52 protein-coding genes, 7 tRNA genes and 2 pseudogenes (1 of these 61 running past the window's edge) are annotated in these 56753 nt (G+C 72.1%); 45 read left to right on the forward strand and 16 right to left on the reverse strand.

Going from position 1 to position 56753, the window contains the following annotated elements:
• Positions 1-278: pseudogene (locus F1615_RS30960) on the reverse strand (hypothetical protein); the annotation flags it as partial.
• Between the two features lie 213 nt (positions 279-491).
• Here F1615_RS30960 and F1615_RS30965 point away from each other — a divergent pair.
• The 5 genes from F1615_RS30965 to F1615_RS30985 all read left to right on the forward strand — a co-directional run bounded on the left by F1615_RS30965 (position 492) and on the right by F1615_RS30985 (position 6568).
• A complete protein-coding gene (locus tag F1615_RS30965; protein ID WP_208818454.1) occupies positions 492-1685 on the forward strand; it encodes an argininosuccinate synthase in 1194 nt (397 codons plus the stop codon).
• A 103-nt stretch (positions 1686-1788) separates the two neighbouring features.
• Positions 1789-3219 (forward strand): argininosuccinate lyase, encoded by a 1431-nt coding sequence (gene argH, locus F1615_RS30970; RefSeq protein ID WP_149552367.1) that lies wholly within the window; start codon positions 1789-1791, stop codon positions 3217-3219.
• Between the two features lie 194 nt (positions 3220-3413).
• The gene (locus tag F1615_RS30975; RefSeq protein WP_149552368.1) at positions 3414-4385 is read left to right on the forward strand and encodes an aldo/keto reductase; all 972 of its coding nucleotides are present in this window, start codon (positions 3414-3416) and stop codon (positions 4383-4385) included.
• A gap of 87 nt (positions 4386-4472) precedes the next feature.
• The gene (locus F1615_RS30980; RefSeq protein WP_149552369.1) at positions 4473-5042 is read left to right on the forward strand and encodes a TetR/AcrR family transcriptional regulator; all 570 of its coding nucleotides are present in this window, start codon (positions 4473-4475) and stop codon (positions 5040-5042) included.
• Positions 5039-6568 (forward strand): MFS transporter, encoded by a 1530-nt coding sequence (locus tag F1615_RS30985; RefSeq protein WP_149552370.1) that lies wholly within the window; start codon positions 5039-5041, stop codon positions 6566-6568. Before F1615_RS30980 ends, F1615_RS30985 begins: the two co-directional genes overlap by 4 nt.
• Positions 6569-6670: 102 nt before the next feature.
• Here the strand turns inward: F1615_RS30985 and F1615_RS30990 are convergent, their stop codons facing one another.
• Positions 6671-7342 carry a lysophospholipid acyltransferase family protein gene (locus F1615_RS30990; protein ID WP_149552371.1) on the reverse strand — a complete coding sequence of 224 codons (672 nt, stop codon included), beginning with the start codon at positions 7340-7342 and terminating at the stop codon, positions 6671-6673.
• 417 nt (positions 7343-7759) lie between these two features.
• Between F1615_RS30990 and F1615_RS30995 the strand changes: the two genes are divergently transcribed.
• From F1615_RS30995 to F1615_RS31005, 3 genes are all read left to right on the forward strand, one after another.
• On the forward strand, positions 7760-8929 hold the full coding sequence (locus tag F1615_RS30995) for a glycerophosphodiester phosphodiesterase (protein ID WP_149552372.1): 1170 nt from the start codon (positions 7760-7762) through the stop codon (positions 8927-8929).
• A 77-nt stretch (positions 8930-9006) separates the two neighbouring features.
• Positions 9007-9519 (forward strand): sigma-70 family RNA polymerase sigma factor, encoded by a 513-nt coding sequence (locus tag F1615_RS31000; RefSeq protein WP_149552373.1) that lies wholly within the window; start codon positions 9007-9009, stop codon positions 9517-9519.
• Positions 9520-9576: 57 nt separating this feature from the next.
• Positions 9577-10074 carry a GNAT family N-acetyltransferase gene (locus tag F1615_RS31005; protein WP_149552374.1) on the forward strand — a complete coding sequence of 166 codons (498 nt, stop codon included), beginning with the start codon at positions 9577-9579 and terminating at the stop codon, positions 10072-10074.
• Here F1615_RS31005 and F1615_RS31010 read toward each other — a convergent pair whose 3' ends face one another.
• Complete coding sequence (locus F1615_RS31010; protein ID WP_149552375.1) at positions 10075-10503, reverse strand: hypothetical protein; 429 nt, start codon at positions 10501-10503, stop codon at positions 10075-10077.
• Position 10504: 1 nt separating this feature from the next.
• A complete protein-coding gene (locus F1615_RS31015; RefSeq protein WP_149552376.1) occupies positions 10505-10864 on the reverse strand; it encodes a hypothetical protein in 360 nt (119 codons plus the stop codon).
• Here F1615_RS31015 and F1615_RS36610 point away from each other — a divergent pair.
• The 9 genes and pseudogenes from F1615_RS36610 to F1615_RS31060 all read left to right on the forward strand — a co-directional run bounded on the left by F1615_RS36610 (position 10856) and on the right by F1615_RS31060 (position 22976).
• Positions 10856-11258, forward strand: a pseudogene (locus F1615_RS36610) (hypothetical protein). The gene F1615_RS31015 and the pseudogene F1615_RS36610 sit on opposite strands and share 9 nt — an antisense overlap.
• Before the next feature lie 399 nt (positions 11259-11657).
• A complete protein-coding gene (locus F1615_RS31025) occupies positions 11658-12695 on the forward strand; it encodes a methionine ABC transporter ATP-binding protein (RefSeq protein ID WP_167533916.1) in 1038 nt (345 codons plus the stop codon).
• A complete protein-coding gene (locus tag F1615_RS31030) occupies positions 12692-13429 on the forward strand; it encodes a methionine ABC transporter permease (protein WP_167533917.1) in 738 nt (245 codons plus the stop codon). Before F1615_RS31025 ends, F1615_RS31030 begins: the two co-directional genes overlap by 4 nt.
• 67 nt (positions 13430-13496) lie before the next feature.
• Positions 13497-14324: a MetQ/NlpA family ABC transporter substrate-binding protein gene (locus F1615_RS31035; RefSeq protein ID WP_149552378.1), complete on the forward strand. Its 828-nt coding sequence runs from the start codon at positions 13497-13499 to the stop codon at positions 14322-14324.
• A 131-nt stretch (positions 14325-14455) separates the two neighbouring features.
• Positions 14456-15094 (forward strand): GNAT family N-acetyltransferase, encoded by a 639-nt coding sequence (locus F1615_RS31040; protein ID WP_149552379.1) that lies wholly within the window; start codon positions 14456-14458, stop codon positions 15092-15094.
• Between the two features lie 128 nt (positions 15095-15222).
• Positions 15223-16434 (forward strand): precorrin-6y C5,15-methyltransferase (decarboxylating) subunit CbiE, encoded by a 1212-nt coding sequence (gene cbiE, locus F1615_RS31045; RefSeq protein WP_149552380.1) that lies wholly within the window; start codon positions 15223-15225, stop codon positions 16432-16434.
• A gap of 368 nt (positions 16435-16802) precedes the next feature.
• A complete protein-coding gene (gene cobT, locus F1615_RS31050) occupies positions 16803-20705 on the forward strand; it encodes a nicotinate-nucleotide--dimethylbenzimidazole phosphoribosyltransferase (protein WP_149552381.1) in 3903 nt (1300 codons plus the stop codon).
• 218 nt (positions 20706-20923) lie between these two features.
• Entirely contained in the window at positions 20924-22156 is a 1233-nt protein-coding gene (cobA, locus tag F1615_RS31055) for a uroporphyrinogen-III C-methyltransferase (RefSeq protein WP_149552382.1), read from the forward strand.
• Between the two features lies 1 nt (position 22157).
• Complete coding sequence (locus tag F1615_RS31060; RefSeq protein ID WP_149552383.1) at positions 22158-22976, forward strand: TrmH family RNA methyltransferase; 819 nt, start codon at positions 22158-22160, stop codon at positions 22974-22976.
• Between the two features lie 79 nt (positions 22977-23055).
• Here F1615_RS31060 and F1615_RS31065 read toward each other — a convergent pair whose 3' ends face one another.
• On the reverse strand, positions 23056-24339 hold the full coding sequence (locus tag F1615_RS31065; RefSeq protein WP_149552384.1) for a serine/threonine-protein kinase: 1284 nt from the start codon (positions 24337-24339) through the stop codon (positions 23056-23058).
• A gap of 195 nt (positions 24340-24534) precedes the next feature.
• On the opposite strand from F1615_RS31065, the gene F1615_RS31070 reads away from it, so the two are divergent.
• The 4 genes from F1615_RS31070 to F1615_RS31085 all read left to right on the forward strand — a co-directional run bounded on the left by F1615_RS31070 (position 24535) and on the right by F1615_RS31085 (position 27126).
• Positions 24535-24810 (forward strand): hypothetical protein, encoded by a 276-nt coding sequence (locus tag F1615_RS31070; protein WP_149552385.1) that lies wholly within the window; start codon positions 24535-24537, stop codon positions 24808-24810.
• 196 nt (positions 24811-25006) lie between these two features.
• Complete coding sequence (locus tag F1615_RS31075; RefSeq protein ID WP_149552386.1) at positions 25007-25186, forward strand: hypothetical protein; 180 nt, start codon at positions 25007-25009, stop codon at positions 25184-25186.
• Positions 25187-25825: 639 nt separating this feature from the next.
• Entirely contained in the window at positions 25826-26743 is a 918-nt protein-coding gene (locus F1615_RS31080; RefSeq protein ID WP_149552387.1) for a phosphotransferase family protein, read from the forward strand.
• A gap of 101 nt (positions 26744-26844) precedes the next feature.
• The gene (locus tag F1615_RS31085) at positions 26845-27126 is read left to right on the forward strand and encodes a zf-TFIIB domain-containing protein (protein ID WP_149552388.1); all 282 of its coding nucleotides are present in this window, start codon (positions 26845-26847) and stop codon (positions 27124-27126) included.
• Positions 27127-27176: 50 nt separating this feature from the next.
• Here F1615_RS31085 and F1615_RS31090 read toward each other — a convergent pair.
• The 5 genes from F1615_RS31090 to F1615_RS31110 all read right to left on the reverse strand — a co-directional run bounded on the left by F1615_RS31090 (position 27177) and on the right by F1615_RS31110 (position 27639).
• Positions 27177-27248: transfer RNA gene (locus tag F1615_RS31090), tRNA-Val, on the reverse strand.
• Between the two features lie 43 nt (positions 27249-27291).
• Positions 27292-27363 (reverse strand) — tRNA-Val (locus F1615_RS31095).
• Positions 27364-27382: 19 nt separating this feature from the next.
• A tRNA-Val gene (locus F1615_RS31100) sits at positions 27383-27454 on the reverse strand.
• Between the two features lies 1 nt (position 27455).
• Positions 27456-27529, reverse strand: a tRNA-Cys gene (locus tag F1615_RS31105).
• Positions 27530-27566: 37 nt separating this feature from the next.
• Positions 27567-27639, reverse strand: a tRNA-Gly gene (locus F1615_RS31110).
• 177 nt (positions 27640-27816) lie between these two features.
• Here F1615_RS31110 and F1615_RS31115 point away from each other — a divergent pair.
• Genes F1615_RS31115 through F1615_RS31125 form a run of 3 tightly spaced genes read left to right on the forward strand, consistent with a single transcriptional unit; the run spans position 27817 to position 30566 of the window.
• A complete protein-coding gene (locus F1615_RS31115) occupies positions 27817-28863 on the forward strand; it encodes a chorismate-binding protein (protein ID WP_149552389.1) in 1047 nt (348 codons plus the stop codon).
• 2 nt (positions 28864-28865) lie between these two features.
• Positions 28866-29687 carry an aminotransferase class IV gene (locus F1615_RS31120; protein ID WP_149552390.1) on the forward strand — a complete coding sequence of 274 codons (822 nt, stop codon included), beginning with the start codon at positions 28866-28868 and terminating at the stop codon, positions 29685-29687.
• A 54-nt stretch (positions 29688-29741) separates the two neighbouring features.
• Positions 29742-30566, forward strand: a complete 825-nt coding sequence (locus F1615_RS31125; protein ID WP_149552391.1) for a GNAT family N-acetyltransferase — start codon at positions 29742-29744, stop codon at positions 30564-30566.
• Between the two features lie 8 nt (positions 30567-30574).
• Here the strand turns inward: F1615_RS31125 and F1615_RS31130 are convergent, their stop codons facing one another.
• On the reverse strand, positions 30575-31105 hold the full coding sequence (locus F1615_RS31130; protein ID WP_149552392.1) for a DsbA family protein: 531 nt from the start codon (positions 31103-31105) through the stop codon (positions 30575-30577).
• Positions 31106-31329: 224 nt separating this feature from the next.
• On the opposite strand from F1615_RS31130, the gene F1615_RS31135 reads away from it, so the two are divergent.
• The gene (locus tag F1615_RS31135) at positions 31330-31767 is read left to right on the forward strand and encodes a hypothetical protein (protein WP_149552393.1); all 438 of its coding nucleotides are present in this window, start codon (positions 31330-31332) and stop codon (positions 31765-31767) included.
• 130 nt (positions 31768-31897) lie between these two features.
• The gene (locus F1615_RS35815) at positions 31898-32071 is read left to right on the forward strand and encodes a hypothetical protein (protein ID WP_167533915.1); all 174 of its coding nucleotides are present in this window, start codon (positions 31898-31900) and stop codon (positions 32069-32071) included.
• A gap of 74 nt (positions 32072-32145) precedes the next feature.
• Here F1615_RS35815 and F1615_RS31140 read toward each other — a convergent pair whose 3' ends face one another.
• A complete protein-coding gene (locus F1615_RS31140) occupies positions 32146-32706 on the reverse strand; it encodes a CGNR zinc finger domain-containing protein (protein WP_149552394.1) in 561 nt (186 codons plus the stop codon).
• Between the two features lie 304 nt (positions 32707-33010).
• Entirely contained in the window at positions 33011-33424 is a 414-nt protein-coding gene (locus tag F1615_RS31145) for an SsgA family sporulation/cell division regulator (RefSeq protein WP_004002642.1), read from the reverse strand.
• A 191-nt stretch (positions 33425-33615) separates the two neighbouring features.
• Between F1615_RS31145 and F1615_RS31150 the strand changes: the two genes are divergently transcribed.
• The 9 genes from F1615_RS31150 (at position 33616) to F1615_RS31190 (ending at position 41765) form a co-directional block, all read left to right on the forward strand.
• Entirely contained in the window at positions 33616-34074 is a 459-nt protein-coding gene (locus F1615_RS31150) for a TIGR02611 family protein (protein WP_149552395.1), read from the forward strand.
• 79 nt (positions 34075-34153) lie between these two features.
• Positions 34154-34225, forward strand: a tRNA-Val gene (locus F1615_RS31155).
• Positions 34226-34593: 368 nt separating this feature from the next.
• On the forward strand, positions 34594-35883 hold the full coding sequence (locus F1615_RS31160; RefSeq protein ID WP_149552396.1) for an ABC transporter substrate-binding protein: 1290 nt from the start codon (positions 34594-34596) through the stop codon (positions 35881-35883).
• A gap of 14 nt (positions 35884-35897) precedes the next feature.
• Positions 35898-36854 carry a carbohydrate ABC transporter permease gene (locus tag F1615_RS31165; RefSeq protein WP_149552397.1) on the forward strand — a complete coding sequence of 319 codons (957 nt, stop codon included), beginning with the start codon at positions 35898-35900 and terminating at the stop codon, positions 36852-36854.
• Positions 36851-37726 carry a carbohydrate ABC transporter permease gene (locus F1615_RS31170; protein WP_149552398.1) on the forward strand — a complete coding sequence of 292 codons (876 nt, stop codon included), beginning with the start codon at positions 36851-36853 and terminating at the stop codon, positions 37724-37726. Before F1615_RS31165 ends, F1615_RS31170 begins: the two co-directional genes overlap by 4 nt.
• A 10-nt stretch (positions 37727-37736) precedes the next feature.
• Positions 37737-38336 (forward strand): hypothetical protein, encoded by a 600-nt coding sequence (locus F1615_RS31175; RefSeq protein ID WP_149552399.1) that lies wholly within the window; start codon positions 37737-37739, stop codon positions 38334-38336.
• A gap of 98 nt (positions 38337-38434) precedes the next feature.
• Positions 38435-41170, forward strand: a complete 2736-nt coding sequence (locus F1615_RS31180; protein WP_149552400.1) for a Tat pathway signal sequence domain protein — start codon at positions 38435-38437, stop codon at positions 41168-41170.
• Positions 41171-41204: 34 nt separating this feature from the next.
• Positions 41205-41654, forward strand: a complete 450-nt coding sequence (locus F1615_RS31185; protein WP_149552401.1) for an SRPBCC family protein — start codon at positions 41205-41207, stop codon at positions 41652-41654.
• 39 nt (positions 41655-41693) lie between these two features.
• A tRNA-Val gene (locus tag F1615_RS31190) sits at positions 41694-41765 on the forward strand.
• Between the two features lie 57 nt (positions 41766-41822).
• On the opposite strand, the gene F1615_RS31195 is transcribed toward F1615_RS31190, so the two are convergent.
• Entirely contained in the window at positions 41823-42548 is a 726-nt protein-coding gene (locus F1615_RS31195; RefSeq protein WP_149552450.1) for a 3'-5' exonuclease, read from the reverse strand.
• A gap of 169 nt (positions 42549-42717) precedes the next feature.
• Here F1615_RS31195 and F1615_RS31200 point away from each other — a divergent pair, with 169 nt between their 5' ends.
• The 4 genes from F1615_RS31200 to F1615_RS31215 all read left to right on the forward strand — a co-directional run bounded on the left by F1615_RS31200 (position 42718) and on the right by F1615_RS31215 (position 47250).
• The gene (locus F1615_RS31200) at positions 42718-43284 is read left to right on the forward strand and encodes a DUF4365 domain-containing protein (RefSeq protein ID WP_149552402.1); all 567 of its coding nucleotides are present in this window, start codon (positions 42718-42720) and stop codon (positions 43282-43284) included.
• Positions 43281-44513 (forward strand): hypothetical protein, encoded by a 1233-nt coding sequence (locus tag F1615_RS31205; protein WP_149552403.1) that lies wholly within the window; start codon positions 43281-43283, stop codon positions 44511-44513. Before F1615_RS31200 ends, F1615_RS31205 begins: the two co-directional genes overlap by 4 nt.
• Positions 44514-44606: 93 nt before the next feature.
• Complete coding sequence (thrS, locus tag F1615_RS31210) at positions 44607-46583, forward strand: threonine--tRNA ligase (RefSeq protein ID WP_149552404.1); 1977 nt, start codon at positions 44607-44609, stop codon at positions 46581-46583.
• An 82-nt stretch (positions 46584-46665) separates the two neighbouring features.
• Positions 46666-47250 (forward strand): HIT family protein, encoded by a 585-nt coding sequence (locus F1615_RS31215; protein WP_149552405.1) that lies wholly within the window; start codon positions 46666-46668, stop codon positions 47248-47250.
• 95 nt (positions 47251-47345) lie between these two features.
• Here F1615_RS31215 and F1615_RS31220 read toward each other — a convergent pair whose 3' ends face one another.
• A complete protein-coding gene (locus F1615_RS31220; protein WP_149552406.1) occupies positions 47346-49001 on the reverse strand; it encodes a hypothetical protein in 1656 nt (551 codons plus the stop codon).
• Between the two features lie 219 nt (positions 49002-49220).
• Positions 49221-51419: an elongation factor G-like protein EF-G2 gene (locus tag F1615_RS31225; RefSeq protein ID WP_149552407.1), complete on the reverse strand. Its 2199-nt coding sequence runs from the start codon at positions 51417-51419 to the stop codon at positions 49221-49223.
• Between the two features lie 181 nt (positions 51420-51600).
• Here F1615_RS31225 and pgsA point away from each other — a divergent pair, with 181 nt between their 5' ends.
• The 6 genes from pgsA to pdxT form a co-directional block, all read left to right on the forward strand.
• Entirely contained in the window at positions 51601-52329 is a 729-nt protein-coding gene (gene pgsA, locus F1615_RS31230; RefSeq protein ID WP_037936392.1) for a phosphatidylinositol phosphate synthase, read from the forward strand.
• A complete protein-coding gene (locus tag F1615_RS31235) occupies positions 52326-53264 on the forward strand; it encodes a phosphatidylinositol mannoside acyltransferase (protein WP_149552408.1) in 939 nt (312 codons plus the stop codon). Before pgsA ends, F1615_RS31235 begins: the two co-directional genes overlap by 4 nt.
• Positions 53261-54424: a glycosyltransferase family 4 protein gene (locus tag F1615_RS31240; RefSeq protein WP_149552409.1), complete on the forward strand. Its 1164-nt coding sequence runs from the start codon at positions 53261-53263 to the stop codon at positions 54422-54424. The genes F1615_RS31235 and F1615_RS31240 overlap by 4 nt, the downstream gene beginning before the upstream one ends.
• A 247-nt stretch (positions 54425-54671) precedes the next feature.
• Positions 54672-55214 carry a LemA family protein gene (locus tag F1615_RS31245; protein ID WP_149552410.1) on the forward strand — a complete coding sequence of 181 codons (543 nt, stop codon included), beginning with the start codon at positions 54672-54674 and terminating at the stop codon, positions 55212-55214.
• A 136-nt stretch (positions 55215-55350) separates the two neighbouring features.
• Positions 55351-56262, forward strand: coding sequence for a pyridoxal 5'-phosphate synthase lyase subunit PdxS (gene pdxS, locus F1615_RS31250; RefSeq protein ID WP_149552411.1), 912 nt, complete (start codon positions 55351-55353; stop codon positions 56260-56262).
• A gap of 7 nt (positions 56263-56269) precedes the next feature.
• Positions 56270-56753, forward strand: the 5' portion of a protein-coding gene (gene pdxT / locus F1615_RS31255) for a pyridoxal 5'-phosphate synthase glutaminase subunit PdxT (RefSeq protein ID WP_149552412.1). It continues 125 nt past the right edge of the window; the window shows 484 of its 609 coding nt (coding positions 1-484); the start codon lies at positions 56270-56272; the stop codon falls past the right edge of the window.

A 56753-nucleotide genomic window follows, 5' to 3' on the forward strand; every position in this document is an offset into this window, starting at 1 on the left:
CGCTTGTTCGCCTCGGTGATCTGCCGGTCGAGGTCGCCGAGGTTGCGGTCGACCTCGGCCCGGGCGGAGGCGGGGACCGCGGGGAGTTCGGGGGCCACGGCGGGGCAGGAGACCGTGCCCGGCCCCGCGAGTGTCCGGGCGTCCGCCTCGCCGCCGTCCCCGGACGACTCACCGGCGAGAGCCGTGCCGGCGATCACCGCGCCGGTCAGCGCCAGCGCGGCGGCACCGCCGACGAAGCCGACGCGGCGCTTGTTGTACTTCGGAAGAGCCCTGGACATGCGGATGCCTCACTCGGGTCGGGAGTGTCTGGTGGATCGACGCGGCGCCTGCGTCCGGTGAGGGATACGGGAAAGCGATTTCATCCGTTCAGACGCCGACCGGATCCGGCCGCCGCACGGCCGAAACCGGGGCCGTCGCGGGGGTGAATTGACGAATCATGCGGACTCCTGCATACTCATGCATATCAGCGAATGCACTGTGAGGAGAAACCCGTGACCGAGCGCGTCGTACTCGCCTACTCAGGCGGTCTGGACACCTCCGTCGCCATCGGCTGGATCGCCGAGGAGACGGGCGCCGAGGTCATCGCCGTTGCGGTCGACGTCGGCCAGGGCGGCGAGGACCTGGACGTCATCCGCAAGCGCGCTCTCGCCTGCGGCGCCGTCGAGGCCGAGGTCGCGGACGCCAAGGACGAGTTCGCCGACGAGTACTGCCTCCCGGCGATCAAGGCCAACGCCCTCTACATGGACCGCTACCCGCTGGTCTCCGCGCTGTCCAGGCCGACGATCGTCAAGCACCTGGTCGCCGCCGCGCAGAAGCACGGCGCCACCACCGTCGCCCACGGCTGCACCGGCAAGGGCAACGACCAGGTCCGCTTCGAGGCCGGCATCGTCGCCCTCGCCCCCGACCTCAAGTGCATCGCCCCGGTCCGCGACTACGCCATGACCCGTGACAAGGCCATCGCCTTCTGCGAGGCCAAGGGCCTGCCGATCGCGACGACGAAGAAGTCCCCGTACTCCATCGACCAGAACGTCTTCGGCCGGGCCGTCGAGACCGGCTTCCTCGAGGACATCTGGAACGCGCCGATCGAGGACGTCTACGAGTACACGCAGAACCCGGCCGTGGCGCGCGAGCCCGACGAGGTCGTCATCACCTTCAAGCAGGGTGTGCCGGTGGCCGTCGACGGCAGGCCCGTCACCGTCCTCCAGGCGATCCAGCAGCTCAACGAGCGCGCGGGCGCCCAGGGCGTCGGCCGGATCGACATGGTCGAGGACCGCCTCGTCGGCATCAAGTCCCGCGAGGTGTACGAGGCGCCCGGCGCCATCGCCCTGATCACGGCCCACCAGGAGCTGGAGAACGTCACCGTCGAGCGCGAACTCGCCCGCTACAAGCGGCAGGTCGAGCAGCGCTGGGGCGAGCTGGTCTACGACGGCCAGTGGTTCTCCCCGCTCAAGCGCGCCCTGGACGGCTTCATCACCGAGGCCAACCAGCACGTCGACGGCGACATCCGGATGACCCTGCACGGCGGCCGCGCCGTCGTCACCGGCCGGCGCTCGGAGTCGTCGCTGTACGACTTCAACCTGGCCACCTACGACACGGGCGACACGTTCGACCAGGCCGCGGCCAAGGGCTTCATCGACATCTACAGCCTGTCGTCGAAGATCGCCGCGAAGCGGGACCTGGCGTAGGCCGCACCGCCCGACGACCCCTCACACGCACTGGCCCGACAGCCGCCTCCTCACTCACGGGTGGGGAGGCGGCGGCACATCCGGAACCTCCGAGGAGTACCAAGTGAGCAGCAACAGCGGTGACGTACGGCTCTGGGGCGGCCGTTTCGCCGACGGTCCCGCCGAGGCCCTGGCGAAGCTGTCCGCGTCCGTCCACTTCGACTGGCGGCTGGCGCCCTACGACATCGCCGGCTCGCGAGCCCACGCGCGCGTGCTGCACCGGGCGGGGCTGCTCACCGAGGACGAGCTGACCCGGATGATCGCCGGCCTCGACCGGCTCGAGGCGGACGTCGCCGACGGCTCCTTCACCGGCACCATCGCCGACGAGGACGTGCACACCGCCCTGGAGCGCGGTCTGCTGGAGCGGCTCGGCCCCGACCTCGGCGGCAAACTGCGCGCCGGCCGGTCCCGCAACGACCAGGTGGCCACCCTCTTCCGCATGTACCTGCGGGACCACGCCCGGATCGTCGGCGGGCTGATCGCCGACCTCCAGGACGCCCTGATCGGCCTCGCCGAGGCCCATCCGGACGTGGCCATGCCCGGCCGCACCCACCTCCAGCACGCCCAGCCGGTGCTCTTCGCCCACCACGTCCTCGCCCACGTCCAGGCGCTCTCCCGGGACGCCGAGCGGCTGCGCCAGTGGGACGAGCGGACGGCCGTGTCCCCGTACGGCTCGGGCGCGCTGGCCGGTTCCTCCCTCGGTCTGGACCCCGAGGCCGTCGCCGAGGACCTCGGCTTCGAGCACGGCAGCGCCGCCAACTCCATCGACGGCACCGCCTCCCGTGACTTCGTCGCCGAGTTCGCCTTCATCACCGCGATGATCGGCGTGAACGTCTCGCGGATCGCCGAGGAGATCATCATCTGGAACACGAAGGAGTTCTCCTTCGTGACTCTCCACGACGCCTTCTCCACCGGCTCGTCGATCATGCCGCAGAAGAAGAACCCGGACATCGCCGAGCTGGCGCGCGGCAAGTCGGGCCGCCTCATCGGCAACCTGACCGGCCTGATGGCCACCCTCAAGGCCCTCCCGCTCGCCTACAACCGCGACCTCCAGGAGGACAAGGAGCCGGTCTTCGACTCCATCGACCAGCTGGAGGTCCTGCTCCCGGCCTTCACCGGCATGACGGCCACCCTCACCGTGCACCGCGAGCGCATGGAGGAACTGGCCCCGGCCGGGTTCTCCCTCGCCACCGACATCGCCGAGTGGCTGGTCAAGCAGGGCGTCCCCTTCCGCGTCGCCCACGAGGTGGCCGGCGAGTGCGTCAAGGTCGCCGAGTCCGAGGGCAAGGAACTGGACGACCTGACCGACGAGCAGTTCGCCGAGATCTCCGCCCACCTCACCCCCGAGGTGCGGTCGGTCCTCAACGTCCCCGGAGCCCTCGCCTCCCGCGACGGCCGGGGCGGCACGGCCCCGAGCGCGGTCGCCGTCCAGCTCACGGAAGCCAAGGCGAACCTGACGGCCCAGCACGCCTGGGCGAACGCGAAGAAGCAGTAGGGCAACGTCCCCGGGGGCGCGGGGCCGTATCGATGTGCGGCTCCGCCGCGTGGGCGCGAGCAACCACGGCGCACCCGCACTCGCCATGGCGCGGCAGGACCCGAGCTCGAAGGCGCCCCGGTTCCCCCAGCGGCGCGACACCGCGGGTTACGTTGGTCGGAACGCCGCACCGGAACCGACCGACGGAGCCCGCGATGCCCTTCGCCCGACTGGCGACAGCGACGACCCCCACCTGCCACATCGGCCTCGGCCTCGCCGCGATCGGCCGCCCCGGCTACATCAACCTCGGCCGCGACCACGACCTCGGAGAGGACCGCAGCGTCGAGACGCTGCGCGGCCGCACCCACGAACTCCTCGACGCCGCCTACGCCCAGGGCGTGCGCTACTTCGACGCCGCCCGCTCCTACGGCCGCTCCGAGGAGTTCCTGGCCGACTGGCTGAGCGGCCACCCCGAGGCCGACGACGTGGTCATCGGCAGCAAATGGGGCTACACCTACACCGCCGACTGGTCCACCGACGCCGAGCGGCACGAGGTCAAGGACCACTCGCTCGCCGCGTACGAGCGTCAGCGCGCCGAGTCCCAGACGCTGCTCGGCGACCGGCTCGACCTCTACCAGATCCACTCGGTGACCCCGGAGAGCCCGGCCCTCACCGACAAGGAGCTGCACGCCCGGCTCGCGGAGGCGGCGCACAGGGGACTCACCGTCGGCTTCTCCACCAGCGGCCCGGCCCAGGCGGACGCCATCCGCGCCGCGCTCGACGTCACGGTCGACGGCGAACCCCTCTTCCGTACCGTGCAGTCCACCTACAACGCCCTGGAGACCTCCGCCGGGCCCGCGCTCGCCGAGGCGCACGAGGCGGGGCTCACGGTGATCGTCAAGGAGGGCATGGCCAACGGCCGGCTGGCCGCGCCGAACGCCCCCGAGGAGCTGCGCGCCGTCGCCGAGGCGACCGGTGCGGGCCCCGACGCCGTCGCCCTCGCCGTGGTCCTGCGGCAGCCGTGGGCCGGTGTCGTCCTCTCCGGGGCCGCGACCGCCACCCAGCTCGCCTCCAATCTGCACGCCGCCGTCGTCGACCTCACCGACGACCAGCTGTCCCGCCTCGCCGCCCTGGTCGAGGAGCCGTCGGCCTACTGGGAGCGGCGCGGGGAGCTGCCCTGGCACTGAGCAGCCGCGGCCCCGGGACATCCGGCATTGTGAGACGCGTGCGCCTTGAATGAGACATCAATGTCTCACATGGGCTAATGTTGCCTCATGGCTGTCGACCGTGACCACGTGCTGCGCAGTGCCGCCGCCCTGCTGACCCGCAAATCCACCGCGACCATGGACGAGGTCGCCAAGGCCGCCGGGATCAGCCGCGCCACCCTGCACCGGCAGTTCGCCGGACGGGACGCGCTGGTCCGGGCGCTGGAGGCGCTCGGGATCGCGGAGTGCGAGGCCGCCCTGGAGGCGGCCCGGCCCGGCGAGGGGCCCGCCACCGACGCCGTGCGCCGCCTGGTCGCCGAGGTCGAACCGCACGCCGGCCTGCTCGCCTTCCTCTACAGCGAGAACCAGCTGTTCGAGGGCGAGGAGCAGAACGAGGGCTGGACCAGGATCGACGAGGCCGTCGCCGGCCTCTTCCGGCGCGGCCAGGCGAGCGGCGAGTTCCGTATCGACCTCACCCCGGCCTGGCTCACCGAGGCCCTCTACGGGCTGCTCGCCTCCGCCGCCTGGGCGGTCGCCGAGGGCCGCGTCGCCCCCAAGGACTTCACCCACATGATCGTCGAGCTGCTGCTCGGCGGCGTACGACGCCAGGGCGACCCGGCGCGGAGGAAGGACTCATGACCAGCGCGCTGCGCCCGGAGACCACGACCGAGGAGGTGAGGCGCCCGGGCCGGTGGCTGGCGCTCTCCGTCCTGGTGCTCGCCGTGCTGCTGGTGGCCGTCGACGCGACCGTCCTCGGTCTGGCCACCCCCTACATCAGCGAGGACCTCGCACCCACCGGCAGCCAGCTGCTGTGGATCGGTGACGTCTACTCCTTCGTCATCGCCGGTCTGCTCGTCTCCATGGGCAGCCTCGGCGACCGCGTCGGCCGCAAGCGGATCCTCCTCTGCGGCGCCACCGCGTTCGGCGCGATATCCGTGCTCAACGCCTACGCGCACACACCCGAGGTGATGATCCTCGCGCGCGCCTTGCTCGGTGTCGCCGGCGCCACCCTCATGCCCGCCACCCTCGCCCTGATCCGCAACCTCTTCCACGACCCGCGCGAACGCAGCCTCGCCATCGGCATCTGGGGCGCGACCGCCTCGGCGGGCACCGCCCTCGGGCCGATCCTGGGCGGCTTCCTCCTCGAGCACTTCTGGTGGGGCTCGGTCTTCCTGATCAACCTGCCCGTGATGGCCGTCCTGGTGGTCGTCGGCGTCAAGCTGCTCCCCGAGTCCCGCACCCCGAACCCGGGACCGTGGGACCTGACCAGTGTGGTCCTCTCGCTGGCCGGCATGATCGGCGTCGTCTACGCGGTGAAGGAGGCCGCGAGTCACGGCCTCGGCCGGTCCGTCGTGGCCTCGGGACTGCTGGGCGCGGCCGCCCTGTACGGCTTCGTCCGCCGTCAGTTCAGCCTCCCGGCCCCGCTGCTGGACATGCGGCTGTTCCGCCATCGCGGCTTCAGCGGCGCCGTCCTGGCGGATCTGCTGACCATCCTCGGTCTGTCCGGACTGGTGTTCTTCCTGTCGCAGTACCTGCAACTCGTCCAGGGGCGACGCCCGTTCGAGGCCGGACTGGCCGAACTGCCCGCCGCGGTCGGCGCGGTGGCGGCCGGGCTGCTCGCGGGCCGGGCCGCCCGGCGGTTCTCGGTGCGCTCGGTCGTCGCCGGAGGACTCGCGGCGATCGGCCTGGCGCTGGCCGCGCTGACGGTGATCGGGCAGTCCACCGGCTACCCCCTGCTCGGGGCGGCACTGCTGGTGGTCGGCCTGGGCGCCGGCCTCTCCTTCACGGTGACCGCGGACGTGATCCTCTCCAGCGTGCCCAAGGAACATGCGGGCGCCGCCTCCGCCGTCTCCGAGACGGCGTACGAACTCGGCGCGGCCCTCGGCATCGCCGTGCTCGGCTCCATCGTGACCGGTGTCTACCGCGGCTTCACCGGCCCCGCGGGCACACCGGCCGCCGCGCACGAGTCGCTGGGCGGCGCGGTGGAAGCGGCGTCGTCCCTCCCCGCCCACACCGCCGGACCCATGCTGGACGCGGCCCGGCAGGCCTTCGTCGACGGCCTCACCCTGGCAGCGGGCGCGGGAGCGACTGTCCTCCTGGCAGCGGCAGCGGCGTCATGGTTCATGCTGCGCGACCAACGCCTGGACAGCGCCCAGGCCGACTGACGGGACCACCCGAGGGGCGCGGGGAACTGCGCGACCAGCCACCACGCACCCGCGCCCGGAAGGCGGCCCGGTAGCCGGCCCGCCCCCCTCGCGAAGCCGGCGCTACGCCGCCTTCGCCTTGCTCGCGTACATGTCGACGTACTCCTGGCCGGACAGCCGCATCACCTCGGCCATCACCGAGTCGGTCACCGCGCGCAGGACATAGCGGTCGCGGTCCATGCCCTCGTAGCGGGAGAACTCCATCGCCTCGCCGAAGCGGACCGTGACCCGGCCCGGCCGGGGCAGACCCGCGCCGCCCGGCTGGAGCTTGTCCGTGCCGATCATGGCGAACGGGACCACGGGAGCGCCGGTCATCAGGGTGAGCCGGGCGATGCCGGTGCGCCCCCGGTACAGCCGGCCGTCGGGGGAGCGGGTGCCCTCCGGGTAGATGCCGAACATCCGGCCCTCCTCCAGCACCCGTCGCCCGGTCATCAGGGCCGCCACCCCGCCACGGCCGCCGTCGCGGTCGACCGGGATCATGCCGACGCCGGTGAAGAACCACGCCATCAGCCGGCCCTTGAGACCCTTGCCGGTGACGTACTCGTCCTTGCCGATGAAGACGACCTGACGGTCGCAGACGAGCGGCAGGATCATCGAGTCGATGAACGTCAGGTGGTTGCCGGCGAGGATCACGGGACCGTCGCCCGGGATGTTCTCCGCACCCTCCACCCGTGGGCGGAACATCAGGCGCATGATCGGACCGAGCACTGCCTTGATGAGCGCGAAGCGGGACAACGGGCCCTCCGGTGGGAAACGGACTTCGACGAATGCTGTTTGAGTCTGTGCAGGTGAGGACATTACTCGCGGCCCGGGGGGTTGCGCACATCGGGCGCGTGGGAGTTCACCCGGGTCTTACTCACTCTTGACTCGGGTTCACCTGCGGTGCCCTGCCCGTGGGCGGCGCGCAACACGGCCGTCACACTGTGACGCACGTCGCCCGGGCCGGCGCAGCGCACGGGTGCCCCGGACCGGCCGGCCCAACCGGACGAGCCGTCACATCCCCGCAGGAATACGACGGAGCTACGTCATCCGCATGAGGGACGTACGACACGCAACATCACCCGTGTGTTCGGCCCGGGGTCTCCCGCCGGTCATCCACGCCCACCTACGATCGGCCCGCACCGGACGAGCCGACACCAGGAGGACCCACTCATGGCAACGCGGGAGTCGAACGAACAGGCGGGCGGAACCGGACGGCGCGCCCTCCTCGGCGCGGCCGTACTCGGCGCCTCCGGAACGGTCCTGGGGCTGGGCGGCACGGCGAGAGCCGACGGCACCCGGCACGGCGGCGGCAGAGGGCTGAAGGGCCTGCCCGTCCCGACGATCATCGGCCACCGCGGAGCCAGCGGCTACCGGCCCGAGCACACCCTCGGCTCGTACCAGCTCGCCCTCGACATGGGTGCGGACGTCGTCGAGGCCGGCGACCTGGTGCCCACCAAGGACGGTCACCTCGTCTGCCGTCACGAACCGGAGATCGGCGGCACCACGGACGTCGCCGACCACCCCGAGTTCGCCGGCCGCCGGACCACCAAGACGCTGGACGGCGCCTCCGTCACCGGCTGGTTCACCGAGGACTTCACCCTCGCCGAACTGAAGCGGCTGCGCGCCGTCGAGCGCATCCCCGCCAACCGCCCGCACAACACCCTCTACAACGGCCGCTGGGAGATCCCCACGTTCGAAGAGGTGCTGCGCTGGCAGGACGAGCAGACCCGCAAACGCGGCAAGCAGGTCTGGATCTATCCCGAGACCAAGCACCCCACCTACTTCCGGAACCTCGGCCTCGGTCTGGAGGAGCGGGTCGCGGCGATCCTGCGCAAGCACGGCAAGCACCGCAGGAACTCGCCGGTCATCCTCCAGTCGTTCGAGCCGACCGGCATCCAGCGGCTCCGCGGGCTCGTGGACAACCCGCTCGTGGTCCTCCTGTCCGGCGCGAACAGCCGTCCCTGGGACTTCGTCGAGTCGGGCGACCCGCGCACCGTGGCCGACCTCGTCACGCCCGAGGGGCTGAAGGAGATCGCCTCCTACGCGCAGGGCATCGGCCCCACCCTCGACCTGGTCATCCCGCGTGACGCGGGCGGCAGGCTCACCCGGCCGACCACGCTGGTGCGTGACGCCCACCGGGCCGGCCTGATCCTGCACCCCTACACCCTGCGCAACGAGAACCCCTTCCTGCCCGCCGACTTCCGCGAGGGCACCGGCCCCGACGCCTACGGGGACGTCTTCGGCGCCTACCGGACGTACTTCGCCACCGGCATCGACGGTGTGTTCACCGACCACCCGGACACCGGGCTGCTGGCCCGCGAGGACTTCGTCAACGACTGAGGCGCCGCACCCCCGGTGGGGGTGAACCGCGGGCCGCTCCGGGCAACCCCGCCCGGGGCGGCCGAGTCGTTGCGCGTATGACACACGAGCCGGTCCCGGCGTACGAACTGGTCGTCTCCCTCGGTCCGCTGCTGCGTGCGGAGGCCGCGGCCGAGGCGCCCGGCTGCGGAGCCGAGCCGGGCGATCTCGAACAGGCGGTCTGGCTCCGCCTGCTGGAGCGCCTCGGCACCGACGGCCCGCCGCCCGACCCGCCGGGCTGGCTCCGCCGGGCCGTCCGCACCGAGGCCCGCCGCACCCGCCGTACCGCCCGCCGGGAAACGGCGCTGACCGGCGAGCCCGCCGACACCGGCCGCCACGGTCCCGAGGAGCTGGCCCTGGCCGCCGCCCGCCGGCGCGCCCTGCGGGACGCCGTACGGCGGCTGCCCGGCCGCTGCCCCCGGCTGATGGAGGCGCTGCTGTCCCCGCGAGATCCGACATACCGTGAAATCGCAGGGGAGTTGGGTATCTCACAGGGCAGTCTCGGCCCGGAACGTTCCAGATGCCTGGGATGTCTGCGTCGTTTGCTCACACGGGAGGTTGCGGCGCGCTGAGGACGGGGATAGGAGTGGGGGACGACAGGTGATCAGGTGAGCGGGAGGCATGCGCACATGGGCATGAGTGTGACCATCTCTGCGGCGGCCGAGCAGGACGCGGAGCAGATCTTCAGGTTGCAGTACCTGTGCTTCCAGAGCGAAGCGGCGCTCTACGGCAACTACCGCATCGATCCCCTCGTCCAGAGCCTCGACTCGGTGCGCGAGGAGGTCGCCGGCGACTGCGTCTTCGTCGCCCGTCTCGGCGACGAGATCGTCGGCTCGGTCCACGGCAGGATCACCGAGGACGGCGCCGCCGCGATCGGCAAGCTCTGCGTCCACCCCCGCCTCCAGGGACACGGCATCGGCGCGCGTCTGCTGAGGGCGGCGGAATCCGCCCTCGCCGGCGAGCGCGGCGCCAGGACGTTCCGCCTGCACGCCGGGCACCGCAGCGAGAGCAACCTGCGGCTGTACAGCAGGGTCGGCTACCAGCGGGTGGGCACGTCCCAGGGTGCGGACGGCGTACCGATGATCGTCCTGGAGAAGGACGCGGAGACGTACGCGACGACCGCCTGATCAGTCCCCGGGCCGCCGCGGTCGCGCGGTGCGCAGCCAGTACACGGCGGTCAGGGGCAGCAGCACGGGAATGAAGAGGTACCCCATCCCGTACTCCGACCACACGGTCGCGTCGGGGAAGGCGGACGGGTCGAGCAACGTCCAGGTGCCCACGGTCAGTACGCCCACGAGCTCGGCGGCGCAGCACACCAGCGCCGCCCTGCGGGCCGTCTCCCCGCCCCGTACCAGCGTGTAGGTGATGAAGCCGTAGACCACCCCGGCCAGCGCGGACAGGGTGTAGGCGAGCGGCGCCCGGTCGAACTCGGTGGCGATCTGGTACACCGAGCGCGACACCGCGCCGACGACCATCACCCCGTACAGCCACACCAGCAGCAGTCCGGGCCCGCCGATCAGCCGCGTGCGGTTCGGCTTCTGCTGTGTCGCGGCCATCTCAGCCTCCCCAGATGTCGAAGAGCCGCACCTCGAGCACGGCCAGCACGACACCGCTCGCGGCGACCGTCAGCGATCCCCAGCGGGAGCGCTCGCCCAGCGACAGGAAACCCGCCGCGGGGACGCACGCGAACGAGCCGAGCAGATACGCCACGAAGATCGTCGTGCCCTGTTCCGGCTTCTCGCCCCCGGCCAGCAGCACGATCCCGACGACGAGCTGGACCAGCGCCAGCAGCGTGACCACGGCCATCCCGATGAAGTGCCAGTCCTTCGTCGGCTGGTCACGGTAGGCGGCCCACCCGCACCAGGCGGCGAGCGACAACGCGGCGACACCGGTCACCACCGTCAGGGCATCAAGCATGGCAGCGACCTTATTACGCCGGAAAAGTCCCGCCGCGCCCGCCCCCGGGGCCGGCCGGTTCGGGCGGACCGGGCCGCTCGCGCGGACTGCCGACGAGACAGCGCCGACCCGCTGCCCGCCCGGGTCGTCCCGGAGGCCGTCGCGCGGATCGAGAACCTGAGGGTGGAGGACGTGCCGGGCGGCGGGGTGCACCTGCTGCCGGGCACCCGGGACCGCGTCGTCCTCGAGAACGCTCCGGCCGGGCTCCAGGCCGGGCGGGCCGCCGGCATGAGGCCGTGGCCTTGACCACAACCCACCAGGCGCACGAGCCGACCGCCGACCTGGTGTCGACGACCTCTCGGCCTTGTCCGTACTGGTCACGGACGAGGGAGTGGAGATCTCCGTACGCCGCTGACGTGCGGGCGGGACTGTCCACGGCTGTCCAGTATCCGGACAGCCGGAACGGGTAAGGACCAAACGTCTGCTTTACTGATCGCATGACCACGACGAGCGACCGCATCCCTGCGACCGAGGCGACCATGACGCCCGGTGCTCGTTGCATGTGTCAGTGCCGAATGTGCGCCTTCTAGAGGGCCCCCGCACCATCTGAGCCTCGCGCCCCGAAGCGAGAGCCGGCTCGCGTCCTCCCGCATGCCCCGCATGCGTGACCGGGCCACGCCCCCGCGCGCACGTTTCTCCACGGTCTGCCTCGCCCTGCCCCGCGAGAGTCGTGCCACCCGGCTGCCTCCGACCCTGCATGCCTCGTGCCCGGCGCACACGACGCGCCGCGCACTCGACAGTGACGGATATCCACGTGATCACCACCTCGGGCCTCACCAAGGTCTACCGCTCCCGCGGCCGCGAGGTCACCGCCCTGGACGGCGTCGACCTGCACGTCCGCGAAGGCGAGGTCTACGGCGTCATCGGCCAGTCCGGCGCCGGCAAGTCCTCTCTCATCCGCTGCGTCAACCTGCTGGAACGCCCCACCTCCGGCACCGTGACCGTGGCCGGCCAGGACCTCACCGCGCTCGCCGGCCGCGGCCCGCGCGCCGGCCGGGAACTGCGGCGGGCGCGCAGCCGCATCGGCATGGTCTTCCAGCACTTCAACCTGCTGTCCTCGCGCACCGTGCAGGACAACGTCGAACTGCCCCTCGAGATCCTCGGCAAGTCGGGGAAGGAACGTTCCCGCAGGGCGCTGGAACTGCTCGACCTGGTGGGCCTCGCCGACAAGGCCAAGGCCTACCCCGCCCAGCTCTCCGGCGGTCAGAAGCAGCGCGTCGGCATCGCCCGCGCGCTCGCCGGCGACCCCGAGGTCCTGCTCTCCGACGAGGCCACCAGCGCACTGGACCCCGAGACCACCCGCTCGATCCTGCAGCTCCTGCGCGACCTGAACCGCCGGCTCGGCCTCACCGTCCTGCTCATCACCCACGAGATGGACGTCGTGAAGCAGATCTGCGACTCGGCCGCCCTCATGGACCGGGGCCGCATCGTCGAGTCCGGCACGGTCGGCGACCTCCTGGCCACCCCCGGCTCGGAACTGGCCTCCGCGCTGTTCCCCGTCGGCGGCGAGGCCTCCGGCGACGACCGCACCGTTCTCGACGTCACCTTCCACGGCGACAGCGCGACCCAGCCGGTCATCTCCCAGCTGTCGCGCACCTACAACATCGACATCTCGATCCTCGGCGCCGCCATCGACACCGTCGGCGGCCTCCAGGTCGGCCGGATGCGCATCGAACTGCCCGGCCGCTACGAGGACAACGTCGTACCCGTCGGCTTCCTGCGCGAACAGGGCCTGCAGATCGACGTCGTGAACCGGGAAGAGCCCGCGCTGGTCAAGGAGGGGGCCAAGTGACCTGGTCCGAGATGCAGCCGCTGCTCGAACAGGCGTGTATCGAGACGCTGATCATGGTCGGCTGGTCCACCCTGATCGCCGTCGCCGGCGGTCTTCCGCTCGGCATCCTGCTCGTCCTCACCGACAGGAGCGGCCTGCTGCAGAACACCGTGGTGAACAAGGTCATCGGGCAGATCGTGAACGTCGGCCGCTCGATGCCGTTCATCATCCTCATGGTCGCCCTGACGAGCTTCACCCGCTGGGTCACCGGCACGTCCATCGGCAGCGAGGCCGCGATCGTGCCGCTCGCCATCAGCGGCATCCCGTTCTTCGCGCGCCTCGTGGAGACGTCGGTCCGCGAAGTGGACCACGGGCTCGTCGAGGCCGTGCAGGCCATGGGCGGCAACACCTGGACGATCGTCCGCAAGGTGCTCGTCCCCGAGTCACTGCCCTCGCTGATCGCCGGCACCACCACCACGGTCATCGCCCTCATCGGGTACTCGGCCATGGCCGGTGCCGTGGGCGGCGGCGGTCTCGGCGACTTCGCCGTCCGCTACGGCTACCAGCGCTTCGACAGCGAACTGATGTGGATCACCGTCGCGATCCTCGCCGTGGTCATCTCGGTCATCCAGTTCGCCGGCGACTTCGCGGCCCGCGCCCTGCACCGCCGCGGCGCCCGCTCCGGCCCCGGCCCGAAGCTCCGGCTCCTCAAGGCCTCGGAGCCCGCCGCGGCCGACGTCGGCAAGGTCGCGTAACCCCCCACCCCAAGCTCCCCGCACCACGGGGCCGCACCACCGCACCACCCAAGGAAAGGCACTTTTCGTGCGTAACACCGCCAGGATCACCACCGCTGTCCTCGCCGCCGGGGCCCTCACCCTCGGGCTCTCCGCCTGCGGCTCCGAGAAGGACGCCGCCTCCGACACCTCCGGCCCGCTGATCGTCGCCGCGAGCCCCGTGCCGCACGCCGAGATCCTCACCTTCGTCAAGGACAACCTCGCGGAGAAGGCCGGCCTCGACCTCGAGGTCAAGGAGTTCACCGACTACGTCACCCCGAACACGGCGACCGAGGACGGTTCCGTGGGCGCCAACTTCTTCCAGACCCAGCCGTACCTCGACGACTTCAACAAGAAGAACGGCACCCACATCGTGTCCGTCGTCGACGTGCACCTGGAGCCGCTCGGCCTCTACTCCGACAAGGTGGGCAAGGCCGAGCAGCTGAAGGAGGGGGCCACCGTCGCGATCCCCAACGACACGGTCAACGAGGGCCGCGCCCTGCAGCTGCTCGCCGCCAACGGGCTGATCACCCTCAAGGACGGCGTCGGCACCGCCGCGACCCCCGCCGACATCACCAAGAACCCCAAGGACCTCGCGTTCAAGGAGCTCGAGGCGGCCCAGACGCCCCGCTCCCTCGAGGACGTCGACGCGGCGGTCGTCAACGGCAACTACGCCATCGAGGCCGACCTCAAGCCCGCGGAGGACGCCCTCTTCCTGGAGGCCGCCAAGGGCAACCCGAACAGCAACCTCCTCGCGGTCAAGGAGGGCCAGGAGGACGACCCGCGCGTGAAGAAGCTCGCCGAGCTCCTCACCTCCCCCGAGGTGAAGAAGTTCATCGAGGACAAGTACGCCGGTTCCGTCCTCGCCTCCTTCTGATCCGGCCGTCCGCCGGCCCCGGGGTCCACTCCTTTTCCGGGAGTGGACCCCGTGGTGCGGTCGAGTGCTTTCATGCTGCATGCTGGGCAGTTCAGCAGCACCCGACGGTCTCTCAGGTAACGGAGCGGCGCATGACGAGCACCTTCCCCGACATCTCCATCAGCACGGAGCGGTTGGTGCTGCGTCCCCTCGAGACGGACGACGTCCCCGCCCTCACCGCGATGATGAGCGACGAGCAGGTGACCGCCTGGACCTCCGTCCCCCAGCCCTTCACCGAGCAGACCGCCCGCACCTGGATCACCGAGGACGCCCCCGGCCGGCGCGCCGCCGGCCACGGACTCGACCTCGCCGTCACCGAGTTCCTCACCCAGCGCCTGGTCGGCGTCATCCGGCTCACCAGGACCAACTGGAAGGTGCGGTCCACCGAGCTGTCGTACATCGTGGCCCCCTGGGCACGCGGCGAGGGCTACGCCTCGGAGGCCGCCCTCGCCACCGCACAGTGGCTCTTCGGCGACCAGAAACTCGAACGCGTCGAGCTGCGCACCGCCGCCGACAACACCGCCGCGCAGCAGGTCGCCCAGAAGATCGGCTGCATCAGCGAGGGCGTACTGCGCAACGCCTGCATAGCCCGCGTCCGCACCGAGGACGGCGGCTGGAGCGAGGTGCGGACCGACTACATCGTGTGGAGCCTGCTGCCCGAGGACATCGAGGGCGCGGACGGACAACTGGCCGACAGCAACGGGTTCACCGGCTACACCGACTGGAACTGACCTCCGGGGAACCCGCTGCCGACGCCACCGGCGCAGCGGTTCACGGCCGCACCGGGTAGTCTCAGCAGACCCGCCCCAGGGCGGAACAGCCGACGACGACCTGCGCAAACCCCAGGAGACTGACGACGATGGCCGACCGGGTCACGGTGATCGGCTGGGACGGCTCGCCGCTGACCGACGCGGCACGCGCCGCGCTGGGCGCCGCCACACTGGTGGCCGGAGCCGCCCACCACCTGGCGCTCCCCGAGGTGCCCGCCGGCGCCGAACGCGTCCGGCTCGGGTCCGTCGCCCTCGCCGCCCGCCGCATCGCCGCCCACCGCGGCACGGCCGTCGTCCTGGCCGACGGCGACCCCGGCTTCTTCGGTGTCGTCCGCACCCTGCGCGCGCCGGAGTTCGGCCTGGAGGTCGAGGTCGTGCCCGCCGTCTCCTCCGTCGCCTCCGCCTTCGCCCGCGCCGGAATGCCCTGGGACGACGCCCACGTGGTGGTCGCCCACCCGCGAACCCTGCGCCGCGCGGTGAATGTATGCCGGGCCCACACCAAAGTGGCGGTTCTGACCTCACCCGGCGCCGGTCCCGCCGAACTGGGCCTGCTGATGGAGGGCATCCACCGCACCTTCGTCATCTGCGAGGAACTCGGCACCCCGGGCGAGCAGGTCAGCGTGGTGACCTCCGACAACGCCGCCGACCACACCTGGCGCGACCCCAACGTCGTCATCGTCATCGGCGGCCCCGTGGTCGCCGCCGAGTCCGGCGGCTGGATCGCCGGACGCGACCCCTCGGGCGGCCCGCGCGGCTGGTCACTGCCCGCCGGGGAGTACGGCGGCGGACTCGCCGAAGGGGAACGGGAACCGCTGCGCACCTCGCAACTCGCCCGGCTGGGGCCGCGTCTCGGCGACCTCGTCTGGGACATCGGCTGCGGCAGCGGAGCCTTCGCCACCGACGCCGCCCGCGCCGGCGCCGCCGTCATCGCCGTCGACAGCGACCCGAGCGCCTGCGCCCGCACCGACGCCGCCGCCCGCCGGCAAGGGGTCCAGCTCCAGATCGTCCACGGCACCGCTCCGCACGTACTGGAGAACCTCCCCGAGCCGGACGTCGTCCGCGTCGGCGGCGGGGGAGCGGCCGTCGTCTCCGCGGTCGCCGACCGTCGTCCGCAGCGCATCGTCGCGCACGCCGCCACCCGTGACGCGGCCGAACTCATCGGCCGGAACCTGGCGGAACACGGCTACGAGGTCGAGTGCGCCCTGCTGCAGTCCGTCGAACTCGACACCAGGGCCTGGACGGAGAAGGAACGGAGCGTCGCGTTCCTGCTCAGCGGTGTGCTGCCCGCGCGCGGCAACTGATCCGATTACCGTCCCCGTGATCGGGTTGTCGTACCGCGCGGGGTAGGCTGGCCGATCGTTGTACCGCACTGGACGCCCGACGCTTCGTCGGTCAATGTCCGGAAAACGCGCCCGTTTTGGGGTGGGTCGTGGTACGGCAGGAACCGGAGGACGCGCAACGTGGCGCAGTCCACAGCGGAACCGTCGCCGATCAAGCTGACGCGACGGCCGTGCGGCCGCGACAATGCCAGTGAATGGCTTTGTCGCCTTTTTCGGGCAGGCCGTTCGTGCCGCTGGGGACGCACGCTCGTTCTCCAGTGTGGGGCGGTCGGTGCGCCGTTCCGGGTGAGCTGGTCGTAGGAGCACTAACCGATGGGCGAGGGGTACGCATGACCGACACCGGCCAGGTCCCGGGCGAGGGACTGCCGGAGAACGCAGGCATGGTGGAGCAGCCGGGCGTCCCCGCGCCCGACGCGTACACCTACCTCTCCGACAGTCCCGCCGAGGACGAAGACCTGTTGCTGCCCGGCGCCCAGGGTGCCTGGGGCAACGAGATCGCTCCGCCCGTACCCGAGCCGGTCGTCGAGACCGTGCACGAACCGGGGCCGCACGAGATGGCCGGCCGCGACAGCGGCTCGGTCGACCTCGGCGGCGTCCGGCTCCCCGATCCCGCCCAGCCCCGGACGGCACCGGCCGCGCCGCGCCGCCCGCTGCACCTCGGCCCGCCCATTCCCGACGTCTCCGCGAGCCCGGTCCGCTCCCTCGCCGACCGCGGCCCCGCCGACCTGCCGGCCCGCCAGGCGGGCCCGCCGACCCTCGGCCCCGAATACCTCGACGTCCCGCGCGCGCGGGAGGCGGCGGCACCGCAGGCCGCGGCGCCCTGGGGCGCGCAGGCCACGGTGAGCGCGGGGGCGCCGGCTGCCGAAACGGTTGTCCCGCCGACGGAGCCGCTGGACGCGGCCCAGGCGGTCGTCACCCGCGTCGCCACGGCGGCGGTCGCGGCGCAGGACACGGAGGGCGCGGGCGTCGCGGGCGCCGAGCCCGTCGCGCGGTACGCGCAGGCCGAGGCGGCGTCGGCCGCGGTGCCGGAGCACGTCCTCGCGGGGGAGCGGTCCGAGCCCGTCCAGGCCGCCCCGGAGCCGGTCTCCGTGAGCGTGCCGTCCGCGGAGGCCTCCACGGACGGCCCGGTTCCCGCGTCCGCGGGGGGTTCCGAGGGGCCGCAGGCCGCCGAGGCACCGGGCACGGGGGCCGCGGCCCCGGAGTACGTGCCGGAGCCGGAGGCCGCCCCTGCCGAGGCGCCGGGTGCGGTACCCGACGCGTCGGAGCACCTCCAGGCGGCCGAGGCGCAGGGAACCGGCCAGGTCACGGAACCCGTGGCCGACGCGACGGCTCCCGCCGAGGCACCCCGGGCCGCCGAGGTCCCGGGTGACGCTGTCCCGACGCCGGGTGCGGAGGCCAGGGTTCCGGGTGATGTTCTCGTGACGCCGGGCGTGGAGGCCGGGGTTCCGGGTGATGTTCTCGTGACGCCGGGCGTTGAGGCCGGGGTTCCGGGTGATGTTCTCCCGACGCCGGCTGCCGAGGCCGGGGAGCCGGAGACCGCTCAGGTGTCCGAGGAGACCGCCGCCGCTCAGGCACCGGGTGCGGAGACCGCCGCCGTGGCGGAGCACGCCGCCCAGGAGCCGGAGGCTCACCAGGCCGTCGCGGAGCCCGGGACCGCCCCGGTGACGGAGGAGCCCCCTGCCGATCGGGCACCGGGCGCCGAGAACACCGTGCCGGACGACACCCAGGTGCCGCAGCACCCGCAGGCCCCTGAGGCGCCGCAGGCCGTCGAGGCACCGGGCGCCCCGGATGCGGCGCCGGAGCACCCCCGGGCCGACGACATGCCGCAGGCACCGGTCGCCGTGGACGCGCCGGCACCGGACACCACCGTGCCCCAGCCCGCCCACGTGCCCCCCGCCGGAGCGTCCGCGCTCCCCGAGGCTCCCGTCACCGGACCGGACGCGGCACCGCCCGTCGCCGCCGGGCCCGCACCCGCGGCCGATCCCGCCCCCGAGCCGGCGGCCGGGCCCGACGCGGCTCCGGCCACGCCGGAGCCCGTCGGAACCGCGCAAGCCCCCGGAACCGCGGCTGACGACGCCGTCGCCGGTCCCTCCACCGAGGCGCCCGCGTCCCACGCCCCCACCGCGCACGGCCAGGACGCTCCCCACGTCCCCGACGGGGCCACGGCCGCCGGCACCACACCGCCCCCGGCACCCGCGGGCGACGCGACCCCCGTCCAGGGCCCCCAGCAGACCCCCGCCACCCCCGTCCCCGGCACCGTGCCCCTCGCACCCGGGCCGGACCAGCCCCTCGGCCGGTTCGTCCCCGTGGACGGAACCGTGCCCACCGCCCCGCAGCTCGCGCCGACCCCGCCGCAGGGCGTGGCCGTTCCCGCGGACGGGCCCCACGAGGCCGGTGCCGACGCCGTACCGGCGACGCCCGACCCCGAACTCGCCCAGGACCCGGACGACCTGGACACCCGGGGCGCCGGCGTGGAGCCGGAGGAGGCCCGGTCCGCCGGCCCGGCCGCCCCCGGCTACGACGACGCAGAGCGCGAGGCCGTTCTGAAGGTCATGCGCGAGCGCCGGGACATCCGCAACGGCTTCCGCAGCGACCCCATCCCGCACGAGGTGCTGCTGCGTGTCCTGGAGGCCGCCCACACCGCGCCCTCCGTCGGCCACTCCCAGCCCTGGGACTTCGTCGTCATCCGCTCCGCCGAGACCCGGCGCGCGATGCACGAACTGGCCATGCGCCAGCGTGACGCCTACGCCAAGTCCCTCCCCAAGGGCCGGGCGAAGCAGTTCAAGGAAATGAAGATCGAGGCCATCCTCGACACCCCGGTCAACATCGTCGTCACCGCCGACCCCACCCGCGGCGGGCGGCACACCCTCGGCCGGCACACCCAGCCGCAGATGGCGCCGTACTCCTCCGCGCTCGCCGTGGAGAACCTGTGGCTCGCCGCCCGCGCCGAGGGCCTCGGCGTCGGCTGGGTCAGCTTCTTCGACGAGCGCGAGATGGTGCGGGCGCTGGAACTGCCCGAGCACCTCGAGGTCGTCGCCTACCTGTGCGTCGGCTACGTCGACGAGTTCCCGGCCGAGCCCGAGCTGATGCAGGCCGGCTGGTCCAAGCGCCGCCCCCTGTCCTGGGTCGTGCACGAGGAGACGTACGGCCGTCGCGCCCTGCCCGGAGAGGACCCCCACGACCTGCTCGCCGAGACCGTCGCACAGATCCGCCCGCTGGACGCCAAGGCGCTCGGCGAGGCGTGGGAGCGCCAGAAGCGCATGACCAAGCCCGCCGGCGCGCTCGGCATGCTGGAGATCATCTCCGCCCAGCTGTCCGGCCTGTCCCGCCAGTGCCCGCCGCCCGTGCCGGAACCCGCCGCCGTCGCGATCTTCGCCGGCGACCACGGCGTGCACGCCCAGGGCGTCACCCCCTGGCCGCAGGAGGTCACCGCCCAGATGGTGGCCAACTTCCTCGGCGGGGGAGCGGTCTGCAACGCCTTCGCCGCACAGGTGGGCGCCGAGGTCTGCGTCGTCGACGTGGGCGTCTCCTCCGACCTGCCGGCGACGCCCGGTCTGCTGCCGCGCAAGATCCGCGCCGGGACGTCCGACATGACCACCGGCCCCGCGATGACCCGCGAGGAGGCCAAGCAGGCCATCGAGGTCGGCATCGAGACCGCCCGGGACCTGGTGGCGGCCGGCAACAAGGCGCTCCTCACCGGCGAGATGGGCATCGCGAACACCACCGCGTCCGCCGCCCTCATCTCCGTCTTCACCGGCGCCGACCCGGCCGAGGTCACCGGCCGCGGCACCGGCATCAACGACGAGACCCTCGCCCGCAAGACCGAGGTGGTGCGCCGCGCCCTCGAACTCCACCAGCCGGACCCGGCCGACCCCCTCGGCGTCCTCGCCGCCATCGGCGGCTTCGAGCACGCGGCCATGGTCGGCCTGCTCCTCGGCGGGGCGTCGCTGCGTACGCCGGTGATCCTGGACGGCGTCAGCGCCGGCGCGGCCGCCCTGGTGGCGCGGGCCATCGCCCCCGAGGTCCTGGCCGCCTGCATCGCGGGCCACCGCAGCGCCGAGCCCGGCCATGTGGCCGCGCTCAACAAGCTGGGCCTGCGCCCCCTGGTCGACCTCGACCTCCGCCTCGGCGAGGGCACGGGCGCGCTGCTGGCGCTCCCGCTGGTCCAGAGCACGGCCCGGGCCATGCACGAGGTGGCGACCTTCGACTCGGCCGGGGTGACCGAGAAGTAGGGCGAGAGCTTCCCGGGACCGCGGCACCGGCCGCCGTTCCAGCCGGCCGGTGGGTGTGGGCAGTCGTTCCGCAGGGCGGAACGGGTGGGCACAACCACCGGCAAGCCGGCACCCGGCGCACTCTGCCCACCCACCGGACACCAGACCCGCCAGCGTCCTGGCCCCCTTAAAATTCGCACGTCAGGGCCACCGCACGCCGCAAGAGGAGCCATACGCTCATGGCCGAACACCCCGCCTACCCCGTAGGCCTCCGCCTCACCGGCCGCCGCGTGGTCGTCCTCGGTGGCGGCCAGGTCGCCCAGCGCCGCCTTCCCGCCCTCATCGCCGCCGGCGCCGACATCCACCTCGTGTCCCCCGAGGCCACCCCCTCCGTGGAGGCCATGGCGGACGCCGGCGAGATCACCTGGCACCGGCGCACCTACGCCGAGGGAGACCTCGCGGCCGCCTGGTACGCCCTCATCGCCACCAGCGACAGCGAGGCGAACACCCGTGCCTCCGCCGAGGCGGAGGCGAACCGCGTGTGGTGCGTCCGCTCGGACGACGCCGACGCGGCCACGGCGTGGACCCCGGCCACGGGCTCCAGCGAGGGCGTCACGGTGGCCGTCCTCACCACGGAGGCGCGCGACCGCGACCCCCGCCGCACCGCCGCCATCCGCGACGCCGTCGTCGAAGGCCTGCGCGACGGCACCCTGGTCGCCCCGCACCACCGCAGCCGCACCCCGGGTGTCGCCCTCGTCGGGGGCGGCCCCGGAGATCCGGACCTGATCACCGTGCGCGGACGCCGTCTGCTCGCGGAGGCGGACGTCGTCATCGCCGACCGGCTCGGCCCCCGCGACCTGCTCGCCGAACTCCCGCCGCACGTCGAGGTGATAGACGCGGCGAAGATCCCCTACGGTCGTTTCATGGCCCAGGAGGCCATCAACAACGCGCTCATCGAGCACGCCCGCAAGGGCAAGTCGGTGGTCCGGCTCAAGGGCGGCGACCCGTACGTCTTCGGCCGCGGCATGGAGGAGCTCCACGCGCTCGCCGAGGCGGGCATCCCCTGCACCGTCGTCCCCGGCATCTCCAGCTCCATCTCGGTCCCGGGCGCGGCCGGCATCCCCGTCACCCACCGCGGCGTCGCGCACGAGTTCACCGTGGTCAGCGGCCATGTCGCTCCCGACGACGAACGCTCCCTGGTCGACTGGCCGTCCCTGGCTCGGCTGACCGGCACCCTCGTCGTCCTCATGGGCGTCGACAAGATCGGCCGCATCGCCGACACCCTGGTGGCGCACGGCAAGTCACCGGACACCCCCGTCGCCCTGGTCCAGGAGGGCACCACGGCCGCCCAGCGCCGCGTCGACGCCACCCTCGCCACGGTCGCCGAGACCGTCGTGGCGCGGGAGGTCAGGCCGCCGGCCGTCATCGTCATCGGCGAGGTCGTCGGCGTGGGCCGGAACGGGGCGGCCTGACATGGCCGGCATCATCACCGTCGAGGACGCCGGCGACCCACGTCTGCACGACTACACGGGCCTGACCGACGTCGAACTGCGCCGCCGGCGCGAGCCCGCCGAGGGCCTGTTCATCGCCGAGGGCGAGAAGGTCATCCGGCGAGCCGGGGAAGCCGGCTACGCCATGCGGTCCATGCTGCTCTCGGCGAAGTGGGTCGACGTCATGCGCGACGTCATCGACCGGTCCGACGCCCCGGTGTACGTGGTGGATCCCGCGCTCGCCGAACAGGTCACCGGCTACCACGTGCACCGCGGCGCGCTCGCCTCCATGCAGCGCGCCCCACTGCCCACGGCGGCCGACGTGCTCCGCACCGCCCGCCGGGTCGTCGTCATGGAGTCGGTCAACGACCACACCAACATCGGTGCGATCTTCCGATCCGCGGCGGCCCTCGGCATGGATGCCGTGCTGCTCTCCCCGGACTGCGCCGACCCGCTCTACCGGCGAAGCGTCAAGGTCTCCATGGGCGCGGTCTTCTCCGTGCCGTACGCCCGTCTGGACACCTGGCCCAAGGGGCTGGCGTCGGTCCGCGAGGCCGGGTTCAGGCTGCTCGCCCTCACCCCCGGCGAACAGGCCCGCACCCTCGACGAGGTGGCACCGCACCGTATGGACCGGGTGGCTCTGATGCTGGGCGCGGAAGGAGCCGGTCTGTCCGACCGGGCCCTGGCCGCCGCCGACGAACGGGTCCGCATCCCGATGGCCCACGGCGTCGACTCCCTCAACGTGGGAGCCGCCGCGGCGGTCGCCTTCTACGCGGTGGCCACGGGGCGTCCCCCGGAGTAGCGGCCCGGATGCTGCCGACGCCGCCGGGTCCTCACCCGGGTCCTCACCCGGGTCCTCACCCGGATCCTCACCCGGATCCTCACCCGGGGCCCTGGCAGCCCTGGACCAGGGCGATACCCAGCGCGACGACCAGCGTCACGACGACGAAGACGAACAGTCGCTGCCTGAGCAGCCGCGGATTGGCCGGGCGGAGGCCGGTCCCGGTCGGCCGGGGGCCCGGACGACGGGAGCCGGTGCCGGACCGCGTGGTGTTCCGCGACGCCGGCGTGGGCCGCGAACCGCTGCGGGACGGTGTGCCCCCGCGCGAGGAGCTGTCACGGGCGGACCCGGCGCCCCGGGAGGACGGCACACCCCGGCTGGTGCGACCGGGGGACGAACCGGTGTTCCTGGGCCCGGGACCGCGTCCGCGCGGCGGCGGGGTGCCCTGCCCGCCCTGGCGGCGCTGCCCCCGCTCCGGATAGGTGTCCGCGAGGCGTCCGGTGGGCCGGTCCGACTCGGGGGTGCGCGGCGCGGGCGGCCGGACGTCGGCGAGGCCCTGTGCCTCGCGCGCGGCGATCTCCTTCAGCCGCAGCGACAGCTGGAGCGTGCTGGGCCGCTCCTCGGGGTCCTTCGCCAGGCAGGCGCGCACCAGCGGGGCCAGCGCGTCCGGGACGCCGTGCAGATGGGCCTCCTCGTGCACCACGCGGTACAGCATCACCTCGGAACTGCCGTGCCCGAAGGGGGAGTCGCCCATCGACGCGTACGCGAGCGTGGCGCCCAGCGAGAACACGTCGGTCGCCGGGGTGACGGCCGCGCCGCGGACCTGCTCCGGGGCGAGGAAGCCGGGGGAGCCGACCGCCGTGCCGACGTGGGTCAGCGTCGAGGCGCCGGTTGCCCAGGCGATGCCGAAGTCGATGATCCGCGGTCCCTTCGGGGACAGCAGGATGTTGGACGGCTTGAGGTCGCGGTGCACCACACCGGCCTCGTGCACGGCGACCAGTCCCTCGGAGAGCGCCGCTCCGACGGCGGCGACCTCGGCCGCGCCGAGCGGCCCCTCGCCGGCGACCTTGTCGTGCAGCGACGGGCCGGGCACGTACTGCGTGGCGAACCACGGCCGGTCCGCGTCGAGGTCGGCGGCCACCAGCCGGGCCGTGCAGCCGCCGCGGATGCGCCGGGCCGCGGAGACCTCGCGCGCGAACCGTGAGCGGAACTCCTGGTCCTCCGCCAGATCGGGGCGGATGACCTTCAGCGCGACCCGCTGCCCCTTCTTGTCGGAGCCGAGGTAGACCACGCCCATTCCGCCCGCGCCGAGCCGTCGGTGAAGCCTGAAAGAGCCGACGACGCGCGGGTCCTCGCGCCTCAGGCGCATCATCGCCATGTTCATCCCCGCTGCCCGGTCCTGTGACGTGCCACAGCTTACGTTTCCACGGCGGCCCGTGCGCAGAGGCCGCGCCCTCTCGAACCGATCGATTGTCAGCGGTGGGTGGGAGAATTGAAGAGTGGTCAGGGAGCGTGCGGGCAGGCCGGGTTCGCGCGGCGGGTGATCCCAACCACCCGGCACCGAAGGGGGATTGATCGCGTGAAGGGTGACCGTGTGGAGATCGTCGTGGATGCGGGGGACACGACGCGTACGTACGAGGTGGTGGCGAGCAGGGCGGGGCGCAGGGTGGAGACGGCGGTGCGCCGGGGGGTGGTCGAAGTGAGCGAAGTCACCCGAACCGGGGCCGTCGTGCGGACGGCGCGGTTCATGGCGAACCGGGTGCTCGCGCTGGTGGAACAGCCGGTGCCGCGGGAGGACGGGGCGGAGAAAGCGGGGCAGAGCGGGCGGCCCTTCGGGGATGTCCCCGAGGCGTAGGAGCCCGTCTCCACCCAGGGGAGTACGGCGCAGGTCACGGCTCATCCTCCGGGAGGCCCGGCAATCGGTACGAGGGCATGACGCCCGGGGAGCGCCGGGCCCCTAGATTTGAGGTCAAGCGGCGGGTGCGGTACTCGTCCCCCGAGGTCAGACGCCCGCCGCTGCCAACGACAACAGAACGGTCAGGAGAGGGGCCATGGCGTACACGGCACCGCGGACAGCGATCCGCACGCGGGAACACGGCGAGGGCCGTCGCCACCCGCTGGTGGCGACGCTGATGGCCCTCCCCCTGGCGGTCCTGCTCCTCCTCGTCTTCGACGGGTGGGAGACGGTGACCACACAGGCGTCGTCCGTGGGAGAGATGCTGGGGCGCTGAGCGGCGACCCCAGGCCCGGAAGAGCGGTCCGGGCGGGGACATCCACCCATGAAACCCCGTGGGGACGGGGGTGCGGCGGACGGCAAAATGCCGGCGCAGCTGGGGAGCTGCGCCGGCATTGCTCTGCCCGGTGGGGGTCTGGGTAGCGCCTTCTGCCGGTGGGTGGGCCGGGGCCGGGTCGGGGGTGTACGTCCTCGGACTGGCGCGACCAGGTTGCCCGGTGGAGGTGCGGGGCGCCGACTCGCACCAGCCGCTGCGGGCGCACACCCCCGCCCCGACCCCTCCGCGCCGTACGCGGCTGTCCCACGCCCACCGCGAGCCACACTCCGCGCCGTACGCGCCTGTCCCACGCCCATCGCCATCCGCGCCGTACGCGGCTGCCGCTCCCGCGGGCCACCACCGCCGTTCCCGCGGGCAGTAGTGCCGCGCCCGCCGCGCCTGCCGTTCCCGCGGGCGGTCGTGCCTCCCCCGGTGCCTTGAGGGCCTGGGAGGTGCGCCCAGGGGCGATGGGGGTCCCCCGCTCCAGCGAGGCCGAGCGTGGGGGAGGGTGGGGGAGGGTGGGTGCGACGGCACCCCGCCCGCGCCGGGCCGCCCGACACCCGGGCAACGTGCGGTCGCACCCCGCGTACCCTCACCCCCGTGACCACGGACCTTCTCCCCGCCCTGACAGCCCACGTCACGGCAACGGCCCACGCCCGCGCCCACCCGTGTCCCTGCACAGCGGTGACCCTCACCACCCGCGACGACACCACCGTCGTCCGCCACGCCGGCACCGTCGCCAAGGCCCACGCCCCCGGGACCGACCCCTCCCGTCTGGCCCTCCGTGTCACCACCGCCGCCCGGCTCCCGGGCATCCTCCTCCCCCCACTCGCCCCGACACCCGTCGCACTGCACGGACGGCTCGTCACCCACTGGCCGTACGGCACCCCCGTGGACCCGGACGACCCCGACGCCGCCCCCTGGGAGGCCGCGGCCACCCTCCTCGCCCGCCTCCACCGCACCCCGCCCCCCGTCGCCGTACCTCCCATGCGCGGCCCCGAGAAGGCCGCCCATGCCATCGCCCGCCTCCGGGAGACCGCCCCGCACCACCCCGGTACCGAGCCCGTGCTGCACGCCTGGTCCGCCCTCCCGCCCTGGGCCCGCGGCGAGGCCCCCATGCCGGACACCACCACGCTCTGCCACGGCGACCTCCACCTCGGCCAGCTCATACGCCACCCGGCGCCCGGCGGCCCCTGGCTGCTGATCGACGTCGACGACCTCGGCACGGGCGTCCCGGCGTGGGACCTGGCCCGTCCGGCGGCCTGGTACGCCTGCGGACTGCTCGCCCCCGACGAGTGGCACCGCTTCCTGACCGCCTACCGCGCGGCCGGCGGCCCGGCCGTACCCGCCGACGGTGACCCCTGGAGCGCGCTGGACGTCCCGGCCCGCGCCCTCACGGCCCAGACCGCCGCCCGGGCCGTCACCAAGGCGGTCGTGGCCGGACGGCCGCTGGACGAGGTGGAGCAGTCACTGGTCGACGCCTGCGCGCGCATGGCCGCCGTCGACCCGCCCGGTTGAGGCGAAGTTCCGCGAAGTAGGGTGCAACCGACTCGCGGCCGGACGGAGTCTGTCCTGGCGATACGCGAAGCGGAAACGACCGGCGAGGAGTTGACCCGATCATGCAGTGTCCGAAGTGCCGTGCCCCGATGCACACCTACAACCGCAACGGCGTCCAGATCGAGCAGTGCAGCGGGTGCCGAGGGATCTTCCTCGACTACGGCGAGCTGGAGTCGCTGACCCGGCTGGAGTCCCAGTGGTCCCAGCCCGCACCTCCCGCCCCGCCGGCCGCCCCGCAGGCGTACCCGGCGGCCCCGCCGCCCCCCGCCTGGGGTGCCGGGCACGGTGGACACCACGGGCACCGCCGTCACAAGAGCTTCGGGCACATGCTCTTCTCCAGCTGACCCGCATACGCCGAAGCCCCCGGTCGACCGACCGGGGGCTTCGAGTGGTGTGGACGATACTGGGATTGAACCAGTGACCTCTTCCGTGTCAGGGAAGCGCTCTCCCGCTGAGCTAATCGTCCTCGGGACCACGATCACCGTGTGAAGCGGATCGTGGGCACTGCGTGCGCGATACTGGGATTGAACCAGTGACCTCTTCCGTGTCAGGGAAGCGCTCTCCCGCTGAGCTAATCGCGCGGGGGATCCGGAGATCCAGTGGACGATACTGGGATTGAACCAGTGACCTCTTCCGTGTCAGGGAAGCGCTCTCCCGCTGAGCTAATCGTCCTTGGAGGTGGAGACGGGATTTGAACCCGTGTAGACGGCTTTGCAGGCCGTTGCCTCGCCTCTCGGCCACTCCACCAGGAGCGGAGGGGACCGGGAAGTCCCCTCTTCCTTCGAGCGGACGACGAGGCTCGAACTCGCGACCTCAACCTTGGCAAGGTTGCGCTCTACCAACTGAGCTACGTCCGCCTGTCGTTTCGGTCGGCTTGCGCTTCCCGGCGACGAAGTGAACTCTAGCGGATTCCGGGGCCAGCACAAAAACCCGTTTGTGCAGCGTGCTGCGCTGCGCCTGCTCACGGACGTGCCCGGAGGGCCCGTGACGGGCGTGACCACGTCATCGAACCGCACCCGCCATAGACTCGTCACGTGCTCGACCTCCCACCTCTCGCCCGTTTCGGCAACCGCGTCGCCACCGGACTGCTCGACGTCACCGACGACCCCGCGGCCCTGGACTCCACGGGCTTCTGGGCGGTCGCCGCCGACTTCGAGGGCCGCCTGACCTGCGCGCGCTTCCGGGATGTCAGGGAGCAGCCGGTTCCGGCCCCCGTCCCGGGGGCCTGGCGGGGACCGGCGGCCGGTGACTGGACGTCCTCCCTGGACCGCGCCGCGTACACGGCGGGCGTCCGCCGCGTCCGGGACCACATAGCCGCCGGCGACGTCTACCAGGCCAACCTCTGCCGCGTCCTGTCCGCGCCGGTGCCGTACGGTGCCGACGTGGACGCCCTCACCGCCCTGCTGGCCCGGGGCAACCCCGCGCCGTACGCCGGAACGTTTCGGCTGCCCGGACGGGGAGTGGAGATCGCGACCGCGTCTCCCGAGCTGTTCCTGCGCCGGGAGGGGCGGGTCGTCGAGTCCGGGCCGATCAAGGGGACCGGCCGGACCGAGGCCGACCTGCTGGAGAAGGACTACGCCGAGAACGTCATGATCGTCGACCTGGTCCGCAACGACGTCGGCCGGGTCTGCGGCACCGGCACGGTGACGGTGCCCGACCTGTGCGCCGTCGAGAAGCACCCCGGCCTGGTCCACCTCGTGTCGACCGTGCGGGGCGAACTGCGCACCGGTGCCGGCTGGCCGGACCTCCTCGCGGCCGCCTTTCCGCCCGGCTCCGTCACCGGCGCGCCCAAGTCGAGCGCCCTGCGGATCATCGAGGCGCTGGAGACGGCGCCCCGGGGCCCCTACTGCGGTGGCATCGGCTGGGTCGACGCCGACCGCCGCATCGGCGAGCTGGCGGTGGGCATCCGCACCTTCTGGATCGACCGGGACGCGGACGGTGGCGCCGTCCTGCGGTTCGGCACCGGCGCCGGGATCACCTGGGGCTCCGACCCCGAGGGGGAGTGGCGGGAGACCGAACTGAAGGCCTCCCGGCTGCTCGCGGTAGCGTCGGGAACGTACGAGGTGAGTGAAGGGACCTAGAGGTGAAGATCTGGCTCGACGGCGGGCTGCAGGACATCGAGTCCGCCCGTGTCTCCGTCTTCGATCACGGGCTGACCGTGGGCGACGGCATCTTCGAGACGGTGAAGGCCGTGGACGGACGGCCGTTCGCGCTCACCCGGCATCTCGACCGGCTGACCAGGTCGGCCCGGGGGCTCGGGCTGCCCGACCCCGACCTGGACGAGGTCCGCCGCGCCTGCGCCGCCGTCCTGGAGGCCAACCCCGTGCCGCTCGGCCGGCTGCGCCTCACCTACACCGGCGGTCACGGCCCGCTCGGCTCGGACCGCGGCGAGCACGGTCCGACCCTCGTGGTCGCCCTCGGCGAGACCACCCGCCGCCCCGACTCCACCGCCGTCATCACCGTCCCCTGGACGCGCAACGAGCGCGGCGCGCTCACCGGCCTGAAGACCACCTCGTACGCCGAGAACGTCGTCGCCCTCGCCCGCGCCCGCGAACAGGGCGCGTCGGAGGCACTGTTCGGCAACACCGTCGGCCGGCTCTGCGAGGGCACCGGGTCCAACGTCTTCGTCGTCCTCGACGGCGAGCTGCACACCCCGCCGATCGCCTCCGGCTGCCTCGCGGGCATCACCCGCGCCCTGGTCGTCGAATGGACCGGCGCCCGGGAGACCGATCTGCCGATGGACGTCCTGGGGCGGGCCGAGGAGATCTTCCTCACCTCCACCCTGCGCGACGTACAGGCCGTGCACCGCGTCGACGACCGCGAACTGTCCGGCGCCCCGGGCCCGGTGACCGCCAAGGCCATGCGGATCTTCGACGAGCGCTCCGGGGCCGACCTCGATCCGTGACGGGCCGGACATCCGGTTGAGGACGGTGGTGGGCGACGGGGTAGAACTCCCGTGATGACCACGACCCTGCGGCCGGCCGAGCCGCTTCAGCAGAACCCCGACGGCACGCGTTCGCGCCGCTTCCAGGTGTGTGTGAACAGCTGTCCCGTCGGGGCCGTCCACCTCGGCACGCATCCCGTGTTCGGCGATGCCGTGGCCCGGATCATGAGTCTGCGCATCGACGAGGCGGACCGGCGGCGCGGCAGGGGAACGGTGGCCGCCCTCGCCGCGGAGGAGGTGGCGCGCGGCTGGGGGTGCCGCCGCATCGAGGCGGCGGTCCCGGCGGACTCCGGCACCGCCCTCGCGCTCGCCACGGCGCTCGGGTACGTCGTACGCAACCGGAACATGGCCAAGCCCCTCCCCGACACCACACCCGCCCTGCCGGAGGGCAGCGTGGCACGGCCGATGACCGAGGCCGAGTTCGGTCCCTGGGTGGCCAGGGCCCAGCAGGACTACGCGCGGCACTGGATCGAGCGCGGAGTGCCGGAGGCCGAGGCGCGGGCCAAGGCGGTGAACGACCACGCCGTGCTGCTGCCCGGGGGCCGCGCCACCGAGGGCATGCTCTTCAGCGTCCTCGAACACCGGGGCGACGCCGTGGGCACCCTGTGGCTGTCGGTGACCGGGGAGCAGGCCTACGTCTTCAACGTCGAGACCGTCCCCGCCCACCGCGGCCGGGGCCACGGCCGCGGCCTCATGCTGCTCGCCGAGGCCCAGGCGGTCGCCGCGGGAAAGCGGGTCATCGGGCTGAACGTGTTCGCCGGCAACACACCGGCCGAGCGGCTCTACGACTCACTCGGCTACGGCACGACGGAGTACTCCGTCTACAAGGCGCTCCTGTAGCCGTCGGGTCAGTCCCGCTGCCCGGCCGGCAGCAGCCGGTCCAGGATCTCCTCGATGCGCTCGCGCAGGCCCTCCTGGCTCTTGCCGCCGTCGAGGCGCTCACCGCCGACGACGTACGTCGGGGTGCCGGTCACCCCGATCGCCTTGCCCTCGGCCTGGTCCGCGTCCACGATCAGGATGTGCCGTCCGTCGATCAGCGCGGTGTCGAACTCCTCGGCGTCCAGACCGAGTTCCCGGGCGACCTCGACGAGGAACGCCTCGCCCCGGCGGTCCAGCTCCTCGACCCGTTCCAGCACGGCCTCGACGTACGCCCATCCCTGTCCCTGCTCCAGCGCCTCCTCGGCGGCCTGGGCGGCGGCGAAGGCGTGCTTGTGCTTCTCGAGCGGGAAGTGCCGCAACCGCAGCTCCAGCCGGTCGCCGTGGCGGGCCCGCAGCGCGCGGAGGTCGTCGAGGGCGCTTCGGCAGTCCGGGCACTGCAGCTCGCACCAGACGTCGATGACGGCGGTGGCTGCGGGACGGGCGGGGGAGGAGTCGCTCATGGGCCACAGTGTCCCAGCCCGGCCACGGACCACCCAATCGGGCCTCGGGCGTCGCCGCCCGCGGTGGGCGGCGGACGATCCGGGCCCCGGCCGTACCGGCACCTGCGGAGGACCCGACCCGGAGATGTCCCTGATGTCCGGCCGGAGCATGGCCCCGGGAGGTCCGGAAGGTGCAGGATGGAAGGGACAGTACCGCTGCGACCGCACCCTGCCTGGAGGACCGGATGATTGCCGAGACCGTCTGCTCCGCCGTCTCCGCGGCAGGCCTGGGCATCGCGGTGGTCACGGCCTACCGCAAGCGCTTCCTCGCCGCGGCCCGCGTCGCCGCGTACTCGCTCGTGCCCGTCGGCCTGGTGATGACCGGCGTCGTCGACTGGCTGGCCGACACCGCCTTCAGTCCGACGGCCTGGGCGGGCTTCGGGCTGCTGGGCCTGTCCTGGGTGATCTTCGCGACCACACGGACGGTGGAGCGCCGTCGTGGCGGCACCCGTAAGGAGCGCAGGGCCGCCGCCAGGGCGGCGGAAGCCCCCGGCGCGGTGGCCCCGGGCGCGTCGGCACCCGCGCTGGGCCAGTCCCGGCCGGCGACCCGGCAGGCGCCGGCGTCGAGGGGTGACGACGACTTCAGCGACATCGAGGCCATCCTCAGGAAGCACGGCATATGACCCCCGGTGACCGGCGGAAACGTCACAGGACGTCCCGGAGCGCCCGGAAGCGATCACAACCCGAACCGTAGATCGCGTATTCGGCGAACTCGCATCCTTCCGTGAGTGTTGATCGCGTCGGGCGCTCCCCATGCGTCATCATCGCCGCGAGATGCTGGACACGACACAGAGCGATGCCGCGCAGCAGCAGGACGAGCCGCGTGGATGCCTCTTCGCCCTTTCCCAGCCACCGCTGATGATCTTCCTTGCGGTGATCGGGTGTCTGCTGCTCACGGCTGCTCTGCACGACCTGCTGTGGCTGTGAGCCGTACCCGCGGTGCCCGACGTCACCCGTCGGGACCGCGTCGGCACGGAACCGACCGGCTGCGTCGCCTGCGGTCAGCCCGCCGCCTCCTTGCGTCGTGCCCGGTAGGCGGCCACGTGGAGGCGGTTCCCGCACGTGCGGCTGTCGCAGTAGCGGCGTGAGCGGTTGCGGGAGAGGTCGACGAAGGCGTGCCGGCAGTCCGGCGCCTCACAGCGGCGCAGCCGCTCCTGCTCCCCGGCGACCACGAAGAACGCCAGTGCCATCCCGCAGTCGGCGGCGAGATGGTCGGCCACGGAGGCGCCGGGCGCGAAATAGTGCACGTGCCAGTCGTAGCCGTCGTGGTCGGTGAGCCGCGGCGTGGTGCCGGCGGCCGCGATCAGCTCGTTGATCATCCCGGCGGCGGCACGGGCGTCGGACGCGGCGAAGACCGCCGCGAAGCGGGCGCGGATCTTGCGCACCGCGGCAAGGTCGAACTCGGTGAGCACCCCGACCTCGCTGACCTGGTGGTCCCGCACGAAAACCTCGAGGGCGGCGACGTCCGGCAGTCCGTCCGGCGTCGTGTCGCCCTCCGGCGCGGTGTTGACCAGATCCACCACGGTGTCGAGTGCGCACCGGGTGTCGTGGGTGATCAGCACGATTCGCTCCCTGGCCTGGGGGTCGGGCGGGCGCCCGCCGATGCTGGCCGATGGTAGTGGCTCCGGCGCGCACCGCACCTCCCCGCTCCGCACGTGGCTTCGAATCCAACGCCGGAGCGCCCCCGGTCGTTCCCGTTTCACCCCGTGTCCCGCCCCGCACGCGCACAGCACAACGGCGCCGGCCGCGGAACCCCGCGGCGCCGGCGCCGTTGTGTGTGAGCCGCACGCGGCTGCCCGTATGCGGCTGTCCGGGCCCGAGCCGTCTCCCCGAGTCGACGGCGCCGGGCGGCTTGGTGAGCCTCGCCTAGCTTTCCGCCAGGATGTGCGAGAGCTCCTGGTCGAGATCGAAGTGCCGGTGTTCCGTGCCGGGCGGCACGGCGGCGTCTGTGCGCTTCAGGAAGGACTCCAGGGCCCGTGCGGGGGCCTCGAGCAGGGCTTCCCCCTCCGGCGAGCTCAGGGCGATGCACACGACGCCCTGGCCGTGACTGCGCGACGGCCAGACGCGGACGTCGCCGGTGCCCGTGGGGCGGTGAAGTCCCTCGGCGAGGAGGTCGCGGGCGAACACCCACTCGACGGTCTCCTCGGCTCCGGTGTGGAAGGTGGCGTGCACGGCGTAGGGGTCGGCCGTGTCGTACCGCAGGCCTGCGGGGACAGGCAGGGAGGACTCGCTCGACACAACGAGGCGCAGGTGCAGCTCGCAGCTGACCGTGGTGTTCATAAGCGCCAGGGCCTTTCGCTCAGTGTGCGCTCGGGGATTCGCACGTCGGCGAAATCGACATGCCACCTACGGTGCCGTTGTAAACCCCTCTGAGTGTTTTGGGTGGGATTACGTAACTCTTCCGGCCGAGAGATCGCTCGCGGCGTGCGCCCATTCCGGTGATGTGTTTCGCTCGGGTAGTGTTTGCCTGTATGAACACGGGGAGTAACAAGTCTGGCGAGGCCGTGGTGACGGTCGACGGGGTGACGGTGGACGAGAGCGAGAGCCGGGAGGAGCGGGCGCTCGGATCGCGGGCACCGGAGTTCGTCAAGGCGCGCCGGGCGCTTCACTTCAGCTGGCAGGTCGGCGTCTTCGTGGTCGGCCTCGCGGTCGTGGCGGCCGGTGCCGCGATGCTCGTGCTGCCCGGTCCCGGCTGGGTCGTGATCTTCGGCGGCATGGCGATCTGGGCGACCGAGTTCGTCTGGGCCCAGCTGGTGCTGCGCTGGACCAAGCGCAAGGTCACCGAGGCGGCCCAGCGGGCCCTGGACCCCAAGGTGCGGCGCCGGAACATCATCCTGACCTCGGTCGGCGTGGTGATCGTGGCCGCGCTGGCCGCGGTCTACCTGTGGAAGTTCGGCCTCGTGATGCCCTGGAAGATCGAGGACCAGTGAGGCGCGGCGGGGGGTGGGCGCACCGCTCCCCGCTGGTCACGGGCACTGCCTGACATGGGGTAATGTTCTTCCTGCGTCCGGGCGATTAGCTCAGTGGGAGAGCGCTTCGTTCACACCGAAGAGGTCACTGGTTCGAACCCAGTATCGCCCACCGGATCACAAGGCGGCCCGGCTCACGACTCGTGAGCCGGGCCGCTTCGTCGTGAGACCCGAGACCTCGGTCCCCGCCCCGGTCCGGCGGTTCCGCTTCCGGTCGCCTTCATCCAACCGTGACCTTCCCGCCCGCCCGCCCGGGCCGGCCCCTCGGCGTTCGGCCCGTCGGCCGTGCTGCGCCGACCTGCGGGTTTCCGTGCCCGTCCGGATCCGTGGCCGAACCTGCCCCCGCCGTCACCGGGCAGCGGCGCCCATGAATTCCTGTCCGAATCATTGACGTGCCCGTAGGCCCTCCGTAACTTGTGCCAGCAAGCGCTTACTTGAAACGATTCATGAGGCGGACGCGAACGTCGCGGGGAGGCTCATATGCAGCAGGGTGGGAATGTGGAGAGGCGGACGATCCTCAAAGCGGCGGGGGCCTCGCTGGCCGTCGCGGGGCTGGGTGCCACGGCCACCGCCTGTGGCGGCGGCAGCGGTTCCGGAGACGGGACGGTCACACTCCGTTACGCCTGGTGGGGTGGCGAGCCGCGCACCATCGCCATCAAGAAGACGATCGCGCTCTTCGAGAAGAAGTTCCCGAAGATCAAGATCAAGCCTGAATTCACCGACTACGAGGCGTTCTGGGAGAAGTTCCAGACCCAGGCCTCCGGCGGGAATCCGCCGGACGTTTTCCAGAATGCGGTCGGCTTCCTGCGCAAGTACGACAAGCGTGGTGTTCTGCTGGACCTCAAGACGCAGGCGGACGCGGGGAATCTGAGCCTGGAGAACTTCCGCAACGGCGTTCTGGCGAACGGTCAGGTCGACGGCAAGCAGATCGCCGTCCCCGTCGGCGCCAACACCATGGCGCTCGTCATCGACCTCAAGGCGTTCGAGAAGGCGGGGGTGGAGGCGACGTTCGGCTGGACCTGGGACGAGTACTTCGACGCGCTGCAGACGATCCAGGACAAGCTGAGGATCGCCGGTGACACCGGCTACTTCAGCATCATGTACCTCTACGACCTCTACCTGCGCCAGAACGGCAAGGCCTTCTTCACGGACACCGACCTCGGCTTCACCGAGGACGACCTGACGCAGTGGTGGGAGGACGGCTACAAGCGCGTGCGGTCCGGACTCGTCGCCGACCCGAAGAAGGTCGAGCAGGTCAAGCCCAAGTCGGCGCTCTCCGCGGGCCTCGCGGCCTCCGAGTTCACCTGGGACAACTTCTCCATCCGCTACGAGGGCGAGGGAGAGTCGGACTACGGGCTCGCGCCGATCCCCACCACGGACGGCAAGGCCACCGGCCAGTACCTGGGTTCGCTGATGCTGAGCGCCTTCTCCGGGACCGAGCACCCCAAGGAGGTCGCCCAGTTCATCGACTTCATGGTCCACGACCCCGAGGTCGGCGAGATCATGGGCTACGACCGCGGCATCCTCGCCACCACCGAGCAGTACGACGCGTTCAAGCCCACCGACGACAACAACAAGGGTGTCGCGGCCTACGAGGAAGAGGTCGCCGAGGCCGGCGTCCTCGGCAAGATCACCCCGCACCCGTCCGGCGCCGACGTCATCGAGGCGGCGTTCCTGCGTATCGGCGGCGAGGTCGCCCAGGGCAAGACCAAGCCGGCCGATGCCGCCAGGGCACTGTTCAGCGAGGCCAGGGCCGCGTTCGCCGGCTGAGGGGACGTACCACCATGACGCTCGTCAAGGAAGCGCCCGTGCGCCCGGCCGGGAAGCGGCCCGCCGCTCCCGCCGCGGCGCGGCGCGGGCGGCGCCGCGAGAATCTCGCCGGCTACCTCTTCATGTCGCCGTGGATCGCGGGGTTCCTGCTGCTCACGGCGGGGCCGATGATCGCGTCGCTGTACTACGCGTTCACCAGCTACAACCTGTTCACGCCGCCCCAGTGGGTGGGGCTGGACAACTTCACGACGATGTTCCAGGACCCTCGCTGGCAGAAGTCGGTCGAGGTCACGCTGAAGTACGTCGTCGTGGCGACCCCCCTGAAGCTGCTGCTCGCGCTCGGCGTGGCGCTGCTGCTCGCGCAGAAGCGGCGCGGGCAGGGCCTGTACCGGGCCGCCTTCTACATGCCCTCGCTCATCGGTGCCAGCGTCTCCGTCGGCTTCGTGTGGCGGGCGCTGTTCTCCGACGACGCGATCGTGGACCGCACGCAGAAGGTCTTCGGGCTCGACGTGGGCGGCTGGATCGGCAACCCGGACTACGTCATCTACGCCCTGGTGGCCCTGAGCATCTGGCAGTTCGGCGCGCCCATGGTCATCTTCCTGGCCGGCCTCAAGCAGGTCCCGCAGGAGCTGTACGAGGCCGCCGAGGTGGACGGGGCCGGCCCGCTGCGGCGGTTCTGGAACATCACGCTGCCGATGATCTCCCCGGTGCTGTTCTTCAACGTGCTGCTGGAGTCCATCCACGCGTTCCAGGTGTTCGGCTCCGCCTACGTCGTCTCCGACACCCGGTGCGGGCCCGCCGACGCCACGCTCGTCTACACCTGTTACCTCTACCAGAAGGGCTTCAAGGAGGCCCAGATGGGGTTCGCCTCCGCGATGGCCTGGACGCTGGTGATCGCGGTCGCGCTCGTCACGGCGGTCCTGTTCTGGTCGCAGAAGAAGTGGGTGCACTACGAGGAGGCCGCCAAGTGACCAGTGCCACCAGCCCCGCCCTGCCCACCGCGCACGAGCGGCGGCGCTCCGGATCGATCGCCTGGCACGTGGGCGCGCTCGCCGTCCTCGCGGTCGTCCTCTATCCCGTCATCTGGGTGGTCGGCGCCTCGTTCAAGCCGAGCAAGGACATCATCGCCAGCATCGACCTGCTGCCCACCGCGCCGGTCCGGGCCAACTTCTCCGGGCTCGCCGACGGCATCTCCGGCATCTCCATCGGCAGCTTCTTCTGGAACTCGCTGATGTACGCGGTCCTCGCCGTGGCCGGTGTCGTGCTCTCCAGCTCGCTGACCGCGTACGCCTTCGCCAAGATCCGGTTCGCCGGCCGGAACCTGCTCTTCACGCTGATGATCGGCACGCTCCTGCTGCCGTACCACGTGCTGCTCATCCCGCAGTACGTGCTCTTCCGCAACCTCGAGCTCACCGACACCCTGGTGCCGCTCGTCGCGGGCAAGTTCCTGGCCACGGAGGCGTTCTTCGTGTTCTTGATGGTGCAGTTCATGCGCGGACTGCCCAGGGAACTGGACGAGGCCGCCAAGCTCGACGGCTGCGGGCACCTGCGCACCTACTGGTCGATCGTGCTGCCGCTGAGCCGGCCCGCGATCATCACCAGCGCGATCTTCACCTTCATCAACGCCTGGAACGACTTCATGGGACCGCTGATCTATCTCAACACCCCCGAGAAGTACACCGTCTCGCTCGGCCTGATGATGTTCCGCGACCAGGAGGGCGTCTCGAACTACGGCAGCATGATCGCGATGTCGCTGGTGGCGCTGGTGCCGGTCATCGCCTTCTTCATGGCCTTCCAGCGCTATCTCATCGACGGCATGGCGACCTCTGGACTGAAGGGCTGAGGCGGTCACCATGGCCCAAGCACGCGTCAAGGCCCGCACCCGGCGAGCGGAGTCCGTGTTCGGCGAGCGCTTCGCGGTCTTCGCCGAGTGCCTGCTCACCGGCGTGTGGATCGCCGTGGCCTGCCTCGGGGTCGTCACCTATCCCGCGGCCTTCGCCGCCGGCGCGCGGCATCTGCGGCGTCGTACGACCCACCAGGGCGGTGGCCTGCGGGAGTTCGCCCTGGACTGCAAGGCGGCCGTGCGCGGCGGGTGGGTCGTCGGGCTCGCCGGGTGGGCGGTGGCCGGAGCCGCCCTGGTGGACGTCCTGGCCGCGCGGGCCGGGCTGCCCGGCGGGCCACTCGCCGGGGCCGTCGGCGTCGTCGCGCTGATCGCAGCCGCCGTCGCCCTGCTGCGAGCGGCCGCCGTCTGGACGCCGGGCGCGGCCTGGCGGGCCCTGCTCGCGGACGCCGGGCGGCGGACCGTGCTCGATCCCGCCGGGTCGTTCCTTCTCGTCTGCGGCGCGGCCGTCGTGGCCCTGTCCGCCTGGTTCGTCCCGCCGCTGGCGGTCCCCGTCCTGGGGGCCGTCGCGGGGGCGGCCGTCGCCGTCGAGGAGCGGTACCGGCACCGCTGACGTGCGGTGCCTCCTCCCGAGGCCGGCGCTCCGGCGCCGCACCTCTGTCTGTCATGCCCTTGACATCACCTTGCACCCCGCAACGGAAAGGAAAGGCCATGTCCCCCGTCCCCCGCAGATCCCTGCTCAAGGCGGCCGCCGTCGCCGGAGCCGCCGCCCAGTTCAGCTGGGCCCTGGGAACGAAGAACGCCGCCGCCGCGCCCCGTGCGGAGGCCGCCGACGCCGACCCGGTCACCCTGGACTGGCTCGAGGCCGGCGGCCTCGGCGCGGCTCCTGGCTCCACCGTCGGCGTGCCCTGGCCCAAGGGCGCCCACCGGGACGACCGGACCTTCGCGCTGACCGACGCCGACGGGCAGTCCGTCCCCGTCCAGTCCTGGCCGATCGCCTACTGGCCCGACGGCTCCCTCAAGTGGACGGCCCACGCCGTGAGTTCGGGGTCGGGCAAGCTCACCCTGACCACCGGGACGCCCGCCGCGCCCGAGAAGAAGGTCACCGTCGACCGGAGCGGCGGCACCATCGACGTCTCCACCGGCGTCATCACCGCCAGGATCGGCACGTCCGGCGCCACCCTCGTCAAGTCGGTCACCCGCGGCTCCACCGAGATCGCCCGCGACGGCCGCCTCGTCCTGCTACGCCAGCCGGAGTTCGAGGACGGCGACCAGGCCACCGTGAAGACCGAACGTTACGACGGCGCCGTCCTCGACGTCACCGTCGAGCAGGAGGGCCCCGTCCGCGCGGTCGTCCGCGTCGACGGCACACACCGCAAGGGCCACCGGAAGCTGCTGCCCTTCTCCATCCGCCTCTACTTCTACGCGGGCGCCGACTCCTTCCGCATGGTGCACACCATCACCTACGACGGGAAGCAGGAACCCGGCAGGGCGAGCGGCGACTTCATCCGCGGCATCGGCGTCCGCTTCACCGTGCCGATGCGCGACGAGTCCTACGACCGCCACATCCGCATCGGCGGCGAGGGCACCGGCCTGCTCCGCGAGGCCGTCAAGGGCGTCACCGGACTGCGCCGCGACCCGGGGGCGGCCGTCCAGGCGGCCCAGTTCGCGGGCGAGAAGCTGCCCGACCCCTCCACCTGGGACCAGCGCGTCACCACCCGTCTGCAGTACATCCCCGAGTGGGGCGACTACACCCTCTCCCAGCTCTCCGCCGACGGCTTCGCCGTGCGCAAGCGCACCAGGAAGGGCCACGGCTGGATCGGTGCCGGCGGCGGCCGGCGGGCCTCCGGGTTCGGCTACGTCGGCGGGGCCGGCGGCGGTCTCTCCTTCGGCCTGCGCGACTTCTGGGAGAAGTACCCCGCCCAGCTCGACATCCGCGACGCCCAGACCGACGAGGCCGAGGTCACCCTCTGGCTCTGGTCGCCCGAGGCCCAGCCCATGGACCTGCGCTTCTACCACGACGGCATGGACCAGGACACCTTCCCCGAGCAGCTCGAGGGCCTCAACATCACCTACGAGGACTACGAACCCGGCTTCGGCACCCCGTACGGCATCGCCCGCACCTCCGAACTCCTCTTCTGGGCCAACGCGTCCACCCCCAGCGCCGAGAAGCTCGCCGAACAGGTCGCTGCCGTACGCGTCCTCCCGCAGCTCGCGGCCCCGCCCGGGCAGCTGATCGGCGCCGGGGTCTTCGGCAAGGGCCTGTTCGCCGAGCCGGACCGCTCCACCCCGGCCAAGGCGAAGATCGAGGACCACCTCGACTTCCTCTTCACCTACTACAGGGACCAGGTGGAGCAGCGCCGCTGGTACGGCTTCTGGGACTACGGCGACATCATGCACACCTACGACACCGTGCGGCACCAGTGGCGGTACGACGTCGGCGGATACGCCTGGGACAACTCCGAACTCTCACCGGACCTGTGGCTCTGGTACGCCTATCTGCGCTCCGGCCGCGCCGACATCTTCCGCTTCGCCGAGGCGATGACCCGGCACACCGGCGAGGTCGACGTCTACCACCTCGGCAAGTGGGCCGGCCTCGGCACCCGGCACGGCGTCCAGCACTACGCCGACAGCGCCAAGCAGCAGCGCATCGCCAACACCACCTACCGCCGCTACTACTACTTCCTCACCGCCGACGAGCGCGTCGGCGACCTCATGCACGCCAACGTCGACTCCGACGAGACCTTCCTCGCCCTCGACCCCCTGCGCAAGATCCGCACCGAGCCGTACACGCCCGACCGCAACGCCCTGTCCATCGGCTTCGGCACCGACTGGAGCGGACTGGTCTCCGCCTGGCTCACCGAGTGGGAACGCAAGGGCCCGAAGTGGGAGAAGGCCAGGGCCCGCGTGCTCTCCACCATGGAGACCATCGCCGCCCAGCCCAACGGCTTCGTCCAGGGCAGCGGGCTGTACGACCTGGACACCGGCCGCTTCGCCGTCGCCGGCACCCCGAAGGTCGAGGTCTCCCACCTGTCCGCCGTCTTCGGCCTGAACGAACTCTGCGCCGAGCTGATCGACCTCGTCGACATGCCCGAGTTCAACGAGGCCTACTACGACTACTGCCGCTACTTCAACGCGAGCAGGGCGGAACAGGCCGAGCGCTACGGCTCCCACTTCGGCAGCCTGATCCTCTTCCAGGGCCACTCCCGCCTCGACGCCTACGCCGCCGTGAAGACCGGCGACGACAAGCTGGCCAAGAGGGCCTGGGAGAAGTTCTACAGCTCCGACGGCTACAAGGAGTCGGCACCCTGGAGGACCGAGAAGGTGGGCGGTCCGATCGCCCTGGTCGCGGGCAGCGAGGCCACCTGGGTCTCCACCAACGACACCGCCCTCTACGGCCTCGCCGCCATCGAGAACCTCGCCCTGCTGGGGGACCGGATGCCGTAGGCACGACCCGGGTGCGGACGGGCACACTCCGTACATGGACTGGAACCATTACCGCTTCCGCAGTCTGTGGACCCTGTCCGCGCCCGCCCCGACGGTGTACGGCGCACTGGAACGGATCGAGGACTACCCCCTGTGGTGGCCGCAGGTGCGCGAGGTCACCCGCCTCGACGACACCACCGGGATCGTCACGATCCGCTCCTTCCTGCCCTACGACCTGACCTCGACCCTGCGGGAGGGGCGGCGCGACCGGGAGACCGGGATCCTGGAGGTCGGTCTGTCCGGCGACATCGACGGCTGGGCCCGCTGGACCGTCACCCGCCTGGGAGCCCACGGCTGTCTCGCCCACTACGAGCAGGAGGTCGACCTCCGCAAACCGCTGCTGCGCCTGCTCGCCGTGCCCGGCCGGCCGGTCTTCCGCGTCAACCACGCACTGATGATGCGGGCCGGCCGGCGCGGACTGGCCGCGCACCTCGAAGCGGTTTGAAGGAAGCGTCCCCGGACCTGTATTGTTCAGTGCGTTCCCGGGCGATTAGCTCAGTGGGAGAGCGCTTCGTTCACACCGAAGAGGTCACTGGTTCGAACCCAGTATCGCCCACCGGGAAGGCCGGTCCGTCCCCGACGGACCGGCTTTTTTCATGCCCCGCGGGACCCCTCACGCCGCGGCGGGCAGGTCCGGGCGCAGGGGCCAGGCCGGGTCCACCACCTCTTCCGTGCCGTTGCGCGCGAACCACGCCTGCAGACCCCGCGCCTGTGCCGCGTGCCACACCGCCTGCAGGGTGTGCAGCTCACCGGGGGACAGCCGCTCCAGCCGGGAGGCGAAACGCCGCCCGACCGCCCGGGCGACCTCCAGCGCGGCCGCCGCGTCCGCCGCCGCGTCGTGCGCCGCCTCCAGCTCGACGCCGTAGTGCGCGCACAGGTCGGTCAGCGTGCGCCGGCCCTTGCGATAGCGGTCCAGGTGCTTGTCGAGCACCCACGGGTCCAGCACCAGCAGCGGCGTCCGCTCGAACCAGCGGCCCAGCGACGACGCCCGGTGCCGGCGCAGCTCCCGGTCCAGCAGGGTGAGATCGAAGGGCGCGTTCATCACCACCAGCGGCCGGCCCACCCGGGCCTGCTCCGCCAGCGCCTCGGCCACCTCGTACATCACCGGCGCCGGCCAGCGGCCGTTGCGCTGCAGATGCTCGTCCGTCAGCCCGTGCACCTCCGTCGCGCCGGCCGGCACCGGCACCCCCGGATTCACCAGCCAGCGGGTCACCCGCGGCCGGGTGCCCGGCGCGTCCTGGACGACGAGAGCGGCCGACACGATCCGGTCGGTCTCGACGTCCACGCCCGTCGTCTCCGTGTCGAAAGCGGCCAACGGCCCTTCGTACCAGCACGCCATCCCCAACAACCCCTCGTCCACCATCGGCAGTTGACGCACCGTCCACTGCCCGAACCGGTGATACCCGGGCTGTTTGCACCGTACGCCGGAAGGAGACAACAGGAGTACGGGTTCTTGCAGTTCAGCGACCCGCACCGGGGAACACGACTGTTTCGGAAGGCTGTTGGCCATGGCCATCGCGCAGCCCGAACGGGGCGGGCTGCTGCCCGAGCGCACGCCACCCTCCCGCGGCACCCTCGCCACCACCGCCTGCATGGAGACCCTGCAGGTCGGCTATCTGCACGCCGTCGCGGCGGCCGCGGGCTGTTCGCTCTCCCAGCCCTTTCCGGACAACGGCATCGACTGGCACGTCAGCCACAGCGCCGCCGGGCACACCGTCGACGACGAGGTCACCATCAAGGTGCAGTTGAAGGCGACCTACCAGATCGCCCCCGGCCCGCCGGGCCGCTCCTTCTCGTTCACCCTCGACAACGCCCACCTGGCCAAGCTCGCCCGCACCCCGGTGTCGGTGCACAAGATCCTGGTCGTGATGATCGTGCCGCGCTCGCAGGACGACTGGCTGCGCGCCGGGCACGACCGGCTCGATCTGCGGCACTGCTGCTACTGGACCAACCTCGCCGGCCACCCGGTGACCGGCCGGCGCCGCACCACCGTACGGATCCCCACCTCACGCATCTTCGACGACCGGGCGCTGTGCGAGATCATGACGCGGGTCGGGACGGGAGGAACACCGTGACGCACCGCCCGACCGGGGAGCCCCCGCGGTCCGTACGCCCGCACCCCGCCGACGCCTTCGACGGCGGGCCGCCCGACCCCGCCGGGACCGACCCGGCCGTGCTCACCGCCCTGCTGCACCGGCACGGCTGGCAGCGGCGCGGCGGCGCCACGGGACGCTACGGCCGCTGGACCCCGCCCGGACCGGGCACCGGCACCAGCCTGCTCGTCCCGGTGAGCCGCGCCTTCCCCGACAGTGAGGACCTGCTCACCGAGGCCCTGCACGCCCTGTCCCGCAGCGGCACACCGTCCGCCCGGGAGATCCTGCTCTCCCTCGCCGTACCCAGCGACGAGATCCACTGGTGGCGCGACACACCCGCCGGCCCCGGCGGAGCCACCGTCTGGACCGCGGAGGAGCAGCTGCGCTCCGCCGCCCGCCGGACCCTGCTCGCCGCCGCCCTCGCCACCCGCGCCCGGACCGGTTTCCACGGCGCGCGGCACCGCCGGTCTGCCGCCGCCGCGCTGGACACCGTCCTGGTGGGACCCGCGCAGGGCGGACACCGGCTGACCGCGTTCGCCCCCGTCACCACCGGCCGGTCCCTCGCCGTACGCCTCCACCACGCCCTCCACGCGGCCCGCGAGGCCGTCGACTACCGCCGGGCCACCGGCGGCATGGAGGCCTTCGACACCGCCGTCGCGGCGGGCGTCAGCCACGAGCTCACCGAGGCCCTCGTCGCCCTGGTCCGGGGGGCCGAGGGGGCCCGCGTCGGCGTGGCCTGGGCTCCCGCGGCCGGTGTGCCCGAGGGCTGCGCGGCCGCCGCGGAACCGGTCGAGTTCTCACCCGGCGACCTGCCCTTCCTGCGCGAGGCCGGTCTGCGCTACCGGCGGGCGGAGCCGTCCGTCACCGTGCGGATCACCGGCACCGTGGTACGGATGCACCGGTCCGGCCCCCGCGGCGAGGGCATGATCCGGCTCCGCGTGCTCGCCGGGGCCGAGACCGGCCACGTCCGGATCACCCTCGGCGAGGAGGACTACCGCGTCGCCGGGCACGCGCACCTCGTGGGCCTGCCGGTACGGGTGCGGGGGCGGCTGGAGAGCCGCGGCGGCTTCCGCCGGCTCACCGACGCCACGGAACTGGTTCCGGTGCAGGTCGACGACGCCGAGCGGGACCGGCTGCTCAAGGCGCTCCAGGCGAATGCCGAGACCGCGGCCTTCTTCGGCGAGGCCTGCGGCCCCGACCACGGAGACTGATTTCGCGGAGGGCGGTCCCGGGTCGGTACGATCGCACCCATGCGTGCGCTCCGGTATGGCGCCGCAGCCTCAGCCTTCAGTCAGGAGAGACCGGTGTCAGACGTCCGTGTGATCATCCAGCGCGATTCCGAGCGGGAAGAACGCGTGGTGACGACGGGCACCACGGCCGCCGAGCTCTTCGCCGGCGAGCGCTCGGTCATCGCCGCCCGCGTGGCCGGCGAGCTCAAGGACCTCTCCTACGAGGTCGAGGACGGCGAGACCGTCGAGGGCGTGCAGATCTCCTCCGAGGACGGCCTGAACATCCTGCGCCACTCCACCGCCCACGTCATGGCCCAGGCCGTGCAGGAGCTGTTCCCCGAGGCCAAGCTGGGCATCGGCCCGCCGGTGCGGGACGGCTTCTACTACGACTTCGACGTGGACAGGCCCTTCCACCCCGATGACCTCAAGGCCATCGAGAAGAAGATGCAGGAGATCCAGAAGCGCGGCCAGCGCTTCTCCCGCCGCGTCGTCACCGACGACGAGGCCCGCGAGGAGCTCGCCGAGGAGCCGTACAAGCTGGAGCTGATCGGCCTCAAGGGCTCGGCCTCGCACGACGACGGCGCGGACGTCGAGGTCGGCGCCGGCGAGCTGACGATCTACGACAACCTCGACGCCAAGACCGGCGAGCTGTGCTGGAAGGACCTCTGCCGCGGTCCCCACCTGCCCACCACCCGGAACATCCCGGCGTTCAAGCTGATGCGCAACGCGGCCGCCTACTGGCGTGGCAGCGAGAAGAACCCGATGCTCCAGCGCATCTACGGCACCGCCTGGCCCTCCAAGGAGGAGCTGAAGGCGCACCTGGAGTTCCTCGCCGAGGCCGAGAAGCGCGACCACCGCAAGCTGGGCTCCGAGCTCGACCTGTTCTCCGTCCCGGAGCAGATCGGCTCCGGCCTCGCCGTCTTCCACCCCAAGGGCGGCATCGTCCGCCGGGTCATGGAGGACTACTCGCGCCGCCGGCACGAGGAGGAGGGGTACGAGTTCGTCTACACCCCGCACGCCACGAAGGGGAAGCTCTTCGAGACCTCGGGCCACCTGGACTGGTACGCCGACGGCATGTACCCGCCCATGCAGCTCGACGAGGGCGTGGACTACTACCTCAAGCCCATGAACTGCCCGATGCACAACCTGATCTTCGACGCGCGCGGCCGGTCGTACCGTGAACTGCCGCTGCGCCTCTTCGAGTTCGGGACCGTGTACCGGTACGAGAAGTCGGGCGTCGTGCACGGCCTGACCCGGGCCCGCGGCTTCACCCAGGACGACGCGCACATCTACTGCACCCGCGAGCAGATGTCCGAGGAGCTCGACAAGACCCTCACCTTCGTCCTGAACCTGCTGCGCGACTACGGACTGACCGACTTCTACCTGGAGCTGTCCACCAAGGACCCGGAGAAGTTCGTCGGTTCCGACGAGGCCTGGGAAGAGGCCACCGAGACGCTGCGCCAGGTCGCCGAGAAGCAGGGCCTGCCCCTGGTCCCGGACCCGGGCGGCGCCGCCTTCTACGGCCCGAAGATCTCCGTCCAGGCCAAGGACGCCATCGGCCGCACCTGGCAGATGTCGACCATCCAGCTCGACTTCAACCTCCCGGAGCGCTTCGACCTCGAGTACACCGCCGCGGACGGCTCCAAGACCCGCCCGGTCATGATCCACCGCGCGCTGTTCGGCTCGATCGAGCGGTTCTTCGCGGTGCTCCTCGAGCACTACGCGGGCGCGTTCCCGGCGTGGCTCGCCCCGGTCCAGGCGATCGGCATCCCGATCGGCGACGCCCACGTCGAGTACCTGGAGAAGTTCGCGGACGCGGCCCGCAGGCAGGGGCTGCGCGTCGAGGTCGACTCCTCCTCGGACCGCATGCAGAAGAAGATCCGCAACGCCCAGAAGCAGAAGGTGCCCTTCATGGTCATCGCGGGCGACGAGGACATGACGAACGGCGCGGTCTCCTTCCGCTACCGCGACGGCTCGCAGGAGAACGGCATCCCCGTCGACGAGGCCATCGCGAAGATCGCCAAGGTGGTCGAGGAGCGGACGCAGGTCTGACCGCGCGCACGACCGCCAGGCCCCCGGGAGCGATCCCGGGGGCCTTTCCCGTGGTCCCGCGGTGACGCCATATGCTGCACGCATGACGAGTGAGCCGGAGCAGCAGTGGGGAGTGGGCACGCAGGACGCGTTCCAGCGTCTGTGGACGCCCCATCGGATGGCCTACATCCAGGGCGAGAACAAGCCGAGCGGCCCGGGTGCCGACGACGGCTGCCCCTTCTGCTCCCTCCCGGCCAAGTCCGACGAGGACGGGCTGATCCTCCGGCGCGGCGAGCTGGTGTACGCCGTGCTCAACCTCTACCCGTACACGGGCGGGCATCTGATGACGGTGCCCTACCGGCACGTCGCCGACTACACGGACCTCACGGTGGCGGAGACGGCGGAACTCGCCGAACTCACCAAGCAGGCGATGACGGCGCTGCGCACGGCGTCGGGCGCGCACGGCTTCAACATCGGCATGAACCAGGGCACGGTCGCGGGCGCGGGCATCGCCGCGCACCTGCACCAGCACATCGTCCCGCGCTGGGGCGGCGACACGAACTTCATGCCGGTGGTCGGCCACACGAAGGTGCTGCCGCAGCTGCTGGCGGACACGAGGAAGATGCTGTCGGAGGCCTGGCCGGCATCAACCGGCCCGTCCGGAGGTGCCCCCTCCGGGGGAGATTGAGGACGAGGCCCGTTCAGGGCCGAAGGGTTCCTGGGGGCACAGCCCCCAGGAACCGTCACCGTGACGTACCCGCAGTCGCCCGGCCGGCCGCAGGCCTACGCGTCGTACAGGTCGGCCTTGCGCGGCGAAGCGTCCTGCACCGCCGTGCTGAGGAACGACGACCGGGAACCGAACTTCTCGGTGTCCACCCCGTTCTCCGCCAGCACCTTGATCGCCGCCGAGTGCACCACCCGCAGCACCGGCGCGGCCGCACGCAACGCGTCGTCCGCCATGAACCGGTGCCGCCACGGCTTGTCCGCCCACGCGTGACGCAGACCGAACGGCTCCGGCAGGGTCAGCTTGCCGCCGAGCCAGTACAGCAGCGGCGGGTACCAGGTCAGCGGGGCCCGGGCGGTCAGACGTACCACCTCGTCCGGGTCGACCAGCGGGAGCTTCACCTTCCGGGTCTCCCAGAACTTGATCGACTTCTGGACCTCCTTCTCCTTGGCCGCCGGCTTCGAGGTGAACAGGGAGTGCACCGGCCCCAGAGCGTGCCCGGTGACCTCGATGCGCAGCGTCTCGTGCAGCACGGTCACCGTGATCAGCATGGTGATCACCAGCTGGCCGTCCCACAGCGTCCACTGCACTCCCAGGTAGTGCCGGTCGCCCGCGCCGAACTGCTGCTTGTTGCAGATCTCCTGTATGGCGTGGGACTTGATCTGGTACGCCTCGACGTCCGTGCCCTCGGGCCGGGACACCGCGTCGGCGTTCTCGCCGATGGGCGTCACGATCCAGTGCCGTACGGACGGCTTGGGGAAGCCACCGGTGTGCAGCGGCCCGCGCTCCAGCATCCGCAGGCGGTCGTAGATGGCCTTGATGACGTCCCAGCTGCGGAACGGGTTGATCTCCCGGTCCGGGTCGGCCTGCACCAGGTCCTCGGCGAGCTGCCAGCTGCCCCAGCGTGTGCCCATGCCGAGTATGCCCTTGGGCCCGGCGTAGAACACGGAGTTGGACTGCTGCTCGGCGCTGAGCCGGGCCAGCGACTGCCGCAGCTGCTCGGCCGCCGTCTCACCGGGGCTGGAGGGGACCGCCTCGGGCACCTTGGCGCCGACGCTGCTCCCGGAGAGCAGACCGCTCCACCGCTCGCGCAGATCCCTCGCCGTGCGTTCGCAGATCCGCTTGGCCCAGAACCAGCCCACCACGGGGGCGACCACCGAAGCGCGCGCGTACCAGCCCCAGAAGCCCTCGAACGGCATGCGGATCAGGAACAGCACGGCGAGGCCGCCCACCGCGACCAGCAGGGTGGTGGCCAGCGCGCCGGCCCGTTTGTCCTCGCGCCTGGACATCGTCGTACGGATCTGGAAGACCAGCAGCCACACGAGGAGACCGGGCAGGAACAGCAGTCCGCACAGGACCATGACGGCGCTCAGCCAGTTGTCCCGCTCGCGGCGGATGCGGTGCGCCGCCAGCGCGTGCTCCACCACCACCTGCGGCTGGGTGCCGAAGGACTGGATGAGCGGCGCGCGGCCGGAACCGAGCATCCGGTCGATGACGGCCCGGGAGAACGCCTCGCCCAGGTTCGGCCGGAACAGCTTGATCCTGGGCTTGCCGACGGCCGACTTGTGCCACTCGTTGTTGGCCTTGAGTATCTCGTCGGCCTCGTTGTCCCGGTACACCGCCGAGGCCAGCGCGAACGTCGGCGTCTGCCCCTCGTCCCCCGTGCGCGGCACCTGCGGACCGAAGAACTCCGCGTAACCGCTCTCAACGGTCATTCCCGCCCCCGATCGCCGCGACTGTCGTCTTGCGGCCTTCCCGACTTCCGTCCTGCGCACACCTGTTGATCAGGTCCTCAGCGTATCCGCAGCCGGTGCCGTCCGTCGGCGTACTGCCCAAGCGGCCCACCGGTACGGAGTGAAGCGTTCCGAGATCGCGCCGGAACGAGACGCGTACGCGGGCGCCCGCCGGGTTTCCCGGCGAGCGCCCGGCGCCGGCTACGCGGCCTTGCGCGCCTCCTCCTTGACCCGTTCCGCGACCTGCGGCGGCATGGGCTCGTGCCGCGCGTAGCGGCGGCTGAAGCGGGCGGTGCCGTGCGACAGGGAGCGCAGGTCGACGGCGTACCGGCCGATCTCGATCTCCGGGACCTCGGCCTTGACGACGGTGCGTCCGCCGGCCGACTGCTCGGTGCCGAGCACCCGCCCGCGCCGGCCGGACAGGTCGCTCATCACGGCGCCGACGTAGTCGTCGCCGACCAGGACACTCACCTCGGCCACCGGCTCCAGCAGATGGATCCTCGCGTCCGACGCGGCCTCCCGCAGGGCCAGCGCGCCCGCCGTCTGGAACGCGGCGTCGGAGGAGTCCACCGAGTGCGCCTTGCCGTCCAGCAGGGTCACCCGCACGTCGACGAGCGGATGTCCCGCGGCGACTCCCTTGGCGGCTTGCGCCCTGACGCCCTTCTCCACCGACGGGATGAACTGCCGCGGCACCGCGCCGCCGACCACCTTGTCCACGAACTCGATGCCCGAGCCGTTCGGCAGCGGCTCCACCTCGATCTCGCAGATGGCGAACTGCCCGTGGCCGCCGGACTGTTTGACGTGCCGGCCGCGCCCGGCCGCCCTGCCGCCGAAGGTCTCCCTGAGCGACACCCGGTGCGGTACGACGTCCACCTGGACGCCGTACCGGCTGCGCAGCCGCTCCAGCGCCACGTCCGCGTGCGCCTCGCCCAGGCACCACAGCACCACCTGGTGGGTGTCCTGGTTCTGTTCCAGCCGCATCGTCGGGTCCTCGGCGACCAGCCGGGCCAGTCCCTGCGAGAGCTTGTCCTCGTCCGGCTTGCTGTGCGCCTGGATGGCGAGCGGCAGCAGCGGATCGGGCATCTCCCAGGGCTCCATGAGCAGGGGGTCGTCCTTGGCGGACAGGGTGTCCCCGGTCTCCGCCCGGCTCAGTTTCGCCACACACGCGAGATCGCCCGCGATGACGTGCGACACCGGACGCTGCTGCTTGCCGAACGGTGTGGACAGGGCCCCGATCCGCTCGTCGACGTCGTGGTCCTCGTGGCCCCGGTCGGCCAGCCCGTGTCCGGAGACGTGGACGGTCTGGTCGGCGCGCAGGGTGCCGGAGAAGACCCGGACCAGCGAGATCCGGCCGACGTACGGGTCGGAGGAGGTCTTCACCACCTCCGCGACCAGGGGGGCGTCGGGGTCGCACGGCTCGAGCTCACGGGGCCTGCCGTCCACCGTGGTCACGCTCGGGGTGCCGTGCTCCAGCGGGGTCGGGAAACCGCGGGTGATCAACTCCAGCACCTCGACCGTGCCGAGTCCCTGGCGGGCGCCGTCGGTGGCGGGGGCGGCGGCCAGGACGGGGAAGAAGACCCCGCGCGCGACCGCCCGCTCCAGATCCTCGATCAGCGTCCTGACGTCGACCTGCTCACCGCCGAGATAGCGGTCCATGAGGGTCTCGTCCTCGCTCTCGGCGATGATCCCCTCGATCAGCCGGCCCCGGGCCTCCTCGATCAGGGGCAGCTGCTCCTCGCCGGGCTCGGACTCCTTGCGCTCGCCGCCGGAGTAGTCGAACAGCTTCTGCGACAGCAGCCCGATCAGACCGTGCACCGGCGCGTGCCCTTCGTGTCCCTCGGGGCCGCGCAGCGGCAGGTACAGCGGCAGCACGGCGTCGGGGTCGTCCCCGCCGAAGGCCTCGGCGCAGATCCGGGTCATCTCCTCGAAGTCCGCGCGGGCCGCCTCCAGGTGCGTGACGACGATGGCGCGCGGCATGCCGACCGCCGCGCACTCGTCCCACACCATCCGGGTCGAGCCGTCCACGCCGTCCGAGGCCGAGACGACGAAGAGGGCCGCGTCCGCCGCTCGCAGACCGGCCCTGAGTTCCCCGACGAAGTCGGCGTATCCGGGGGTGTCCAGCAGGTTGACCTTGATGCCGTCCCATTCGAGGGGCACCAGGGAGAGCTGTACCGAGCGTTGCTGCCGGTGCTCGATGTCGTCGTAGTCGGAGACGGTGCCGCCGTCCTCCACGCGGCCCGCCCGGTTCACGGCCCCCGCGGTCAGCGCGAGAGCCTCCACCAGTGTCGTCTTGCCCGATCCGGAGTGGCCGACCAGCACCACATTCCGTACGGACGTGGGATGGCCGGCCGCCTGTGCCCTGCCGGCGGCCCCGGGGTGTGTGTGCGCCTTGTCGCCCATGATCCTGCCTCCCGTGCACGGTGAGGTCACTGTGGGCGCGGACCCGCGGAATCCGCGTGCGGTGCGGCTCCGGCGACGCCCGCGGTCATTCGAGCTTTGCACTCCCGTCACGGCGCGTCCATACGAGGGACGGGATCCCGCCGGGTGCCCGGCCACCGCCCGCACCCGCGCGTGGCTACGATTGGGCCCGCCGGTGGCCAGCAGGGGCCATGCGGCCACACCGACCGTCGGGAAGGCCATGCTGAACAAGTACGCGCGTGCATTCTTCACGCGTGTCCTCACACCGTTCGCCGCGTTTCTCATCCGGCGGGGGGTCAGCCCTGACACGGTCACGCTCATCGGCACCGCCGGTGTGGTCGCGGGCGCGCTGGTCTTCTACCCCATGGGCGAGTTCTTCTGGGGCACGGTCGTGATCACGCTGTTCGTGTTCTCCGACCTGGTCGACGGCAACATGGCCCGCCAGCTCGGCCGGTCCAGCCGCTGGGGCGCCTTCCTGGACTCCACCCTGGACCGGGTCGCCGACGGGGCCGTCTTCGGCGGCTTCGCCCTGTGGTACGCGGGAGGCGGCGACGACAACGTGCTGTGCGCGGTGTCGATCTTCTGCCTGGCCAGCGGCCAGGTGGTGTCGTACACCAAGGCGCGCGGCGAGTCGATCGGCCTGCCGGTCGCCGTCAACGGTCTGGTCGAGCGGGCCGAGCGGCTGGTGATCTCGCTGGTCTCGGCCGGTCTCGCGGGCCTGCACGCCTTCGGTGTGCCGGGCATCCAGTACCTGCTGCCGGTCGCGCTGTGGGTCGTCGCCGTCGGCAGCCTGGTCACGCTGATCCAGCGGGTCGTCACCGTGCGCCGGGAGTCCGCCGAGGCGGAGGCCGCGGAGCGGCAGGAGACCCGGGGGAGCGAGGCCGCGACGTGAGGGCCCAGGAGCGGCTCACCGACGCCCTGTACGGCGCCGGCTGGGGCACCGTCAGGAAACTCCCCGAGCCGGTCGCCGTCCGCCTCGGGAGGACCATCGCCGACCTCACGTGGAAGCAGCGCGGCAAGGGCGTGCTCCGGCTGGAGAGCAACTACGCGCGGGTCGTGCCGGACGCGGGGCCGGAGCGGCTGGCCGAGCTCTCCCGTGCGGGCATGCGGTCGTACCTGCGCTACTGGATGGAGTCCTTCCGGCTGCCCGCCTGGAGCGCCGAGCGCATCGCCGACGGCCTCGACGTCAAGGACCTCCACCACCTGAACGACGGCATGGCGGCCGGCAAGGGCGTCGTCCTGGCGCTGCCGCACCTCGCCAACTGGGACCTCGCAGGCGCCTGGGTCACCACCAGGCTGGGCATCCCGTTCACCACCGTCGCCGAGCGCCTGAAGCCGGAGACGCTGTACGACCGGTTCGTCGCCTACCGGGAGGGCCTCGGCATGGAGGTGCTCCCGCACAGCGGCGGCTCCGCCTTCGGCACGCTGGCCCGGCGGCTGCGCGACGGCGGACTGGTCTGCCTGGTGGCCGACCGGGATCTGTCCACCTCCGGGGTCGAGGTCGACTTCTTCGGCGAGACCGCCCGGATGCCGGCCGGTCCCGCCCTGCTGGCCCAGCAGACCGGGGCCCGGCTGCTGCCGGCGACCCTCTGGTACGACGGCCCGATGATGCGCGGCCGGGTCCATCCGCCGGTCGAGGTCCCCGGGTCGGGTACGCGGCCCGAGAAGACGTCCGTCATGACACAGGCGCTGGCCGACGCCTTCGCCTCGGGGATCGCCGACCATCCGGAGGACTGGCACATGCTGCAGCGCTTGTGGGTCAAGGACCTCGATCCCCCGCGGGACCCCGCGGCCGCCCCCGAGAAGGACCAGAAGGGGACCTCGTGAGGATCGGCATCGTCTGCCCGTACTCCTGGGACGTACCGGGTGGTGTCCAGTTCCACATCCGCGACCTGGCCGAGTACTTCATCCGCCTCGGGCACCAGGTGTCCGTCCTCGCCCCGGCCGACGACGACACCCCGCTGCCGCCGTACGTCGTCTCGGCCGGCCGCGCGGTGCCGGTGCCGTACAACGGCTCGGTGGCCCGGCTCAACTTCGGTTTCCTGTCCGCCGCGCGGGTGCGGCGCTGGCTGCACGAGGGCTCCTTCGACGTCGTCCACATCCACGAGCCGACGTCCCCCTCGCTCGGTCTGCTGACCTGCTGGGCGGCCGAGGGGCCGATCGTCGCCACGTTCCACACCTCCAACCCGCGCTCCCGCGCGATGATCGCCGCGTACTCGATCCTCCAGGCCGCCCTGGAGAAGATCAGCGCGCGGATCGCGGTGAGCGAGTACGCCCGCCGCACCCTCGTCGAACACCTGGGCGGCGACGCGGTGGTCATCCCGAACGGCGTCGACGTCGACTTCTTCGCCAGGGCCGAGCCCCGGCCCGAGTGGCAGGGAGACACGATCGGCTTCATCGGCCGGATCGACGAACCCCGCAAGGGTCTGCCGGTGCTGATGAAGGCGCTGCCGAAGATTCTCGCCGCCCGCCCGCGGACGCGGCTGCTGGTCGCCGGCCGGGGCGACGAGGAGGAGGCGGTCGAGTCACTGCCGCGGGAGCTGCGCCCGCGCGTGGAGTTCCTCGGCATGGTCAGCGACGAGGACAAGGCCCGCTTCCTGCGCAGCGTCGACCTGTACGTGGCGCCCAACACCGGGGGCGAGAGCTTCGGGATCATCCTGGTCGAGGCGATGTCGGCGGGGGCGCCGGTGCTCGCCTCCGACCTGGACGCGTTCGCGCAGGTCCTCGACGGCGGTGCGGCGGGCGAGCTGTTCGCCAACGAGGACGCGGACGCGCTCGCCGAGGCCGCGGTACGGCTCCTGGCCGACCCGGAGCGCCGCGCCGAACTGCGGAAACGGGGCAGCGCCCACGTCCGCCGGTTCGACTGGTCGACGGTCGGGGCGGACATCCTGTCGGTCTACGAGACGGTGACGGCCGGCGCGGCGGCGGTGGCGGCGGACGACCGGGCGACGGGCCTGCGGGCGCGGCTGGGCCTCGCACGGGATTAGGGCCTGTCCGGCGGATCAGGCCGGAGGAAACGGGCGGTGCGTCGCAGCCGGGGCGAGCGGGGGAGCCGGCAACCGACGACAACGCCGCAGATGGGCGCACCAGACCCCGCGTCTTCGGCGTGATCCGCCGGACAGGCCCTGTTCCGGCGTTGCGGACGAGGCCGAGCGGGGGCCCGAGGGCACCCGGTGACGGCAGCGCGGGACACCCGGCGACCCCGTGCGGGCGCCCCCGGTAGCCTTGCCGCCCGTGACCGCAACCCTCATCTGGATCCTCGTCGCCCTCGTCGCCATCGGCCTCTATCTGAGCTGGACGGCGGGGCGGCTGGACCGGCTGCACGCCCGCATCGACGCCGCCCGCGCCGCGCTCGACGCGCAACTGCTGCGCCGCGCCTCCGTGGCACAGGAACTGGCCACCTCGGGCGTGCTCGACCCCGCCGCCTCGATCGTGCTCTACGAGGCCGCGCACGCCGCGCGGCAGGCGGAGGAGGAGCAGCGCGAGGTCGCCGAGAGCGAGCTGACCCAGGCGCTGCGCGCGGTCTTCGCCGACGCGCACCAGGTGGACGCGGTCAGGGAGGTGCCCGGGGGAGAGGAAGCGGCCCTGGAACTCGCCGAGGCGGTCCGCAGGGTGCCGATGGCCCGCCGCTTCCACAACGACGCCGTACGGGCCGCACGTGCCCTGCGGCGGCACCGCAAGGTGCGCTGGTTCCGGCTGGCCGGGCACGCGCCCTTCCCCTTGGCCTTCGAGATGGACGACGAGCCGCCGGCCGCCCTGATCGAGCGGGCGGCGTAAGGGCGGATCCGGTCACGGGGCGGAGCGCCGCCGACCGAAAAGGATCCACCGGGTGCGTATTGGCCCTTGCTGTGGCCTGGTCCGCTCACGTTTCCTCGGTGCTGCAGAAACCCCCTTCCCCTCAGCGAGGTCACACGTGTCCAGCACGCTCTCCGAAAACCAGGGTCCCGAGACCGGCACCGCCCGTGTGAAGCGCGGCATGGCCGAGCAGCTCAAGGGCGGCGTGATCATGGACGTCGTCACGCCGGAGCAGGCGAAGATCGCCGAGGACGCGGGCGCCGTCGCCGTCATGGCCCTGGAGCGGGTCCCGGCCGACATCCGCAAGGACGGCGGCGTGGCCCGCATGTCCGACCCGGACATGATCGAGGGCATCATCGACGCGGTCTCCATCCCCGTGATGGCCAAGTCCCGCATCGGCCACTTCGTCGAGGCCCAGGTGCTGCAGTCGCTCGGCGTCGACTACATCGACGAGTCCGAGGTCCTCACCCCGGCCGACGAGGTCAACCACTCCGACAAGTGGGCGTTCACCACCCCCTTCGTCTGCGGTGCCACCAACCTGGGCGAGGCCCTGCGCCGTATCGCCGAGGGCGCCGCCATGATCCGCTCCAAGGGCGAGGCCGGCACCGGCAACGTCGTGGAGGCCGTGCGCCACCTGCGCCAGATCAAGAACGAGATCGCCAAGCTGCGCGGCTTCGACAACAACGAGCTGTACGCCGCCGCCAAGGACCTGCGCGCCCCGTACGAGCTGGTCAAGGAGGTCGCCGAGCTGGGCAAGCTCCCCGTCGTGCTGTTCTCCGCCGGTGGCGTGGCCACCCCGGCCGACGCCGCGCTGATGCGTCAGCTCGGTGCCGAGGGCGTCTTCGTCGGCTCCGGCATCTTCAAGTCCGGCGACCCGGCCAAGCGCGCCGCGGCCATCGTCAAGGCGACCACCTTCTACGACGACCCGAAGATCGTCGCGGACGCGTCCCGCAACCTCGGCGAGGCCATGGTCGGCATCAACTGCGACACCCTGCCCGAGGCCGAGCGCTACGCCAACCGCGGCTGGTAGTCCGCCGATGAGCGACGCACTTGTCATAGGCGTCCTGGCCCTCCAGGGCGACGTGCGGGAGCACCTCGTCGCCCTGGCCGCGGCCGACGCCGTGGCCAGGCCGGTCAGGCGCCCCGAGGAACTCGCCGAGGTCGACGGCCTCGTCATCCCCGGCGGCGAGTCCACCACGATCTCCAAGCTGGCCGTCCTCTTCGGCCTGATGGAGCCCCTGCGCGCGCTGGTGCGGGACGGCATGCCCGTCTACGGCACCTGCGCCGGCATGATCATGCTGGCCGACAAGATCCTCGACCCCCGCTCGGGTCAGGAGACCGTCGGCGGCATCGACATGATCGTGCGCCGCAACGCTTTCGGACGGCAGAACGAGTCCTTCGAGGCGGCGGTCGACGTCAAGGGCGTCACCGGCGACCCGGTGGAGGGCGTCTTCATCCGCGCGCCCTGGGTGGAGTCCGTCGGTGCCGGTGCCGAAGTGCTCGCCGAGCACGGCGGACACA

It is taken from the genome of Streptomyces marokkonensis (genome assembly GCF_008312835.1).
GTDB classification, from domain to species: domain Bacteria; phylum Actinomycetota; class Actinomycetes; order Streptomycetales; family Streptomycetaceae; genus Streptomyces; species Streptomyces marokkonensis_A.

Excerpts from the sequence above, each read along its gene's own strand:
- F1615_RS30975 (WP_149552368.1), top strand. The coding sequence starts at position 3,414 with ATGCCCTTCGCCCGACTGGCGACAGCGACGACCCCCACCTGCCACATC.
- F1615_RS30980 (WP_149552369.1), top strand. The coding sequence starts at position 4,473 with ATGGCTGTCGACCGTGACCACGTGCTGCGCAGTGCCGCCGCCCTGCTG.
- F1615_RS30985 (WP_149552370.1), top strand. The coding sequence starts at position 5,039 with ATGACCAGCGCGCTGCGCCCGGAGACCACGACCGAGGAGGTGAGGCGC.
- F1615_RS30995 (WP_149552372.1), top strand. The coding sequence starts at position 7,760 with ATGGCAACGCGGGAGTCGAACGAACAGGCGGGCGGAACCGGACGGCGC.
- F1615_RS31000 (WP_149552373.1), top strand. The coding sequence starts at position 9,007 with ATGACACACGAGCCGGTCCCGGCGTACGAACTGGTCGTCTCCCTCGGT.
- F1615_RS31005 (WP_149552374.1), top strand. The coding sequence starts at position 9,577 with ATGGGCATGAGTGTGACCATCTCTGCGGCGGCCGAGCAGGACGCGGAG.
- F1615_RS31010 (WP_149552375.1), bottom strand. The coding sequence starts at position 10,503 with ATGGCCGCGACACAGCAGAAGCCGAACCGCACGCGGCTGATCGGCGGG.
- F1615_RS31015 (WP_149552376.1), bottom strand. The coding sequence starts at position 10,864 with ATGCTTGATGCCCTGACGGTGGTGACCGGTGTCGCCGCGTTGTCGCTC.
- F1615_RS31040 (WP_149552379.1), top strand. The coding sequence starts at position 14,456 with ATGACGAGCACCTTCCCCGACATCTCCATCAGCACGGAGCGGTTGGTG.
- cbiE (WP_149552380.1), top strand. The coding sequence starts at position 15,223 with ATGGCCGACCGGGTCACGGTGATCGGCTGGGACGGCTCGCCGCTGACC.
- cobT (WP_149552381.1), top strand. The coding sequence starts at position 16,803 with ATGACCGACACCGGCCAGGTCCCGGGCGAGGGACTGCCGGAGAACGCA.
- cobA (WP_149552382.1), top strand. The coding sequence starts at position 20,924 with ATGGCCGAACACCCCGCCTACCCCGTAGGCCTCCGCCTCACCGGCCGC.
- F1615_RS31060 (WP_149552383.1), top strand. The coding sequence starts at position 22,158 with ATGGCCGGCATCATCACCGTCGAGGACGCCGGCGACCCACGTCTGCAC.
- F1615_RS31065 (WP_149552384.1), bottom strand. The coding sequence starts at position 24,339 with ATGAACATGGCGATGATGCGCCTGAGGCGCGAGGACCCGCGCGTCGTC.
- F1615_RS31075 (WP_149552386.1), top strand. The coding sequence starts at position 25,007 with ATGGCGTACACGGCACCGCGGACAGCGATCCGCACGCGGGAACACGGC.
- F1615_RS31085 (WP_149552388.1), top strand. The coding sequence starts at position 26,845 with ATGCAGTGTCCGAAGTGCCGTGCCCCGATGCACACCTACAACCGCAAC.
- F1615_RS31125 (WP_149552391.1), top strand. The coding sequence starts at position 29,742 with ATGACCACGACCCTGCGGCCGGCCGAGCCGCTTCAGCAGAACCCCGAC.
- F1615_RS31130 (WP_149552392.1), bottom strand. The coding sequence starts at position 31,105 with ATGAGCGACTCCTCCCCCGCCCGTCCCGCAGCCACCGCCGTCATCGAC.
- F1615_RS31135 (WP_149552393.1), top strand. The coding sequence starts at position 31,330 with ATGATTGCCGAGACCGTCTGCTCCGCCGTCTCCGCGGCAGGCCTGGGC.
- F1615_RS35815 (WP_167533915.1), top strand. The coding sequence starts at position 31,898 with ATGCGTCATCATCGCCGCGAGATGCTGGACACGACACAGAGCGATGCC.
- F1615_RS31145 (WP_004002642.1), bottom strand. The coding sequence starts at position 33,424 with ATGAACACCACGGTCAGCTGCGAGCTGCACCTGCGCCTCGTTGTGTCG.
- F1615_RS31150 (WP_149552395.1), top strand. The coding sequence starts at position 33,616 with ATGAACACGGGGAGTAACAAGTCTGGCGAGGCCGTGGTGACGGTCGAC.
- F1615_RS31160 (WP_149552396.1), top strand. The coding sequence starts at position 34,594 with ATGCAGCAGGGTGGGAATGTGGAGAGGCGGACGATCCTCAAAGCGGCG.
- F1615_RS31165 (WP_149552397.1), top strand. The coding sequence starts at position 35,898 with ATGACGCTCGTCAAGGAAGCGCCCGTGCGCCCGGCCGGGAAGCGGCCC.
- F1615_RS31175 (WP_149552399.1), top strand. The coding sequence starts at position 37,737 with ATGGCCCAAGCACGCGTCAAGGCCCGCACCCGGCGAGCGGAGTCCGTG.
- F1615_RS31180 (WP_149552400.1), top strand. The coding sequence starts at position 38,435 with ATGTCCCCCGTCCCCCGCAGATCCCTGCTCAAGGCGGCCGCCGTCGCC.
- F1615_RS31185 (WP_149552401.1), top strand. The coding sequence starts at position 41,205 with ATGGACTGGAACCATTACCGCTTCCGCAGTCTGTGGACCCTGTCCGCG.
- F1615_RS31195 (WP_149552450.1), bottom strand. The coding sequence starts at position 42,548 with ATGGCGTGCTGGTACGAAGGGCCGTTGGCCGCTTTCGACACGGAGACG.
- F1615_RS31200 (WP_149552402.1), top strand. The coding sequence starts at position 42,718 with ATGGCCATCGCGCAGCCCGAACGGGGCGGGCTGCTGCCCGAGCGCACG.
- F1615_RS31215 (WP_149552405.1), top strand. The coding sequence starts at position 46,666 with ATGACGAGTGAGCCGGAGCAGCAGTGGGGAGTGGGCACGCAGGACGCG.
- F1615_RS31220 (WP_149552406.1), bottom strand. The coding sequence starts at position 49,001 with ATGACCGTTGAGAGCGGTTACGCGGAGTTCTTCGGTCCGCAGGTGCCG.
- F1615_RS31225 (WP_149552407.1), bottom strand. The coding sequence starts at position 51,419 with ATGGGCGACAAGGCGCACACACACCCCGGGGCCGCCGGCAGGGCACAG.